Genomic DNA, 57,671 nt, shown 5'->3' on the forward strand with positions numbered 1-57,671 from the left:
GCCAGCTCCTACAGGTATGTCGCATCCCTTGTAGGAGCTGGCTTGCCAGCGAAGGGGCCCTTAAGGACACCTCTGAATCAGAACTTGATGAAGTTCTTGCGGTAATGCTGCAACTCGGCGATGGATTCACGGATGTCGTCCAGGGCCAGGTGGGTGCTGCCTTTCTGGAAGCTATCGCGCACGTCCGGCGCCCAGCGTGCGGCCAGCTCTTTAAGCGTGGACACGTCGAGGTTGCGGTAGTGGAAATAGCTTTCCAGGGACTTCATGTGGGTATAAAGGAAGCGACGATCCTGGCAAATGCTGTTGCCGCAGATCGGTGACTTGCCCTTCGGCACCCATTTCTCCAGGAAGGCGATGGTCTCGGCTTCGGCTTCGGCCATGCTGATGCGGCTGTCGCGAACCCGTTGGGTCAGGCCCGAGCCGCCGTGTTGACGGGTGTTCCACTCGTCCATGCCGGCAAGGATTTCATCGCTGTGATGAATGGCGATCACCGGCCCTTCGGCCAGGGTGTTCAGATCACTGTCGGTGACGATGGTGGCCATCTCGATGATGACGTCGGTATCGGGGTTCAGACCGGTCATTTCCAGGTCGATCCAGATCAGATTCTGCGGGTTTTGCATGTGTCGACTCCTAGGCAATGCTGCGCAGTTTAGCCTAGGGACGTGGCTGGGCGTGCTAAACTCGCGGCCGTTTTACCTAATCGCTGCATTCTTGATACGGAACACCCATGGCCAAACGCCAACTCAATCGTCGTCAAAACTGGCGCATCGAAAAGATTCAGGGCGAACGCGCTGCCCGCGCCGCCAAACGCGAGTCCTCGGCTGTCGAGGCACTCGAGGGTGGCGACCTGGGTCCGGAACAGACGGGCCTGGTGATCGCGCACTTCGGTGTGCAGGTCGAAGTCGAAGCGCTCGATGGCGAGTTGGCCGGCCAAGTGTTCCGCTGCCACTTGCGCGCCAACCTCCCGGCGCTGGTGACCGGCGATCAGGTGGTCTGGCGTGCCGGCAACCAGGGGATCGGCGTGATCGTGGCGCAACTGCCGCGTAAAACCGAACTCTGCCGTCCGGACAGCCGTGGCCAGCTCAAGCCGGTGGCGGCCAACGTCGACATGATCGTCATTGTCTTCGCGCCACTGCCCGAGCCCCACGCCAACCTGATCGACCGTTATCTGGTCGCGGCAGAGCACGCGGGGATTCGCCCGCTGCTGCTGCTCAACAAATTCGACCTGATCGACGAACAGAATGCCCCGGCGCTGAATGCCTTGCTGGCGGTCTACCGCACGCTGGGCTACCCGGTGCTGGAAGTGTCGGCGCACCACGGCAATGGCATGGAGCAACTGCAGGAGCAACTGGACGGGCGCATCAGCGTGTTCGTCGGCCAGTCCGGCGTCGGCAAGTCATCGCTGGTCAACAGCCTGCTGCCGGAAGTCGAAACCCGCGTCGGCCCGCTGTCCGAGCTGTCCGGCCAGGGCACCCACACCACCACCACCGCGCGCTTGTTCCACTTTCCCGGTGGCGGTGAGTTGATCGACTCCCCGGGTATCCGCGAATTCGGCCTGGGTCACGTCAGCCGGGCCGACGTCGAAGCCGGCTTCATCGAGTTCAACGACTTGATCGGCACCTGCCGCTTCCGCGACTGCAAGCACGACCGCGAACCGGGTTGCGCCTTGCTCAAGGCCCTGGAAGAAGGCCGCGTGCAGCAGCAGCGGATGAACAGCTATCGCTCGATCATCGCCAGCTTGCCCGAAAGCAGCTACTAACTAGCCGGATCATGTTCGTGGCGCCACGGACATGATCCGCAGCAGGCAGCAGAAACAAAAAAAGCCGACATCGCTGTCGGCTTTTTTGTGGGTCACCGCTTGGGCGGTTCACCCGGTTTCGGCGCCGGGTCATCGAACAGATTCAAGCGCTCGCGAAGCTCATGCGCCGGCAATGGCTCTTTATCGGCCGGCAACGCATTCGGGTCGACGGGGTTGGTCAGCACTTCACCCGGGGCGCCCTGCCCTGGCGTCTGCTCCTGCGCAGGCTCCGCACCTTGCGCACCTTCCATGGCACGCTGGGCTTTTTTGGTCAGCACCACGATGTCGATACGCCGATTGACCGGATTGAACGGGTTGTCCCGATCAAACAGGGCCGAGGAGGCATACCCGACGACTCGCGCCACTTGCGATTCCGGGTAGCTGCCGGCTACCAGCGCACGGCGGGCCGCGTTGGCCCGGTTGGCTGACAGCTCCCAGTTACCGAAATCACCGGTACCCGAATAGGGTGTGGCATCGGTGTGGCCGCTGATGCTGATCTTGTTCGGCACGGCTTTGATGGTGTCGGCCATGGCCAGCAAAATATCTTCGAAGTACGGTTTCAGGCGAGCACTGCCCGAGTCAAACATCGGCCGGTTTTCCGCGTCCATGACCTGGATGCGCAAACCGTTGGCAATGATCTCGAACTGGATCTGGTCCTTGAATTTGTGCAACTGAGGATTTTCATTGACCTTGCTCTGCAACTCTTGCAGCAGCAGCTCCAACCGTTCCTTCTCGACCTGCTCGGCCATGCCTTCGGCCTGTTCGGTACCGATGGTCACTTTGTCCGGCTGCGGCTGGGATTTGATCTCGGGATTGAGCGTGATATCCGGTGCCAGGGTCGGCGAACCACCCAGGTCGATGATGTAGGGCGTACCGCTTTCGGTAAAGCCGATCGGGTCCTTGAAGTAACCGGCGATGGCGATCTTCTGCTCAGGCGTTGCGTTGGACAGCAGCCACAGCACCAGGAAAAACGCCATCATCGCCGTCGCGAAGTCGGCGAAGGCGATTTTCCAGGCGCCGCCATGATGCCCGGCGGCGTAGCGCTTGACGCGCTTGATGATGATCGGCTGGTTATTCTCCATGACTCAGCGACCGCGAACCGCTTGTTCCAGCTCGGCGAAGCTGGGACGGTGCGCCGGGTACAGCACCTTGCGGCCGAACTCCACCGCCAGCGATGGCGGCATGCCGGAAGCGGAAGCGACCAGCGAGGCCTTGATGGCCTCGTAGACGTTCAGTTCTTCCTTCGCATCGTGGGCCAAAGAGTGGGCCAGCGGGCCGAAGAAACCGTAGGCGGCAAGAATACCGAAGAAGGTACCGACCAGCGCCGCGCCGACGTGCAAGCCAATGGATTGCTGATCGCCATCACCCAGGGACGCCATGGTCACCACGATACCCAATACCGCCGCGACGATACCGAAGCCGGGCATGGCGTCGGCGATGCCGTTCACGGCGTGGGAGGGGTGATCCAGGTCTTCCTTGAGGCTGTACAGCTCCATGTCGAACAGGCCCTCAAGCTCATGGGGCGCCATGTTGCCGGACGACATGATGCGCAGGTAATCACAAATGTACGCCGTCATGCGTTCATCTTTCAGAACCGCCGGGTACTTGGCGAAGATCGGGCTCGCGGCGGCATCTTCAATGTCGCCTTCGATGGCCATCATGCCTTCGCGGCGGCTCTTGTTGAGGATCTCGTAGATCAGCCCCAGCACCTCAAGGTAGAAGATGTGGGTGAAACGCGAGCTGAACATGCTCAAGGACTTCTTGAACACGCGCATCGTCATGTAACCGGGGTTGGCCTGCAGGAATGCACCCAGGGCCGCTCCCCCGATAATCATCACCTCGAAGGGCTGAATCAGGGCGGCAATTTTACCGTGGGAAAGCACGTAGCCGCCGAGCACGCTCGCGAATACGACGATGATGCCGATTATTTTAGCCATAGGGTGGGGAGCACTTACTGAGTCGGGTTCAAGGTCATATTCGGAAGTTGAAAAATCTCTTCTTCTCCTTATCGGCAAAACTGCGCCAGACTATAGCCCGTTCAGCTGAAAAGCCAATGTGGCCCGCTCCGGGCATACGCTTGGGGCATAGATAAATGCAGACGATGATCGCGTCCAGACATGGCTAACCAAACGAACGCTCCAACGCCGCCGCCGAGCACACTCGATGGTTGGGTCAAGTTGCTCGATGGCGTGCGCCTGCCCGTTCCGCAAGCCAGTCACGATCGGGTGTGCAAGGCCATCCGCGACAGGCGAAGTTCGCTGCGCGATATCGCCGAATTGATGCAGGACAGCCCTGCCCTGGCCTTGAGCGTGATTCGCGAAGCCAACCGGCATGCCCAGGGCCGCCTGTCCACGCCCGCTGAAAACCTGGAGGTGGCGCTCAATCGTCTCGGATTGAAGCGCACCGAAGAACTCCTCGGGCGGTTGCCCGCCGAGCCGCTGTCGCAGATCCCCGTCGCCCTGCGCCAACTGCAGTTGATCAGCCAGCACGCGACCCAACAGGCCAACGGTTTTTTCGCCAGTCGCCTGGCGCGGCTGTGGCAAGACATCCATTGGGGCAGCCTGCTGTTTCTCTCGCCGTTGTGGCCGATGGCGTTGACCCATCCGCAGTTGCTTGAAGAGTGGGAACAACGGGTCATCCATAATGGCGAATCGGCGCGCGACGTCGAGAAGCAGCTGTTCGGCGTACGCCTGCTGCAAATAGGCCAGGCCCTGGCGGACCTCTGGCACCTGCCATTCTGGGTGCAGCAAGGTTACCGACTGCTGCTCAACGAGCAACGGGAACTGGTCAAGGTCCTGCGCATCGCTCGCGACAGTCATCACCCGTTGCGCCAGCAGAACCGCCTCGATGACGATCCGACCCTGCGCCGCTGGCTCAATCAACCGGCCAACACCGTGTTGCTGGCCAACGGCCTGGCGCTGTCGGTGCAACAGACCTGGGACAGCGCGCACGCTGAGCGCTGGAACTACCTGACCAGCCTTTACCTGCAAATGCCGATGGACGAAGTGCAGCAGCAGTTGCACCGACAGGCCGTCACCAGCGCCCGTCATCACGCCATGCCAGACCTTTGGCACCCGGCCGTTTCGCTGATCTGGCCAAGGGGGATGAAGAACATTCACGCGGATGGGCTGCCGACCCCGGCGCCGACCGCCGAAGACCTGGTGAAATGGCGCAGGCAATGCGCCGAATTGCTGATGCAGCCCAGTCGCTTCGCCAATGCCATGCACTTGACCACCTCTGCTTGCGACGCCCTGGTCGCGTGCGGCATGCGACGGGTGATGCTTCTGATGGCCGACCGCACTCACGCCCATTTGCGGGTGCACCAGGCCTTCGGCCTGTCAAAGGCGGCCGCCAGCCTGAGTTTCCCTGTCAGCCAAAGCGCCGTGCTGCAACGCCTGCTCTCGCAACAGGCGCAGCTGCGCCTGAGCCCGGACAACCATGCGCGACTCTCGGCCCTTCTGCCCGCCGACCTGCGCGCGCAATTCCCGGGTGAACACCTGTTACTGCGTTCACTGGTCAGCAACGGCCGGGTGATCATGGTTGTGGTGGCGGATCAGGGCGGCGGGCCGTTCTCGGAGATCACCGTGCAAGCCTTCGGCAAAACCGCGCAGTGCATCGAAAAAGCCCTGCACAGCTTTAGCCACCGCGGCCACTGAAGGCTGCGCTACAATCCAACCCTTTGTGCTCTGGAGACCTCACATGTCTGACTTCTCTGGCTTGACCCTGGTGATCGAGCCGAGCGAGCTGCTCGCCCGTCTCGAAGCCCGCGAACTTATCCTGGTGGACCTGACCAGCAGCGCCCGTTATGCCGAAGGGCATATACCCGGTGCCCGCTTTGTCGATCCCAAGCGTACGCAACTGGGCCAGGCGCCTGCGCCGGGCCTGCTGCCGACTCAGGGAGCGCTTGAAGCATTGTTCGGCGAACTGGGACACAACCCCGACGCGGTCTACGTCGTCTATGACGACGAAGGCGGCGGTTGGGCCGGACGCTTTATCTGGCTGCTGGACGTTATCGGCCATCGCAACTACCACTATGTCGACGGCGGGCTGCAGGCCTGGCTGGCGGAAGGTTTGCCCATGTCGATCCAGATCCCGGCGGCGGTAGGCGGCCCGGCCCCCCTGACCTTGCACGACGAACCCATCGCTACCCGCGAGTACCTGCAAAGCCGTCTCGGCGCGGCCGACCTGGCGATCTGGGACGCCCGCGGACCGCTGGAGTACTCCGGCGAGAAAGTCCTGGCGGCCAAGGCAGGACACATTCCCGGCGCGGTCAATTTCGAATGGACCGCGGGCATGGATCCGGCGCGCCACCTGCGCATTCGCACGGACATGCCGCAGATCCTGGAGCAACTCGGGATCAGCAAAGACAAAGAAGTGATCACCCACTGCCAGACCCACCATCGCTCTGGCTTCACCTATCTGGTGGCCAAAGCCCTCGGTTATCCGCGGGTCAAAGGCTACGCCGGCTCATGGGGCGAATGGGGCAACCATCCCGATACCCCGGTAGAGAAATAAGGTTTCTAAGGACCGTCAATGAATAAGCGTTTGTTTATCCTCAGCCAATACCTGCTGCCCCACCATTTGCTGTCGCGACTGGCCGGCTGCATTGCCGAATGCCGCGTGCGCTGGTTCAAGAACGCCTTCACGGCGTGGTTCGCCAAGCGCTATCAGGTGGACATGTCCCAGGCGCTGGTCGAAGACCTCACCGCGTACGAGCACTTCAATGCGTTTTTCACGCGCGCCTTGAAAGAGGGTGCGCGTCCGCTGGACCAGACGCCGGGTGCAATCCTCAGCCCCGCCGACGGCGCCGTCAGCCAACTCGGCCCGATCGAACACGGCCGCGTGTTCCAGGCCAAGGGCCACAGCTTCAGCGTCCTGGAGTTGCTCGGTGGTGACGCGGCCAATGCCGCGCCATTCATGGGCGGCGATTTCGCCACTATTTATCTGTCGCCGAAGGACTATCACCGCGTGCACATGCCATTGGCTGGCACGCTACGCGAGATGGTCTACATTCCAGGCCGGATTTTCTCTGTCAACCAGACCACCGCTGAAAACGTGCCGGAACTGTTCGCCCGCAACGAGCGTGTAGCGTGCATTTTCGACACTGAGCGCGGGCCAATGGCCGTGGTGCTGGTGGGCGCCATGATCGTGGCATCGATCGAAACGGTCTGGGCCGGGTTGGTCACGCCACCGAAGCGCGAGCTGAAAACCTTCCGCTACGACGAAGCAGCCCGTGCGCCGATCCACCTGGAAAAAGGTGCGGAACTGGGTCGCTTCAAACTGGGTTCGACAGCCGTGGTGCTATTCGGGCCGGACCAGGTCAAATGGGCTGAAGAACTGGCGGCCGGTTCGCCGGTGCAGATGGGCCAGGGCATGGGCCTGCCAACAGCCTGATGCATGATCCGGCCTCGCGAACGTCTTCGCGAGGCCGGATATTTCGGTGGTGCCGTTACTCTATCTGGCCACGAAAGCCGATCGGTCCTTCATTGGCGTAGGTATTGGTGCCACTGAGGTTTTTCCCTCCGTCATTGGAGGTCACGCTCAACGCGACAACGTTCTGATTATCCCGGCCACCGATGACCCATTTGCCACCCGGGTGCCACGGGGCATCGTTGCCGCCCCATTGATTTTCAACGTTGTACTGGTTCTGGCCCGTGCGTTGAGCCTTGAAGCCAATGGGACCTTCGCCGGCATAAGTCATGGTGCCGGTGAAGCTCTTGCCGCCATCGCCCGATTTGATTTCGATGGCGACAACCTTCTGGTTGTCCCGCGCGCCCAGTACCCAGTCTCCGCCCGGATGCCAGGGTGCCGAACTACCGCCCCATTGATTTGCCACTACGTATTTAGACATGAACCTCATCTCCTTGAAGTTACGAAGAGACCTGCCCTGCGTATGCAGCAGGCCGTACGACTGTGCGTATCCAGTCGCACGACTGTCAGATTAGTAGCACGCCCGAACGTCACCAGACTGACAGACAAACGGTAATCCCCTGCCTGCCGACATTCCCGGGCTCGAGGGTACTTCTGCATGTTACAGTCCTGCCATTCACTGCCCATTTTCCCTGTTGGAGTTTGTTCACGGCATGGATGAAACCCTTCCCCACCTCTTGCTACGCGCGCCTGTTCCCAAGCAATTGCGCCTGACGTTCTGTGAAGCCACCCCGCGCGACCTCAAGCGCTGGATTGCCAATCTGCCTAAAGCCAGCATCGGCGAAACCGCGCGCCAGCTCTATCAAGGCTTGAGCGAACTCAATCAGCTCCTGACGCCCAGCGATAACCGCCTGCAAATGCTCGAGCTGCTAAGGCCCGAGGTGTATTACGTCTGCAAGCACCTGGAGCGGCATTTCCTGCATCAGTCGATCGTCCTCGACGAACGATCGCGCAAGATCGCCAACCTCTGCCAGGCGCTGCAAAATCACTTGGCGATTGGCTATAAACAGATTGTCGTGCGCGTCACTCCGCGATTCAGCAAGGACCGTGCACCGGTGCTGACCCTGGCGTTGCAACGTGCGATCCATTGCCTGAACGGGCCGTTGATCCGCGCCACCGAGCTTTATTGTCCGGTACCGGAAGGGCTGTGGCTGGAGTTGCATCAGCTGTACCGGATCGCCTGCCGGCACCAGCTGCAGCACCTGAGCCTGCGCGACGAGCTGGCCAGCCAGACGCAAACGCTGAGCATCGAACAGACCTACGTCATCGCGTTGCTGCTGGGAGCCTCCCGTTGCAACCAACTGCGGCAGAACCAGATTGCCCGGGTCGCCGAGGTGCTGGAGCCCTGGAGTAAATGGATTACGCTGCAACCCGGTAAACGGTCCGATGGACTGTTTGCCATCGCATCGGACAGCGACACCGGGCCTCGTTACAGCGCCCGGTTTCGCCCGGAGCAGCAGGAAAGCGTTCTCGCGATCGACCCGCTACCGCTGGTCGCAGCCATCGAAGCTCATTTGCAAAAAACCGCCAGCTCGACACCCCTGCCGGTCCCGGCAGGGCTGAGCCTCGATACGCTGCAACACCTGCATGCAGCCTGGGGCCAGACGGCCGAGCGCGGATTCCAGCGCACCGTCGGCCAAGGCACCTTGACCCTGTGCATCGGCATGAGCGCGCTGCATTTCTATCTGGGTGGGCAACGTTCGTTCAGCGACATCCTGAAACACTCGGGCTCTCGACAGGCGCAATTCTCGGCAATATCGCCAGATCGAGTAAAAGACCTGTGGAGCCCTGTCGAGCACCAGGGCAACGTGGGCGATCTGTTGCCCTACGAAGAAATCGAGTATCCGCAACTGCGCAATGACGATAGCCATGAGGCATCCGACCGCAATCAACACTTTGCGACTTATGTCCTGCCGGTGATCAATCACAGCCCTGGCGGTTATTGCCTGGCCTGGCCTGGTCCAGTACCCGCCGAGCTACAGGCGGGCGAAATGATGGGCCTCGAGGATTCTGCAGGACAAGGCTGGAGCATCGCAGTGGTGCGCTGGATCCGGCAGGTGCGTGGCGGCGGTACGCACATGGGGATCGAGCAGGTCGCGCCTTACGCCGAACCTTGCGGGCTGCAACTGCTGCGTGACCATGACGGGCACAGCCAATACCTGCGCGGTCTGTTATTGCCGGCCATCAGTGCGATAGACCTGCCGCCGACGTTGCTCGCTCCGCGCCTGCCCTTTCAGGAAGGCCAACAGGTGGTAATCAATACCCACGGCGAAGAACGCCGGGTCGCGCTGGATCGGCGACTGGCGAGCACCCACAGTTTCAATCAGTTTGCCTATCGCTTGCTGGAGACAGCCGCAAACGTCGATGCCGGGGGGAGTGGTGTGGTCCGCATCGAGCAGGAGTTCGATTCGTTGTGGAAGACGCTTTGAGGGTGAATCCTTAACACCGCGGTGCGCCCTTCGCGAGCAAGCCCGCTCCCACAGTGATCTCTGTGTGTGACGGATAGTGTGCACACCGAAGAACCTGTGGGAGCTTGCCCGCGATGAGGCCCGATCAGGCAGCCGAAATATCAGAGCTGCCCGTCACGATCCCGGAAGCCCAGCAGATACAGCACGCCATCCAGCCCAAGGGTGGAAATCGCCTGCTTCGCCGACTGCTTGACCAGCGGCTTGGCGCGGAACGCCACGCCCAGCCCGGCAATCGCCAGCATTGGCAAATCATTGGCGCCATCGCCGACGGCGATGGTCTGCTCCAGACGCAAACCTTCCTTGTGCGCCAGTTCCTTCAGCAGATCCGCCTTGCGCTGTGCATCGACGATCGGTTCCACCGCCACGCCGGTGACCTTGCCATCGACCACTTCCAACTCGTTGGCAAATACATAGTCGATGCCCAGCTTGGCTTGCAACTGCTTGGCAAAGTAAGTGAAGCCACCCGACAGGATCGCCGTCTTGTAGCCCAGGCGCTTGAGTTCGGCAAACAGTGTTTCCGCGCCTTCGGTCAGGCGCAAAGAGGCGCCGATCGAGTCCAGTACGCTGACGTCCAGGCCCTGCAGCAAGGCCAGGCGCTCTTTGAAGCTGGCGCGGAAATCCAGCTCGCCGGCCATCGCCCGCTCGGTGATGGCGGAGACCTGGTCACCGACGCCGGCGGCCTTGGCCAGTTCGTCGATGACTTCGGCTTCGATCAGCGTCGAGTCCATATCGAACACCGCCAGGCGCCGGTTGCGGCGGAACAGCGAATCTTCCTGGAAGGCGATGTCGACGTTCAGTTCCTGGGCGACGCTCAAGAACTCCGCCCGCAACGCTTGCGGATCAGCCGCTTCACCCCGTACGGAAAACTCGATGCAGCCTTTGCCTTGATCGGCCGGGGTATCCAGCGGCATACGCCCGGACAGTCGGTCGATGTGGTCGATGTTCAGGCCGTACTTGGCAGTGATCGAACTGACTCGCTGCAATTGCTCGGCCGTCACTTTGCGGGTCAATAGCGTCACAATGTGGCGTTTCTTGCCCTGATTGCCCACCCATTGCTGGTAATCCTCTTCGGACACCGGCGTGAAACGCACCTGTTGATCGAGCTTGTAAGCCGTGAACAGGATGTCCTTGAGCACCGACTTGCCTTGTTCGGTATCAGGAATTTCAACCAGGATGCCGAACGACAGGGTGTCGTGGATCACCGCCTGACCGATGTCGAGAATGTTCACACCACCCTGGGCCAGAACGCCGGTAATGGCCGCAGTCAGACCCGGACGGTCGACTCCCGTGATGTTTATCAGGACGATTTCGCGCAAGGCGCACCCCCGCAGGTGGAAAAAAACCGCATTCTACCCACATTCAGTGACCATCGGGCACCGTCAGCGCTTTGCCGGTCTAGGGCCTGTCGCTATACTGCGCGTCAACTTCACGGACAAAGAGCCGAGCTCAAGTGAACCGGCCCACGCCAGTAAAAACCGATAACTTCTTTCTGCTGATCTTCCGTGCACTGCGCCACCGCCGTGTACCGATTGCATTGCGCATCGCCAGCCATAACGTGATCCTGGTCGCTCTGGCCCTGGTGATCTACGCCTGCGTGATGGGTTTGCAGTTCAAGCAGGCCATGCATGAGCAGGCGGATGCGCTGGGCGAAAGCCTGACCACCCAGACCGCCACGTCGGCCACGGAGCTGTTGGTGTCCAACGACATCCTCAGCCTTAACGTGTTGCTCAACAACCTGACCAAAAACAAGCTGGTGGCCCACGCCGCCATCTACAGCGTGGATAACCGCATCCTCGCCGAAGCCGGTCAGCGCCCCAAGCACAGCCTGCTGGGCGAAGCCGAGGGCATGTACCAGAGCAAGATCACGTTTCAGGACGTGACCGCCGGGCAACTGCGCATCAGCCTGGACATGGATCAATTCCAGCAGCCGATGACCATCAGCCTGCAAAGCATGGGCATTCTCAGTGCCATTCTGCTGGCCTTGTCGCTGGCCCTGAGTCTGCGCCTGGGACGCAACCTTTCCACGCCGCTGATGCAATTGCGCGTGTGGCTGCGCAATATCGACGAATACACGCCAGGCACCGAGCGTCAGGACGAGATCGGCGACCTGGCTCGCCAGTTGCACGCGGACTTCGCGCCGGAACCGGTTGAGCCGGAACCTGAACCGGAGCCTGAGTTCGACGATGCCGACGACGAAGAGGCCGATCCGGCCTTTGAAGTGCGCAACCTGCGCGACCCCAGCTTTGACGAAAGTCGCCCGGTAGCCGCCTTGAAGCCTGCGCCGCGGCGCATTGTCAGCACCGTCGAGGATGACGATGACGACGACGACCCGTTTGCCGATCTGCGTGATGTTGCTGCGGACAGTGCGCCGAAAGCGCTGGTAAAACCAAAGCCATCGAATGTGCCGCAACACAGCGCCGTGCTCGCCGTGCAACTGGGCGCACAGGAGCAACTGCGCCGCCTGCCCCGGGCGCGCCTGGAAGAACTGCTCAAACGCTATCGCGATTGCCTCGATCAAGCCGCGTCGCTCTACCAGAGTGAACTGCATACCCTGAACGACGGCAGCACGCTGATGCTGTTCCACAGCGAAGACAGCGGTGACGATTACCTGACCAATGCCATTTGCTGCGGTGAGTTGCTGCGGGCTCTGGGCCATCAGTTGCAGATCGAAGTCGCGGACAGCGGCATCACCCTGCAATTGCAGCTGGGCCTGACCCTGGGCGACGAATTGTTCGGCATGAGCCAGATCGATCTGCTGCTGACCGAATCGGCCCAGGACGCCTTGGCCCTGTCGCAACACAGCCGCAACCTGCTGCTGGTGGAGCGCAAGATCAGTGACGACGCGCTGATCCGTCAGCGTGCCCGGATCCGGCCGATTGCCAGCCCGGAAGGCGCGTGCTGCGTAGAGCGGCTGATGGAGCCTTATCCGTCGATGCTCGAGCGACAATTGGCGCGGATGCATGAGCGTCGGGCGTAAATCTTAGCCCTGTTGTGAAGAAGCCCGCGGACGAGAGATCGTCTGCGGGCTTTTTTGTGGCCTGTGCCGGCCTCTTCGCTGCAAGCCAGCTTCTACAGGTGCCGTGTCGTTCACGCGATGTGGGTACGACATGATACCTGTAGGAGCTGGCTTGCCAGCGAAGAGGCCATCAGCACCACCGAAGATCTCACCCCGCAGAAACAACAAAGCCCGCACATGGCGGGCTTTGCCTTGGATCATTCCAACCCTAGAACCTGAACACTTCCATATCCGTGCGGATCGGCGAAGCCATCGGGATCTTCGGCCGTTTGTCCTGCTCCGCCGCAGGTGCCGCAGCCTTGGCTGCAGGCTTGCGTGGCGCTTCGGCAATCGGCGGCTGGTTGGCCAGCGGCTTGAGCGCCACCGACAATTGCTCCGCCAGACGCTGCAGCAACATACCCTGAGCTTGAACCTGCGACGCCGTACCGCCGGCATGCTGTTCCTGCAGATGAATGATGCGGTTATCGCGAACCTGGCCACGACGGTCGATCAGCCGCCATTGCGCATCGAGGATCGCCGGTTGCGACTCGCCCGAGTCCAGGCGGGTGATAGTCAGCAGAACCTGGACATCCGGCGTGAAACCCACCGTCGCTGGCGCCAGCACCACGCGCTGGCTGTCCAGATGCCCTGCTACCTGACGCAGCAACAGTTGATCGATATCGGACGAAAGGCTACCCGCCCATCGGCCATCAGTGGCAGCCTGAAGGCTCCCATCGAGCTGACGCTGCAACAAGGTTTCACGCTGCAGATAATCGGCAACGGTCACCGGACCCAGCAATACGGCCATGCCCGCGCTTTGCGCAGGCTGAGCCGGACTTCCGCTGTCCAGCTGATACAGCGACACCGGTTGGTGAACGCTGCAACCCGCCAGGCCAAGGACCCCGGCGAGCATCAAAATAAACGGAAGGCGCAGAGCAGTCATCGTCCCATCCAGGTGGTTGCCACAAGGCTAACCACAGTGAAAAAACTCAAAAAATATGAAGAACGCTCGACCACGCCGGCGCTTGAAAGGCCATATCATCCGTGAATATGCGTTCCGACTCCAGCGCCAATGCGTCGATCTACGCGTTAAATCGTAGATCGAGCGCTCTAGGACGCCTAATTGAGGTTTTCGACGAGCAGCGCATCCACCCTTTGAAAGCCACGTGGCAATTTGTTACCACGACGCCCACGCTCACCTTTGTAGTGTTCGAGGTCGTCCGCTTTCAGCGACAAGGTACGTTTTCCAGCTTGCAGCACCAAGGTCGCGCCTTCCGGTAGAACGGCGATGTCCGTGACATATTCTTCGCGACTGGCAACACGCTCACCGGAAATCCCGATGATCTTATTGCCTTTACCTTTACTTAATTGTGGCAGATCGCTGATCTTGAAGATCAGCAGGCGACCTTCGGTGGTCACCGAGGCCAGCCAGTTCTGTTCACGATCGGCCACCGGTCGCGGCAGGATCACCTTGGCGTTGTTCGGCAGGCTCAACAAGGCCTTGCCCGCCTTGTTCTTGGCTTGCAGGTCTTCCCCCTTGACCACGAACCCGTAACCGGCGTCGGAGGCGATCACGTACAGCGAATCGTCTTCCGGCATCAGCACGCATTCGAAACTCGCCCCCGGCGGCGGCGTCAGACGACCGGTCAACGGTTCGCCCTGGCCACGGGCCGATGGCAAGGTATGCGCGGCCACCGAATAACTGCGGCCAGTGGAGTCGATAAACACCGCAAACTGGTTGGAACGTCCGGGTGCCAAGGCCTTGAAACCATCCCCGGCCTTGTAGGAAAGCCCGGTGGCATCGATTTCATGGCCCTTGGCAGAGCGCACCCAGCCTTTTTCCGACAGCACAACGGTCACTTTCTCGTTCGGCAACAGATCGTGTTCGGTCAAGGCCTTGGCCTCGGCGCGCTCGACGATTGGCGAACGACGGTCGTCGCCGTAGGTTTCGGCGTCCTTGATCAGCTCGGTGCGTACCAGCTTTTTCAGCTTGGCTTCGCTGCCCAGCAGGGCTTGCAGCTTGGCCTGTTCCTTGAGCAGTTCATCCTGCTCGGCACGCAGCTTCATTTCTTCCAGTCGCGCCAACTGTCGCAAGCGCGTATCGAGAATGTAGTCGGCCTGGATTTCACTCAGGGCGAAACGCTCGATCAGTGCCGCTTTCGGGTGCTCCTCGGTCCGGATGATGTGGATCACTTCATCCAGGTTGAGGTAGGCGATCAACAAACCGTCCAACAGGTGCAGGCGACGCTCGACCTTGTCCAGACGGAATTGCAGGCGACGACGCACGGTCTGAACCCGGAATTGCAACCACTCGACCAGCAACGCACGCAGGTTTTTCAGCTGCGGCTTGCCATCCAGGCCGATGATGTTGATGTTGACCCGGTAGCTCGACTCCAGCTCGGTGCTGGCGAACAGGTGTTGCATCAGGGCATCGTGGTCAAAGTTTTTGCGGGCGCCGGGGATGATCACGATCCGGCACGGGTTTTCGTGGTCGGATTCGTCGCGCAGGTCAGCAATCTGCGGCGCCTTGGACGGCTTGGCCTGCATCATGCCCGCGATCTGCTCCAGCACCTTGGCACCGGAGACCTGATGCGGCAGCGCGGTAACGATGATGTCGCCGTCTTCGATGTGGTACACGGCACGCATGCGGACCGAGCCCTTGCCGGTTTCGTACATTTTCAGCAAATCGGCGCGGGGCGTGATGATTTCCGCTTCGGTCGGGTAATCCGGGCCCTGGATATGTTCGCAGAGCTGTTCGACCGTGGCCTTGGGCTCATCGAGCAAACGCACGCAGGCGGTGGCGACTTCGCGCAGGTTGTGCGGCGGTACGTCGGTCGCCATGCCCACGGCGATGCCGGTGGTGCCATTGAGCAGGATATTGGGCAACCGCGCCGGCAACACCAGGGGCTCGTCGAGGGTACCGTCGAAGTTCGGGCCCCAGTCCGCCGTGCCCTGGCCCAGCTCACTGAGCAGCACTTCGGAATAACGCGACAGCCGCGCTTCGGTGTAACGCATGGCGGCGAAGGATTTGGGATCATCCGGCGCACCCCAGTTACCCTGGCCGTCGACCAGTGTGTAGCGGTAGCTGAACGGCTGGGCCATCAGGACCATGGCTTCGTAGCAGGCCGAGTCGCCGTGCGGGTGGAATTTACCGAGCACGTCACCGACGGTACGCGCCGATTTCTTGTGCTTGGAATCGGCGTCCAGCCCCAACTCGCTCATCGCGTAGATGATGCGCCGCTGTACCGGTTTCAGGCCGTCGCCGATATGCGGCAAGGCACGGTCCATGATCACGTACATGGAGTAGTTGAGGTAGGCATTTTCGGTGAAGTCAGCCAGTGACCGGCGTTCTACACCGTCCAGGCTGAGATCAAGGGAGTCGCTCATGCGGGCCTCATTGGTTCGTTGTCTGGCGCAGCAGCATGGTGCCACCGCGCTGGGTAAATTCAAGTTTGTTCAGCGCGCTCATCCCGAGCAGCACTTGATTGCCGTCCAGGCCTGGCACGACGAGGGCGCGCACATCACGCAGCACAATGTCGCCCAGTTGCAGGCGCTCGATACGGGTCCGGTAGCCCTCGGCACGACCGCTGGCCGTGCTCAAGGTCACCGGGAAGCCCTTCTCCAGTTTCAGCCGTTCGGCCATACCGCCGGGAATTGCCACGTCGGTTGCCCCGGTATCCAGCATGAAATCCACCAGCTGACCGTTGATCTGGCCGCTGGCAACAAAATGTCCCTGATTGTTGCTGGCAAGTTTTACTTCGACAAAACCTTCGCCCTGTTCCGAGCTGACAACGGCGTTGGGATTCTGCTGGCGCTGCTCCCACTGCCCGAAAAACCGCGTGGCCAGAAACAGCGCTGCGCACCACGCCAACACCATCAATACCCGGCCGATGCGCTTGCCCGGCGGTTGCCGACTCATGACTTGGCACTCCAGCCACCCTCAGGCGCGGCAAAGCGCATGACGATCGGACGGACCTCGCCATCGGCGCGTACACCGTTGTTGTTGTCGATGCCAATCCAGGCACCGTCGGCGTCCACGATCAATGCTTCTTCCAGGCCATAGGCTTGTGGGTAACGCCGATTTTCCTGCAACGCCTCGGCGGCATACGACCAGCAGCGCTCGACCTTGGCCGTCTGCGCGTCGCGGCGGCAGATCTCGAAAACATTGCGCTCAAGGGTAAACAGCTTGCCGTCGAACCATGACAGGTCGGCAAAGTCTCGCGGCATCGCCCTGGCACCGGGGAATTGCGCGGGCTGCATTTCCTTCCCGGCCTCGCTCAGCAGCACACAGCCGCCATCGCAGTCCCAGACGGTTTGCTGGCGTTTGATCAACAGCAACCCGCGGCTTTCGCGCTCGGCAGCCAACCACAATTGGTCACCTTCGGGACTGATCGCCAGGCCTTCGAACAGCGCATTGAATTTCAGCAACAGGCCGCTGGCCCGTGCTTCGCGAACCAGGATCGGCGAGATCTTCAGCCAGGAGGCGGGACCCGTGGGCGGCACTTGCAGCACCGCCGCATGAGACTCGCTGACAATGTAGCGATTACCGGCGCTGTCGCAGGTAATGCCTTCGAAATCCAGATCCCCGCCACGGGCGAATGAGGCGGCCCACGTCCGCGAGCGCAGCCCCCAGGGCAATCCGCTATCCGGCACCGCAGGCACATCGATGTGTACGGCTTCGGCTTGCCAGACAGGGTCACGGGTATCGAGCCGGTAAATCTGATCGTCATCCCGGTCGGATACGCTCCACAGATCCTTGCCGCACCAGGCCAGCCCGGACAGATTGCCGCCGCGCATGCCATCGACGGCATGTGCCGATACCAGGCGCAATTCTGGCGCCGACTGCGCAGCCACCGTCATCGAGGTCAGCAGCAACGCACACACCAAGGCAAAGCCTCGGCGCATCAGCCCAGAACCTCGGCCAGGTTGCCTTTGGACTCCAGCCAGGATTTACGGTCGCCGGCGCGTTTCTTCGCCAGCAGCATGTCCATCATTTCCGAGGTCGCTGCGAAATCGTCCAGCGTCAGCTGCACCAGGCGCCGGGTGTTCGGGTCCATGGTGGTTTCGCGCAGCTGTGGCGGGTTCATTTCACCCAGGCCCTTGAATCGGGTGACCTGGGGCTTGCCGCGTTTCTTCTCGGCCACCAGGCGATCGAGAATGCCATCGCGCTCGGCTTCGTCCAGGGCGTAGTAGATCTCTTTGCCCAGGTCGATGCGGTACAGCGGCGGCATTGCGACGTAGACGTGACCGGCATCCACCAGCGGGCGGAAATGCTGGACGAACAACGCGCACAGCAAGGTGGCGATGTGCAGGCCGTCGGAGTCGGCGTCGGCGAGGATGCAGATTTTGCCGTAACGCAATTGGGCGATATCCGCCGAGCCTGGATCGACACCGATGGCCACGGCGATGTTGTGCACTTCCTGGCTGGCCAGCACTTCGCTGCCGTCGACTTCCCAGGTGTTCAGGATCTTGCCGCGCAACGGCAGGATCGCCTGGAACTCTTTGTCCCGCGCTTGCTTGGCCGAACCGCCGGCGGAATCACCTTCCACCAGAAACAGCTCGGAACGCATCGGGTCCTGCCCGGCGCAGTCGGCGAGCTTGCCCGGCAGCGCCGGCCCCTGGGTAATGCGCTTGCGCTCGACCTTCTTGCTGGCCTTCAGGCGACGGCCGGCGTTGTTGATCGCCAGTTCTGCCAGGAGCATGCCAGTCTCAGGGTGGGCATTGAGCCACAGGCTGAAGGCGTCCTTGACTACGCCGGAAACGAACGCCGCCGCTTCACGGGACGACAGGCGCTCCTTGGTCTGGCCGGAAAATTGTGGCTCCTGCATTTTCATCGACAGGACGAAGGCGATGCGCTCCCAGACATCTTCCGGCGCCAGCTTCACGCCCCGCGGCAGCAGGCTGCGAAATTCACAGAACTCGCGCATGGCGTCGAGCAAGCCCTGACGCAGCCCGTTGACGTGAGTCCCGCCCTGCGCCGTCGGGATCAGGTTGACGTAGCTTTCCTGGACGCTGTCGCCGCCTTCCGGCAACCACAGCAACGCCCAGTCGACCGCTTCTTTGTTACCGGCCAGGCTGCCGCAAAACGGCTCGTCGGGCAGGCGCTCGAATGCGCTGACCGCGTCCACCAGGTAGGAGCGCAGGCCGTCCTCGTAATGCCATTCGACTTTCTCGCCGGTGGCCTTGTCTTCAAAACTGACCAGCAGCCCCGGGCACAGAACGGCCTTGGCCTTGAGCACGTGCTTGAGGCGGCTGATGGAGAATTTCGGCGAATCGAAGTACTTCGGGTCCGGCGCGAAGAACACGCTGGTGCCGGTGTTGCGTTTGCCGACGGTGCCAATGACTTCCAGTTCGGTTTTTTTGTAACCGTCGGCAAACGTCATCTGGTATTCGTTGCCGTCACGCTTTACACGCACCCGGACTTCAGTCGACAAGGCGTTGACCACGGAAATACCCACCCCGTGCAAACCGCCGGAGAACTGGTAGTTCTTGTTGGAAAATTTACCGCCGGCATGGAGCTTGGTGAGGATCAGCTCAACGCCAGACACGCCCTCTTCAGCGTGAATGTCGACCGGCATGCCACGGCCGTCGTCACTGACTTCCACAGAGTGATCGGCATGCAGGATGACCTGCACCGAAGTCGCATGCCCGGCCAAGGCTTCGTCGACGCTGTTGTCGATGACTTCCTGGGCGAGGTGGTTCGGCCGACTGGTGTCGGTGTACATCCCGGGGCGTTTGCGCACCGGGTCGAGGCCCGAGAGGACTTCGATGGCGTCTGCGTTATAGGAGCTAGCGCTGGGAGTGGCCATGGGGTCTCGTCGTCCTTCAGTGAAAAAAGTGCTCAGTAAAAAGGGGGCAAGGCGTCACAGTGCAGTGAAATCAATCGCCTGATACAAATCTGCGCCGATGCCGGCAAAACTCAGCATCGCCGGAAGTTGCGCGGCAAATCCCTGGAAACCATGGTCGCCGCCGGCCTGGATGCGCAAGGCACAGGCCCGGTAATACTGCTGGGCGAGGCGATAGTCCAGCGTTTCGTCGCCGGTCTGCAACCACACCTGAAACCGCTGCGGATCCCGGGGCGCCGGCACTTCCAGCTCGGCCAGGGCCGTCACGTGGTCGTGGGTCAATTCCCAGGCCTCATCGGTATACAGGTTTTTCTGCGCCCCCAGATACCCGTCGAACATCCGATGCGGACTGACGGCAGGGTTGATCAACAGGGCCTTCAAGCCATGGCGCTCGGCCAGGTGAGTCGCATAGTAGCCGCCGAGTGAGCTGCCGACCAGCAATGGCCGCCCGAGCTCCTCGATTGCCTGCTCCAGCTGACCGATGGCTTCACGGGGGTGGTGATGCAAGTACGGAACGCGCAACTGATCGCTCAAACCCAGTTGGTCCATCACCTGGATCAACCGAGTGGCCTTGTTCGACGCCGGCGCGCTGTTGAAACCGTGGATATAAAGGATCGAACCGGACATTTGAGCTCCCTGTGCGTCGGTAAAGAGGCGCAGTTTACAGGGTGTCGGGGGGGTTGGGTGCCATCACCTTCGCAAAGAGCGCGATCCCCCTGCAGGAGCTGGCTTGCCAGCGAAGGGGCCGTCACATTCAGCATTGATGTTGTCAGTCAGTCCGCCTTCGCTGGCAAGCCAGCTCCTACAGGGGAATGGGGGCACTCGCAGGAAAAGTGTCAGTAGCCGTCGGAGCCGTAGTCGACCTGGAACTCGAAGCCTGTCACGCGCTCCACACCGGTTTCGAGCTCGCCATCCGGCAGAAGCCGCAACCACCGATACCCCGGCGCCTGATCCCCCACCTTGAAATCATCGCTCCCCGGTTCGAACTGAATGCAGGTCGAAGGCGAAGCGATCAAACGCACGCCATTACGCTCCCGCTCGATCTCCTGATGCACATGCCCCCACAGCACCGCTCGCACCTGTGGAAACCGGTCCAGCACCGCGAACAAAGCCTCCGGATTGCGCAATCCGATGGGTTCCATCCACGCACAGCCAATCGACACCGGATGATGGTGGAAGCACACCAGATGATGCCGCTCCGGCGCCTCGCTCAGCGAGCGGGCCAGCAACTGCAACTGTTCGACTTCCAGATACCCCGGCACCGAGCCCGGCACTGCCGAATCCAGCAGCGTGACTCGCCAGTTACCGATATCCACCACAGGCTCGAGCAATGCACTCTGCACGGCGGCCTCAGCCATGATCCGGGGTTCGTCGTGATTGCCGGGAATCCAGCGTGCCGGCGCATCGAGCTGGCGGGTCAGGTCGCGAAACTGCTGATAGGACTCCAGCGTCCCGTCCTGGGAGATATCGCCACTGGCAATGATCAGATCGATCCGTGGCTGTTGCAACCGTACCAGCTCGATGACGTGTTGCAGGCTGTCACACGTGTTCATGCCTAGCAACGTGCCAGCCGCCTCGGCAAACAGATGACTGTCGGAGAGTTGCACCAGCAACGCCGGATCGGCGGTGGTCAATGTGGGTACGCGTGGCAAGGCGTTCTCCCGGGGCGAGATCACGGGGATGGATGAGTGCCGCAATTATGCTGGGGGACGACCAAAAGAGGAAACTGTAAACCTGACGCAGTTCACATCAGCGCACAACCGCATACTCGTGTCCGCAGGCCAGGCAATGGCTCAGCCACTCGCCCAGGAACATATTCAGCTGGGCCTTTTCGTCAGGCTGGTGCATGGCGGCGTTCGGGTAAGGATAGATGCCGCGAAAGCGTCGTGCATGTTCGGCGCTGACCACTTCGGCCATGCACGCGTCGTGATAGACCTGAACTTCCAGTTGTGGCACCGGCAGCCAGGGCAGGCTGTGTTCCTGGCGCACTTGCAGGGTCGTGGTATACGGACAGACCTGCAGCACTTCCAGGGCCAGTACGCCGAGCATCTGGTCACCGTGGGTCACGGCAATGCGCCGCGCCGCGGGCTCGTTGCGCATGTCCGGCAACAGTCGCATGAGGCGCGCGTAGTTGGCCTCGCAGGACGCTTGCAGCCCCACCAGGTCCACCCGATAGCGATCGCGCAGCTTGTTTACGACCATAACCCCCTCACTTCAGCGCGGTTCAAAGCTAACCATTGCAAGGCAATGATGCTGGCCGCGTTGGCAATTTGCCCGTCGCGTACGGCCTGCAGGGCATCTTCGAACGCCCAGACCGTGACGCGGATATCTTCTGCTTCTTCCTCCAGCCCATGCAGGCCGCCGATACCGGTGCTGTCGCAACGCCCCAGGTACAAATGCACGAATTCATTGCTGCCGCCCGGCGATGGAAAATATTTGGTCATCGGCCAAAGCGCCCCGAATACAAGCCCAGCTTCCTCCTGCGCTTCGCGGTGAGCAACTTCTTCCGGTTCTTCATCCTTATCGATCAGACCAGCGACCAGTTCGACCAGCCACGGGTTGTCGATCTTGCCCATGGCGCCGACGCGAAACTGCTCGATCAACACCACTTCGTCGCGCAGCGGATCGTAAGGCAACACGCACACCGCGTCATGGCGCACAAACACTTCCCGGCTGATCTCGCGGCTCATGCCGCCAGCGAACAATTCGTGACGCAAGTGCATGCGGTGGAGCTTGTAAAAGCCCTCGAAGCACTTTTCGCGCCGAACGATCTCAACGGCGGTCGGAATGGCGTTGGCAAAATCAGTCATGACAATCCTCGTTTCTACACCGAGGCTCCAGCCTCGACTTCGCGCCATCCTAACGCGCCTGCGACCTTTGATGCAGCCCCTTTCCAGCGAGCGGGATAGACGGTGAGGGCGAAACCAACTCTAATTAGCTTAGTGGCGAACTGATTCCTGCGCCGAGAGTCGAAGCGGGTAACTTTTTGCCTTTCCCTGTTTTATGAAGGACGCCCATGTCGCTTTTTAAAATCGCCTCCGTGGCTGCAATCGCCCTGACCCTGGGCGCCTGCCAGAGTCTGTTCCAGCCCAGCTACCGGGCACCGTTGGAAACCACCCGCGATGCCTCCGAACAGCTGAAACCGGGCTGCACCAACCAGGACTGCCCGTTGGTGAACATCGACACCCTGCGCTTCCCTGCCGAACCGGCACTGGATGGCATCATTGAAAAACGTTTGCTGCAAATGACCCGCACCTCGCCCGACGCCCCGGTGGCGCCGACGCTGGCGGCGTATCGCGAGCAATTTCTGAGCAGTGCAGGCCCGCGTCACAGCAGCTACCTGCAAGCCAAGGTACGTGAGCAGCATGACGGCTTGGTGATCGTCGAGTTTTCCAGCTACCTGGACACCGGCGGCGCCCATGGCACGCCGGGCCGAAGCTTCATCAACTACTCGCGCCAGCAGCACAAGGTGCTGACCCTGTCGGACATGCTGGTGCCAGGGCAGGAAGAAGCGTTCTGGAAAGCCGCGCAAGTGGCGCACAACAGCTGGCTGATCAGCACCAAGCTCGATCAGGAACCGGAGTTCGTGAAGAGCTGGCCCTTCGTCAAAACCCAGAACGTGGCACTGACGTATGGCGGGGTGATCCTCAAGTACGAAGTGAGCACCATTGCGCCTTACGCACTGGGCCACGTCGAATTGAAGATCCCCTACCCTCGCCTGAACGGCATTCTCAAGCCCGAGCTGTTTCCCGGCCGTAGCTGAAAGCCCGGCCCAGTACCAGCTGCAGCAGCCCTGCCAGGACCAGCGCCGGCAGGGTTGCGCCGACATCCGGGTACAGGTTGGCCAGCAAGTGATAGGTGCTCACCCCGCCCAGCCAGGCGAGCAGCGCCGGCCAGCGCAATGCGCTTGCCGTCACTTGAGCAGAACGTTTGCGCAAGATGAAGTGATCCACCAGCACCACGCCGAACAGCGGCGCGAACACCGAGCCGATCAACAGCAGGAAGTTCTGGTACTGGGCCAACGGCGCCAGGCAGGCGATCAACGTGCAGATCACGCCAATGGCCAGCGCCAGATGCTCGACCTTCAGGCGCAACAGAATCCCGCTCGACACTGCGGCCGAGTGAATATCGGCAAAGGCGTTCTCCGACTCGTCCAGCAGAATCAGCAGCAGCGGAATCCCCAGGCCGGCACCGGCCAGCGCCAACAGCAAGGCATTGACTTCACCGCTCGGCGCGAACGCCAGGGTGTAGGCCACACCCAGGCTCATCAGCCAGAAGTTACCGATAAAGAAGCCTATCGCGGTACCGCCGAACACATTTTTCGCGCGCTTGCCGAAACGCGAGTAGTCGGCAATCAGCGGCAGCCACGAGAGCGGCATGGCGATGGCAATGTCGAAGCCCACGGCGAACGGCATCGAACCGTCACCGGCCTGTGCCCACAGCGCCGCCAGATTGGCCTTGGCGAACAGGTTCCAGGTCAGCCAGATGCACGCGGCCAGCAGTAGCCAGATGCCCCACTTGCGCAGGATCTGCCGCACGAACGTCAGCGGACCGCTGACGGCCAGCAAGGTCGCCAGCCCACCAAAAAACAAGGTCCACAGTAGCGGACTGGACAGCAGGCTACCTTCACTGAAGGCGCGCGCACCCAGCAGGCTGGCGGCGTCGCGCATCACGATGATTTCAAACGAGCCCCAACCGATCAGTTGCAGCAGGTTCAGCACCGCCGGCAGGCTCGCGCCATGTTTGCCGAGGCTGAGCTTCAGCGCGGCCATCGACGACAGGCCGGTGTCACTGCCGATCACGCCGACGGCGGCCAGCAGCAGAACGCCGACCAGCGTACCGAGGAAAATCGCCAGCAGCGAGCCGGACAGGCCCAGGCCTGGCGCGAGCAGGGCACCGGTCTGCAGCACCATCAGGCCGATGCCGAGGGAAAACCACAGGGAAAACAGATCGCGACCGCCGAAGACACGTTTGTCGGTGGGCACTGCGATGTCGGGGGAATAAGTGCTGGGTTGAATGCTCAAGGGTGTTATCTCAGAGGGATAAGTGTGTCATTGAGATATTCGGCGCCTGGCCTGGCGCCTTCGCGAGCAAGCCCGCTCCCACATTGGATCTCCTGTGACCACAAATATTGTGTACCACCAGGATCAAATGTGGGAGCGGCGGTGCGACGATTCGACTTGCTCGCGAAGACGGCAGCACAGCCGCCGTCAATCACAGGTCAGATCAAACCTTCTTGTAAAGCTGACTGCCTTCCCGCTTGAACCGCTCAGCCTGTTCCGCCAGTCCCTTGGCGACTTCGGCATCAATCGTTTCGATCCGCTGGTTGGCCGCGTATTCACGGACTTCCTGGGTGATTTTCATCGAGCAGAATTTCGGTCCGCACATGGAGCAGAAGTGCGCGACCTTGGCCGAATCCTTCGGCAGGGTCTCATCGTGATACGAACGCGCGGTGTCCGGATCAAGGCCGAGGTTGAACTGGTCCTCCCAACGGAATTCGAAACGCGCCTTGCTCAAGGCATTGTCGCGTATCTGTGCGCCCGGGTGTCCCTTCGCAAGATCGGCGGCGTGTGCGGCGATCTTGTACGTGATGATCCCGGTCTTCACGTCATCCTTGTTCGGCAGGCCCAAGTGTTCCTTCGGCGTCACGTAGCAGAGCATGGCGCAGCCGAACCAGCCGATCATCGCCGCACCGATGCCGGAGGTGATGTGGTCGTAGCCGGGTGCGATGTCGGTGGTCAGCGGGCCGAGGGTGTAGAACGGCGCTTCGTCGCAGCACTCGAGCTGCTTGTCCATGTTTTCCTTGATCAACTGCATCGGCACGTGGCCCGGGCCTTCGATCATGGTTTGTACGTCGTGCTTCCAGGCGATCTTGGTCAGTTCGCCGAGGGTTTCCAGCTCGCCGAATTGTGCCGCATCGTTGGCATCGGCAATCGAGCCCGGACGCAGGCCATCGCCCAGCGAGAAGCTGACGTCGTAGGCCTTCATGATTTCGCAGATTTCTTCGAAATGCGTATAGGCGAAGTTCTCTTTGTGGTGCGCCAGGCACCACTTGGCCATGATCGAACCACCCCGGGAGACGATGCCGGTCACGCGCTTGGCAGTCAGCGGTACGTAACGCAACAGCACGCCGGCGTGGATGGTGAAGTAGTCGACGCCCTGCTCGGCCTGCTCGATCAGCGTGTCGCGGAACAGCTCCCAGGTCAGGTCCTCGGCAGCGCCGCCGACTTTTTCCAGGGCCTGATAGATCGGCACGGTACCGATCGGCACCGGCGAGTTACGGATGATCCACTCGCGGGTTTCGTGAATATGCTTGCCGGTGGACAAGTCCATGATGTTGTCCGCGCCCCAGCGAATGCCCCAGGTCAGTTTCGCCACTTCTTCTTCGATGGACGAACCCAGTGCGCTGTTGCCGATGTTGCCGTTGATCTTCACCAGGAAGTTACGGCCGATGATCATCGGTTCCAGTTCGGTGTGGTTGATGTTGGCCGGGATGATTGCGCGGCCGCGGGCGATCTCTTCACGGACGAATTCGGGGGTGATGATTTTCGGCACGCTGGCGCCAAAGCTGTAACCGGCGTGTTGCTGGTCCAGCAGCCCGGCGGCGCGGGCCACTTCGAGCTTCATGTTTTCGCGGATGGCGACGAATTCCATCTCGGGGGTGATGATGCCTTGGCGGGCGTAGTGCATCTGGGTGACGTTGCCCCCGGCCTTGGCGCGGCGCGGGTTGTTCACGTGGGCGAAACGCAGCTTGGTCAGCTCCGCATCGGCGAGGCGTTCGCGACCAAAGTTGGAGCTCAGGCCGGACAGGCGCTCAGTGTCGCCACGGGCTTCGATCCATGGCGAACGTACATCGGCCAGGCCTTTGCGTACGTCGATGATGACGTTGGGGTCGGTGTACGGGCCCGAGGTGTCATACACCACTACCGGCGCATTGATCTCGCCGCCGAATTCGGTCGGGGTCACGTCGAGGCTGACTTCGCGCATCGGCACGAGGATGTCCGGGCGCGAGCCTTGAACGTAGATTTTTTGCGAGCGGGTAAACGGCTGAACCGATTTTTGATCGACCTTGGCCGAGTCACTCAGGTTCGTATTGTCTTTTAGTTTTATAGTCATCACGGGCTCTCCGAACACATCCAGGCAGTGGATTTTTTGTCGGAGCGAACCTGTAAACGAATGGACGCACGGGCGCTGAAAAAACCAGCTGTGCTGTGCTCGGTGCACGAGGGCTGTTCGATTGTCGAACAACATCCCGGACGAAGCACAAGAGGACTCGCCGGGTGACGAGAAATCTTGTTCCCTACGCAGGCGTTAACCTGATCAGGTTCAACGGGATCCGAAATTATTCGATCTCAGCCTCATAGCAAGGCACCCCGACAAGAACGTGGCCAGTCTAGACACAACTGGCAAAGAACGCCAACCCCGCTTTAAACACCATGATGAATGGCGCAATTACAGGATTGTTGCCAAACGTGTGCGCAACTACACTCGCCAAGCCATGCCGCGCCTTGACGCTGTATGGCGTGCGCCGTAGCCTTGGCGCTCAAATTATCAGCGTAATTTTTTAGGGATGGCCTCATGCTGCGCAAACTCTCACTGGCCCTAGCCGTGTCTTGTGCGTCCAATGGAATGGCCTGGGCAGCAGAAGCGCCCTTATCGACCAACACCGACCTGGTCAGCGTCTATCAGGAAGCGGTGGATAACAACGCCGACCTGGCCGCCGCCCGAGCCCAGTACGGTGCCCAGAAAGAAGTCGTGCCCCAGGCCCGCGCCGGCTTGTTGCCAAACCTCTCCGGCGGTGCCCAGGTCGCCAACGTGCGTACCGATATCGATCAACCGGCGGCCGTTGCCAACCGCAGCGCCAACTCCTATCAGGCGACCCTGGCCCAGCCACTGTTCCGCGCCGATCGCTGGTTCCAGTACCAGGCCGCCAAGGACGTCAACGAACAGGCGGCGCTGCAACTCTCGGCGACCGAGCAGAATCTGATTCTGCAAACGGCAGAAGACTACTTCAACGTGTTGCGCAGCCAGGACAACCTGGCCTCGACCAAGGCCGAAGAAGCCGCCTTCAAGCGCCAGCTCGATCAGTCCAACGAACGCTTCGACGTCGGCCTCTCGGACAAGACCGATGTCCTGCAATCCCAGGCCAGCTACGACACGGCACGGGCCAACCGGATCGTTGCGCAACGCCAGGTGGACGACGCGTTCGAAGCCTTGATCACCCTGACCAACCGGCAATACAACTCGATCCAGGGCATCGTCCACACCTTGCCGATACTGCCACCGGCCCCGAACGATGCCAAGGCCTGGGTCGACACTGCCGCCAGGCAGAACCTGAATCTGCTGGCCAGCAACTACGCGGTCAGCGCGGCTGAAGAAACCCTCAAGCAGCGCAAGGCCGGTCACGCACCGACCGTGGATGCGGTGGCGAAATACGAGAAGGGTGACAACGACGCTTTCGGCTTGAGCAATCCGAACGCATTCCCCCAGCCTTATGGCGGCCCCATCGAGCAACGCACGCTGGCGCTGCAATTGAATATCCCGATCTACAGCGGCGGCCTCACCACCTCACAGGTTCGCGAGTCTTATTCACGCCTGGATCAGACCGAACAACAGCGCGAATCCCTGCGCCGGCAAGTGGTGGAAAACACCCGCAACCTGCACCGTGCGGTGAACACCGACGTCGAGCAGGTGCAGGCGCGCAAGCAGTCGATCATCTCCAACCAGAGCGCGGTGGAAGCGACCGAAATCGGTTATCAGGTGGGGACGCGCAACATCGTCGACGTGCTGGATGCCCAGCGTGAGCTGTACACCTCGGTGCGTAACTACAACAACACCCGCTACGACTACATCCTCGACAATCTGCGCCTCAAGCAAGCGGCCGGCACGTTGAACCCGGGGGATCTGCAGGACCTCAAGCGTTATCTCAAACCTGACTACAACCCGGATAAAGACTTCCTGCCGCCGGATCTGGCCAAGGCAGCGGCGGATCAGCTCAAAGCCCGGCCGTGAAAATCCCACCCTGTAGGTGCTGCCTTGCCAGCGAAAGCGGCCTGTCTGCCAACATCATTGTTGAATCTGAGGACGCCTTCGCTGGCAAGCCAGCGCCTACAGGGATCTCTGCCTGACACAAATTTTGTGTTTGCAGGCGATCCAATGCGGGCTTGCTCGCGAATGAAGACTGCGCGGTCTAACGCTCGATCAACCGCCCCAACCCATCCAGCAACCGCTGCAACGCCCCCTGGTTGCTGCGCATCACGTTCAACCCCGCCTCCGCCATCCGCTGCGCATCCCTCGGCAACTCGAACAGCCGCTGCACCGCAACCGCCAAGCCTTCGGCATCGTCCACTTCCTGCAACGCCCCGGCACTGCGCAACTGCGCGGCGATCTCGAGAAAGTTGAACAGGTGGGGCCCGCTGAGCACCGGTTTGGCCAACGCGGCCGGTTCCAGCAGATTGTGCCCGCCGTTCGGCACCAGGCTGCCGCCGACGAAGGCACTGTCGGCCAGGGCATAAAGAAACAGCAATTCGCCCATGGTGTCGCCCAGCAACACCGAAGTACCCGCGGTCACCGGCTCGCCCGTGGAACGGCGCACCGTCGCGAAACCCTGCTGCCGGCACAACTCGAACACCGCATTGAAACGCTCCGGATGGCGCGGCACCAGAATCAGCAACGCATCGGGATGACGGCTGAGCAACTGGCGATGAGCGGCCAGCACCACTTCGTCTTCACCTTCATGGGTGCTGGCGGCGATCCATACCGGACGCTCTTGCGCCTGCCATTGCGCACGCAACGCGGCAGCACGCTGCAGCAATGCCGGGTCGATGGTCAGGTCGAACTTGATCGAACCGGTCACTTCGACCGTTTCCGGACGCGCACCCAAGTCACGGAAGCGCTGGGCCTCGGCTTCGGTCTGCACCGCGAACAGGCTCATCTCGGTGAGCATCGGCCGGGTCAATTTGCTGAAACGACCATAGCCCTTGGCCGAACGCTCGGACAGGCGCGCATTGGCCAGCGCGACGGGAATCCCGCGCTTGGCGCACTGATGGATATGGTTGGGCCAGAGCTCGGTTTCCATGATCACTGCCAGGGTCGGCCGGACCCGATCAAGAAATCGCGCCGCGGCGCAGGGCAAGTCATATGGCAGATAGCAGTGCTGGATACGCGGCTCATTGGCGAACAGTGCCTGGATGCGCTCCGAACCGGTCGGGGTCATGCAGGTCACGGTAATCGGCAGTGTTGGATAACGTTGCAGCAAGGCGCGAATCATCGGCGCGGCCGCAATGCTTTCGCCAACGGATACCGCGTGCACCCAGATACCGCCCGGCCTCATCGCTGGCAGGCCGAGGGAGAAACGTTCGCCAATGCGCTTGGCGTAGGCCGGCGCCTTGCGCGCCCGCAGCCACAGCCGAATCGCTACCAATGGCAGCCCCAGGTAAAACAACGCGGTGTAGAGAGTTCTATTCATGGCGGCGGAGTTTATCGGGTTTTTCGCCAATCGCCTGCAAGTGCACGGCAAAACGTTCCGCCAGCCAACGGGCGGCCGGACCGAGGGGCTCGTCGCGGCGCCAGACCAGTTCCACAATCAACGCTGGCGGGGTCCATTCGCTGTCCAGTTCGACCATCAGCCCTTGATACGCCGGATATTGCACCACGTGTCGCGGCAGCCAGGCCCAACCGAGGCCACGCACCAGCCATTCGGCCATTACGTAGAAACTGTCGGTCCGCCAGACTTGCGGGCTGGCGGGTTCACTGCCGGGATAGACGCTGGACTGGGTGGACATCAGCAACTGCCGATACCGTGCCAGTTGCTGGCAGTCGACCCGAGACTGCTCCGCCAATGGATGCCCGACGCCACACACCGTGACCATTTCAACACTGCCCAACACCCGCCGCTCGAGCGCTTCGGGGATCTGATCGTGATAAAACAGCAGGCCCAGGTCGGCCCGACGCTCCACCAGTTTGCGCGCCACATCGCCCTGGGCTGCACTGGTCAACTGCACTTCAAGACTGGGAAATTTATCCGCCAGGGCCTCGAAGCTTTCGATGATCGGTTGATAGGGCATGGCTTCATCCTGAGCCACGCGCAGACGAGCCTCCTGGCCGCGCATCATCGCCAGCGCCCGGCCGTTGAGGCGTTCACATTGACGCAGCACTTCCCGCGCCTCGTCCAGCAAGGCATTGCCGGCCTCGGTGAGTTTCGGCTGGCGGCCACTGCTGCGATCGAACAGGCTGACGCCCAAGTCCTCTTCCAGCAGCGCAATCGAGCTGCTGACCGCCGACTGCGCCTTGCGCTGATCCCGCGCCACCGCGGAGAACGACCGCTGCTCCGCCACGCTGACAAACAACCGCAACTGGTCCAGATTCCATTGCATGTTCATGGCCAAACCCATCGCAATAACAGATAGGTAATGACTTTACCGCATCTGAAGAAGCTCTAGAATGCCGAACTCGGATAGCAACACTTCACACGAGGATTGACCCATGACCGCTTACTACTACCTGGCCATTGCCATCTGCGCTGAAGTGATCGCCACCGTCTCGATGAAAGCCGTCAAAGGCTTCAGCACCCCGCTGCCGCTGATTCTGGTGATTGTCGGTTACGGGATTGCCTTTTGGATGCTGACCCTGGTGGTGCGCAGCGTGCCGGTGGGCGTGGCCTACGCGGTGTGGGCAGGAATGGGCATCGTGATGGTCAGCGTCGCGGCGCTGTTTATCTACGGACAGAAGCTGGATGTGCCGGCGATGCTGGGGATGGCGCTGATTGTGTTGGGGGTTGTCGTCATTCAACTCTTCTCCAAAACCGCCGGGCACTAAGACCTGGAACTCGATTCACTGTGGGAGCGGGCTTGCTCGCGAAATCGATGTATCAGGCAACATTTGTGTCGACTGGCACACCGCTTTCGCGAGCAAGCCCGCTCCCACAGGTGCTTCAGCCCTTCCAATCGTCGAGCCTGTATACTGCGCCCTCGTCTTGAACACTGAGGTCGCTGCATGCCATCCGTTATTTCCACCGACGTTCTGATTGTCGGCGCTGGAGTCGCCGGGCTCTGGCTGAATGCGCGCCTGCGCCGCCAGGGTTTTTCGACCGTGCTGGTGGAAAGCGCCAGCCTCGGTGGCGGGCAGAGCGTGAAATCCCAGGGGATCATCCACGGCGGTGCCAAGTACGCCCTGCATGGCGCCCTGACTGGCGCCTCGGAAGCCATCGCCGACATGCCGCGTCGCTGGCGTGAAGCGCTGGCCGGGGACGGTGAGCTGGACCTGTCCGGCGTGCGCCTGCTGTCCGAAGCGCATTACCTCTGGTCTCCCGGCACCCTCGCCGGCAATCTCACCAGCTTCTTCGCCAGCAAGGCTGTACGCGGTCGCGTCGATCAGGTCACCGGTGAGCAATTGCCACCGGCGCTGCAAGACAAGCGTTTCAAAGGCAAGGTCTACCGGCTGGCGGAACTGGTGATCGACGTACCCAGCCTGATCCAGCGCCTGGCCGCCCTCGCGGGTGACAGTTTGCTCGCCGGGCAGAAAATCGAGCCGTTGCTGGAGGGTGGGAAGCTGATCGGCCTGAAGGTGGACGAGCGCGAGATCCGCGCCCAGCGCATCGTCTTCAGCGCCGGCGCCGGCACCGCGACCTTGCTTGAAACACTGGGGCTGACCCATCCCGCCATGCAACGCCGGCCGTTGCACATGATCATCGCCAAAGGCCCGGGCCTCAAACCGCTGTATGCCCACTGCCTGGGCGGTGGTACCAAACCGCGCATCACCGTGACCACGCACCCGGCGGCCGACGGACAATGGGTCTGGTACCTGGGTGGAGATATTGCCGAAGCCGAAGGTGTCGCCCGCGATCCCGCTGCGCAAATTGCCACGGCCCGCAAAGAACTCGGCCAATTACTGCCATGGATCGACCTGAGCACGGCGCAGTGGGCGACCTTGCGCGTGGATCGCGCCGAGCCGCTACAATCCGGATTGACCCGCCCCGACAACGCGTTTCTTGCCGAAGAGGGCCGGCTGCTGGTCGGTTGGCCCACCAAACTGGCACTCGCGCCAGACTTCGCCGACCGCGTCATCAGTTCATTGCAACGGGATGGCATCCAGCCAGGCCATCCGGCACCGCTGCCCGAACTGCCAAAACCACCGATGGGCATTCCAGCCTGGGAACAACTGCTGCCATGAGCCAACCCACCCTGCACGATCTGCATCGCCCTCTGGGCAGCACCGGCCTGCTGGTTTCGCCCCTGGGCCTGGGCACGGTAAAACTCGGCCGCGACCAAGGTGTGAAGTACCCCAACGGTTTTCAGATCCCCGGCGATGACGAAGCGCGCATGCTGCTCAAACTCGCGCGCGACCTGGGCATCAACCTGATCGATACGGCACCGGCCTATGGCCGCAGCGAAGAACGCCTTGGCCCGTTATTGCGCGGCCAGCGTCAGGACTGGGTAATCGTCAGCAAGGTCGGCGAAGAGTTTGCCGACGGTCAGTCCCGACACGATTTCAGTGCGGCGCATACCCGACTCTCGGTGGAACGCAGCCTGCAACGTCTGGAAACGGATTTTATTGACCTGGTGCTGGTGCACTCCGATGGCAACGACCTGGCGATCCTCAATGACAGCGAAGCCTATGCGACCCTTGCCGAACTCAAGGCCGAAGGCAAGATTCGCGGTTTCGGCTTTTCCGGAAAAACCGTCGCAGGCGGCTTGAAGGCTCTGGAACAAGGTGATTGCGCCATGGTCACCTACAATCTGAACGAACAGAACGAGAAGCCGGTCATTGACTATGCTGCTGCCCATGGCAAAGCCATTCTGGTCAAAAAAGCCCTCGCCAGCGGTCACGTCTGCCTGAGCCCGGGCGTGGACCCGGTGCGCGCCAGCTTCGAATTGTTGTTTGAACATCCGGGTGTCGCCAGTGCTATTGTCGGGACCATCAATCCGCTGCACCTCGCCCACAACGTCGCGACCGCTGCCCAGGTCCTACGTAGAAACTGACGCCGCCGACGCGGCCTTAAGCAGGAGCCGACATGCCGCGTACGCTCATAAGAAAGAACCCGAGCAACTTCAAGACCCTGCCGTTATTCGTCGAAGCGACCCCCGAAGGCTTGAGTTATCAGAGCGTCGGGATGCCGCTCAATTTTTCCCAGACCCTGCAACGTCGCCGCCCGGTGGCCGTAGCCGACACCGAACGTTTCGCGCTGGAGCTGGCCAATCTCGGCGTCTCGGTGCGCTTAACCCTGCATTGGCAGAATCGCGATTACTGGGTGTTGGTGCGTCAACGGCGGCAGGACCGCGGCGATGTGGTGCTCAAGCTGATCTCCGGCTACGTGCCGGCCCACGAACTGAACCTGCCGCTTCACACCGCGATCCAGGAGATTGCCGAAGAGTGCCTGCTGGAAACGCCTGAAGGCTGGCTCGGCGGACGCTTCAACGATACGTGGTTACCGGCGCCCTACTCTTCAGCCTTGCATTACCGTGAAGCCATGCCTTTTCGCCTGACCCCGTTGTCAGGCGCGGCGCGCCCGGTGCGTTGCGCCAACCTTCAGCTGATCGAACGTCCGCGGGCTTACGTGCACTTGCCGACGGCGTCGTTGCAACTGATCTATGACCTGCGCCTGGAAGTCCCCAAGGAAGCCAAATCCCTGAGCCTGTTTCATGTCGACGAGCGACTGGAAGGCGATCAACTGGTGGCCCGGCTCGACCGCAAGCGTCCCGACCTTTATTTGATGCCACTGCAAGACGGCCAGCCAATGGCCGAGCTCTTTACCTTGAAAAAGGATCAGTTGTACCCGGCGAGTACTCGCGGGTTGTACCTGGCAGAAAGCTTCGCCCGACAGGAAGGCTGGCTGGTACGCGATGAACGGATTCGCTGGAAGGATTGGGTGCGGGAGCAGGGGTTGAACCCGCCGGGGAAGGATTCCGGCCTGGCGCGGCTACGTGGGAAGGCCAAGCAACTGCTGAAAAAGATCGTGCCGCGTAAAAAAGTCAGCTCCTGAAAGAAAAAGATCGCAGCCTGCGCCAGCTCCTACAGGTGTACACAACCCCTGTAGGAGCTGGCTTGCCAGCGAAGGTCTCGAGGACGCCACGTTGATTCAGGCATACACGCGTTATCGTTGACGACCCTCACCCTGTAGGAGCTGGCTTGCCAGCGATGCACTCGAGGACGCCGCGTTGATTCAGGCATACACGCGTTATCGTTGACGACCTTCGCTGGCAAGCCAGCTCCTACAGGTGGGTTGTCATTCGGACTTGCGGATCTTCTCGACAATCGCCGTGGTCGAGCTGTTTTCAACCAGCCCCAGCACTTTCACGATGCCACCATACGTGGTCACGATGTCCGCACCGACCACCTGCTCGATCCCGTAATCACCGCCCTTGACCAGCACGTCCGGCTTGACTTCGCGCAGCAGGTTTTCCGGGGTGCCTTCAGGGAAGCTGATCACCCAGTCCACAGCGCCCAGGCCCGCCAGTACGGCCATGCGCCGGTCGACGCTGTTGATCGGACGACCCGGCCCTTTCAGACGGCTGACCGACGCATCGTCGTTGACCGCCACGATCAGACGATCGCCCTGGGCCCGCGCCTGTTCGAGATAAGTCACATGGCCGGCGTGCAGAATGTCGAAGCAACCATTGGTGAAGACGATCTTCTCGTTGTGCGCACGCGCATCGGCGACCGCCAGCACCAGTTGCTCAAGCCCCAGCACACCGCGCTCGGAACCTTCTTCACGCTGGATGGCCCGCCGCAGTTCCGGGGCGCTGATGGCCGCCGTACCGAGCTTGCCGACCACGATGCCCGCCGCCAGGTTGGCCAGGGCCACCGCGTGGGGCAGCTCTTCACCGGCGGCAATCGCTGCCGCCAGGGTGGAAATCACCGTGTCGCCGGCACCGGTCACGTCGAACACTTCACGGGCACGGGCCGGCAGGTGCAACGCCGGATGATCCGGACGCAGCAAGGTCATGCCGTGTTCGCCACGGGTCACCAGCAATGCGCCGAGGTCCAGGTCATGCATCAGCTGCGCACCCTTGCTCACCAACTCGTGCTCATCGGCGCAGCCACCGACGATGGCTTCGAATTCGCTGAGGTTCGGCGTGATCAAGCTCGCCCCACGGTAGATGGAGAAATCCTTGCCCTTGGGGTCGGCCAGCACCGGAATGCCACGGGCACGGGCGGCCTGGATCAGCACCTGATGGTTTTTCAGCGCGCCTTTGCCATAGTCCGACAGTACCAGCACCTTGATGCCTTCGAGCAGTTCGTCGACCTGCTCGCCCAACGCCAGGGCGTCGGTGGCGAAGGGTTCTTCGAAGTCGATACGCAGCAGTTGCTGGTGACGACTCATGACCCGCAGCTTGACGATGGTTGGCTGGTGCGCGATGCGCTGGAACAAGGCCCGCACGCCCGCGCCCTTGAGGCTATTGACCAGGCTGTCGGCGGCTTCATCGTCGCCAGTGACGCCGACCAGCGACGCCGGGGCACCCAGGGCGGCAATGTTCAACGCAACGTTGGCGGCACCGCCCGGGCGGTCCTCGATTTGCTCGACCTTGACCACCGGTACCGGCGCCTCAGGGGAAATCCGTGAGGTACCACCATGCCAGTAACGGTCGAGCATGACATCGCCGACCACCAAGACAGGGGCTTGATCGAATCGCGGCATGGACAACTTCATGGTGCAACCCACATACAGAATGAACAGGGGCGCGATATTAACACAGGCTTGGCGTGGGCTAGTGTGACGGCTGCAACGGGATGATTCGGCTCGGATTTCTATTGATGGCTGAGCACATATCACCGGACGCATTGCACGTCGGGCGTGCGAGAGGTGAGCCAGGCCCACCCTCTCGCCGGCTCAGGCGATGCCGGCCGACACCGGCTCGTCCAGGCCCATCGCATGCAGGCGCGAATAGTAGCCGTTTTGCGCCAGCAACTGGGCGTGGGTGCCACGCTCGACGATTTCCCCATGGTCCATGACCAGGATCAGATCGGCTTTCTCGATGGTCGACAAGCGGTGCGCGATCACCAGGGTGGTGCGACCTTTCATGACGTGATCCAGGGCCGCCTGAATATGCCGCTCGGACTCGGTATCGAGCGCCGACGTCGCTTCGTCGAGAATCAGCAAGGGTGCATTCTTCAACAGGGCACGGGCAATCGCCAGGCGTTGACGCTGTCCGCCGGACAGCAACACGCCGTTTTCCCCGACCTGAGTGTCCAGCCCCTGGGGCATTTCCGAGATGAAGTCCATCGCGTAGGCATCCGTGGCGGCCTTCTCGATATCGGCACGCGGTGCATCGGCCAGGTCGCCGTAGGCGATGTTGTTGGCAATGGTGTCGTTGAACAGGGTCACATGCTGCGTGACTTGCGCCACATGCCGACGCAGGTTGCGCAGGCGATAGTCTTCGATTTCCACGTCATCGAGCATGATTTCGCCGACGTCGTGGTGATAGAAACGCGGAATCAGGCTGGCCAGGGTCGACTTGCCGCTCCCCGAGCGCCCGACCAGGGCGATCATTTGTCCCGGTGCCGCGGTGAAGTTGATGTTTTTCAGCACTTCGCGCTCGGTCCCCGGGTACGTGAAACTGAGGTTGCGCACTTCCAGGTGGCCGCTCACGCGATCACGTTCGACGGTGCCGTTGTCGACCTCGGGTTCGACGTCCAGCTGCTCGAAAATGCTTTCGGCACCGGCGACGCCTTTCTGGATGGTCGAACTGACTTCCGACAGCTGTCGAATCGGCTTGGGCAACAGACCCGCCGCGGTGATGTAGGCCACCAGATCACCGGCGGAGGCGTCGCCGCGCAGAAACAGCACCAGGAACATCAGCACCGCCATGGCGGTATAGATCACCAACTGCAACATGGGCGTGTACACCGCGCCGGTCTTGGTCATGCGCAATTGTTTGTCGGTGTTGCCCTGGCTGGCCTCGGCAAAGCGACGCTTTTCATAGTTCTCGCCACCGAAGCTGCGCACCACGCGATACCCCTGGATGGTCTCGGAAGCCACGTGAGTCACGTCGCCCATCGCCACCTGGATCTTCTTGCTCTGCTTGCGAAATTTCTTGCTGGTATTGCCGACCATGAACGCGATGACCGGCAGGATCGCCAGCATCACGATCGTCAGTTTCCAGTTCATCCACACCAGATAAGCGAACAGGAACACCACGGTCAGGCCTTCACGGATGACCACCTTGATGGCGTCCGTGGCTGCGCCGGTCACCATGGTCACGTTGAAGGTGATGCGCGAGATCAGGTGCCCGGAGTTGTGGGTATCGAAATAGCGATTGGGCAACACCAGCAGCTTGTTGAACAACTCGACACGCAGGTCGTGAACCAGGCCCAGGGAAACCTTGGCCAGGAAGTAGTTACCCAGAAATGACCCCAGGCCTTGCCACGCGGCGATCAGGATGATCAGCAACGGCACGGCCATCAGCAACTGCAAGTCTTTCAGGTAGGGGACGTTGGGGAAGAGCACCGCTTCAGGATTGCTCAGGCCATCGACGAAATATTTGAGGATCCCCGCCAGCATGGGCTGAGTGGAGGCAAAAATCACGAAGCCCACGATACTCAGCAGGAAAAGGCCGGTATAGGGTTTTACATACCCCAGCAGCCGAAAATAGATTTTCAAGCTGGAATCCTGTCCCGCTATGGGCGGTGCGTCACTCATCGTAGAGCTCACTGATTAGGAAGAACGCGAAATTTTATCACAAGCGCCGGAATCGGCCCGCGCCCATACCAAAACACCGGCCAGACCTACAGGCAACCAACTGATGAACCACTCCGCCCTTGGCGTTCCGGTCAGGCTGGCCGCGTCGAATTGCATGGCCAGGGACGAAAACAGCCAGATGCCGATGACACCTTGGCCATAGAGGGTTTCCCGGGCCTTCCAGGCTTGATACAGGATTGCAATCCATGTCGCGCACCACAATAACAGGCCCGGCAGGCCCAGTTCGATAGCGACATGGGTGAACAGATTATGGGCATGGTCAAAGTAGATGCCGTCGGCGAACACTTTGTAGGCACCACCCAGCCCCAACCCCTGCCACGGATGTTCGGCGATCATTTGCAGGCTTGCCATCAGGATCTGCGGACGATAGGAAACGCCGCGGGCCAACACCAGAGGCTCGAGAAACCAGAAAGCCAGCATCGCGACGGTCAATGCCGACACGGCAATGATCCGGCTGCGACGATCACGGCACCAGATGGGCATGGCGAGCAACGTCAGAAACAGCGCCAACGCCGCACCACGGCTCTGGCTAAGCACTACAAATAGCCCCAGCAACCCTAGCGCGAGCGCCCAGACCGCTTGCAGCCGGCGATCCCGCGGGACCCAATGCACAAGCCACACGGCCGCCAGCCCGATGACATACCCCCCCAGAATCGGATGAGCCAACTCGCCCAACCCCTCGACGCGCGCATACCAGACGCTGCCATTGATCACATAAAACCTGACCATCGCCGCCAAGGCAGTCAATGCCAACCCCAGGCCACCCCATTGCATGACGCGTATGACCCGCTCGGGTCGGGCATTGGCAAAGACCGGGAAGAACAGCAGAAACACACCGATATACAACAAACGCTTGGCTTCGCGACCCGGGTCTTCGGCATTGGTCCATGACAGGCTGATCAATGACCAGACCACCAGACCGAGCAATGGCAGGTAGATCCAGCGCTGTTTATCGAGCAGTTCTGCGAGCCTGGCCCGTGTTGACCAGGCGAACATTATGGCCGGCAGCCAGAGCGTTGCGACCAGGCCCTGCTGATAGACTTTATTGGTAGGCGCAACGGCGATGGCCAACAGGAACCACAGCAGACCGATCGTCATCCATGCTTGCGCCCAGCGTGTTTCCTGCATCAATGTGCTCCTTGGTTGATTCGCCCCGCCTAACCCGGCATGGTTAAAACTGAAACTTTTCGGCATCATTGCCCGCCACTGTGCCCCGCTATTCCAACAAGGCTTCCTACGATGCAATGCTCCCGACTTGCGCAAGACGCTTTAAATCGAATGATTGAAGGCGCCAAAATACTGGAGGCCGATAGCTTCGGCCCGAAAGTCTACCTGTTGCAGGACGGGAATATCCTCAAACTGTTCAGGCGCAAGCGTATTTTTTCCTCCGCCCTGTTTCGTCCGTATTCGAAGCGCTTCATCGACAATGCCATCGAACTGCAAAAACTGGGTGTGCCCACCTTTGAGGTCCTGCAGTTCTTCCAACTGCAAGCCCCGGGCATGACGGCTGTGCTTTACCGGCCCCTGCCTGGAGAAACCCTGCGCCAGATTGCCGACAAGGAAGGTTTCAACTGGCAGCAGAACCTGCCTGCTCTGGCGGGCCTGATACGCAGTCTTCATTCGTCGGGGATCTACTTTCGTTCATTGCACCTGGGAAACATCGTGGTGACACCGGACAATCGGATGGGCCTGATCGACGTGGCGGACATGCGTTTCATGCGGGCACCGCTGCCCAGGCACCTGATCAAGCGCAACCTGCAACACTTCGCCCGCTATATTGCACGAGAGAACCTGAACGGCAGCTTTCCAATGCAAGCGCTGGAGCAAGCCGTTCTGCCGTCATGAGAGCAATCGGCGGGCGACTTGACTGAAGTCCGACCAGGCCTGGTCCGGCGCCAGTTCCAGATATTGCTCCGCGGCGACGTTTTTCGCACAGACGCTGAACGCGCGCAAGATGGCATCGCTCCAGGCACTGACATCATCGACGGGGGCATACCAGCCCGTATGAGCCAACTGCTCGCGGAACACCGGCAAGTCGCTGGAGATGACCGGCACGCCCGCCATCACGGCCTCTTGCATGATCAACCCCAGCCCCTCGCTGAGTGAAGGGATTGCGACCCAGTCGAAGGCGCTGTAAAGCTGCGCAGCCTCGTTGAGGTGACCGGGCAACGAGACACGGGCATTCAATCCCAGGTGGTCGATGCGCGCTTGCAGCGCTGCCCGGGTCGATCCTTCGCCGATGATCACCAGGCGCAGGTCGGGTCGTTGCTGCAAGGCCGAAGTAAAGGCCTCGAACAGACACGCAAAACCCTTCTTGTCCTCGAATCGTCCGACCGCACCGAGCACCGGCGTATGATCCAGGGGCAATCCCAACCGGGCACGGGCCTGCTCTCGCGAGAGCACTGCCGAACGGAAGGAGGCAGGGTCGAACGCACTGCGCAGGGTCATCACGGGCAATTGGAGGTCGTCGCTCAACTGGGTGGCCAAGGTATTGGACACTGCAACCAAGGTCAGCCGGGAAGACGCAGTGAGCTGCTCGAAGAGCGCTCGATCCGTGGCACGCAGACGCGTGGAGCCATGGAAAATCACCACCGCGCGGATATGTGGCAGCGTTTTGAGCAGCGGCAACAGCGTGCGTGCGACGCCCAAACCATCGAGCAGCAGCAGCTGCGCCTCACTCTGCATGAGCGCCTTCTGAAAGCCGGCCTGCATCCAGGGCTTCGTCAGCCGCCAGAAATGCCGCCCCTTCAAGCGGGCAGAGGACAGTTTCCATTCCCGGGCATCGCCTACGCTCAGCCCGCACTCGGACACGCTGCCTTGCAGCAACCAGGTCTTCACTGATGCAGTGGGACCAGCCTGCGAGAGAATTTGCTGATGAACCTTGTGAATCGATGCGTATGGAGCACCACCGGACCACATGACGTTAAGGATATTCATAGAGCAACAAGCCAATGCAAGGGTCCCGGGTGACAAGCGGTGCACTTAGTTGATGAACCAGCCAATGCAGACTCCCAGCAGTAGAAACAATCCGGACTTCACATGGTCTCGTCGACTGCGGCGCACCTTGCGCCGACGTTCAATCGACGTCTGTACATGGAGGCCAAATCCGGTATGCCGAACGGCATCCCCTTCCAGGGTCACGGCAGTCAAATCGAGCTGTGCGTAACGCTGCGACAACGCCTTTTCCCCACCGTGTTCGGCAAATGGGGCGCAGAGTCGATATTCCTTCATGCGACGCAGCCCGGGATTCAGCGAAAAACTCTGCCACTCGGGCTTATCGGAGATTAGCGGGTAACACGGCACCCCACCGATAATTTCGCGGGCGCCCTGGTGAATGTAGGGGCTGTGAACACACAGATCGTAAATATAGTTGCGCAACCACACCTGGAGAATTTCCGGGCGCAACTCGAGGATGGCCATGGAGTCTTCCACAAACCCCGGGCGATAGAACTCCCAGTCATCTTCGCAATGAAAGATGTAGGGCGTGCTGACGTGTTCGTACGCCAGATCGATCGACGCCAACTGGCCGAGCTTCGGGCGATTGACGAACACCGTGCAGTGATCTTTCCAATGGGCGGGAATGACCGAGTGCACCTGATCGTCCCCTGCATCTTCAGTGATGAAGACTTCGCGGATGGCGGCGGTATTGAACCGGTCAAAACTCTCGAGAGTTATTTTGAGCAGGTCCAGGCGGCCACAGCTGGTGACCACTAATGTGATGTTACTTTCGTTAGAAAAGTGCACCTGATTCCCGATTAAAAGTCAAAGTGCCAGCCATCTCAATGGCTGACCAACCCTTGTCAAACGCCCAGTTTCAGGCGCACTTTTTCCAGCAGCCCCAGCGGCGCGCCAGGGCGCAGTGCAGGCTCGAGCGCTTCGACGATACGCTGGCCAATCCGCGCAAAACTGAACTGACTGACCGCCAGTTCGCGACCATTGGCGGCGATGCGCTGCGCAAGCTCCGGGTCGGCTCGCAATACGGCCAGCTTCTGCTGGAGCTGCGGGACATCTTGGTAGAGCACCACATTATGCATGTCCTGCAAACCCAGCGCGCTGCTTTCCGAAGCGCCCTGATCGTAGGCCAGCAACACACAGCCGCACGCCATGGCCTCGAAGTTCTTGATCATGAATTCGCCCATGCCGACATCGGCGCTGACGAAGAAGCGAATGCGGTTGAGTGTGTCGCAGTACTCTTCACCGGATTTGGTGCGCGTGACGACCATCGATTCGACTCGTCCCAACTCATCGAGCAGCGCCTTGCGGCCACTGTAGGCGACGCTGTTGGTGCTGCCGACAAACGCCAGCTCGATATCCCGTTCACGCCCCTGGTCCTGCAGCAATGTCTGGTCGTAGCCCTTCGGCACGAATACCGCGTCGAAGCCCTCTGCGCGCAAACGCTCACTGACCATGAAACCCGAGCTGATCACCCGCGCCCAGGGCAGCTTGCGGTAATGGGCACTGAACTTGCCGGTGTATTTGCACGGAATGTAATTCTGGTAGGCATCGTGCTCAAGAATGACCAGGTTGGGCACGGTCCGGATGAACCTTACCTGCCGGATTTCTTTTTTGAAGCGCAGAAAAAACACGATACGGTCATAGCGGGTCACATCGACATGCTTGCGAAAATACCCCCGCAAGTCGTCCTGCTCTTCACTGGTCAATTCGCGCTTGTCGCACTCGCAATGCTCGGCGATGCCGTCATACAGTCGATCGAGAATCGCCCGCTGCTCTTTCTGTACCAGAAACAGGACTTTCAATTGGACTCTCTCTTTCCAGACAACTCTTGGACCCAGAACAATTCGTGGCGTCGTACCGTTTTACGCAGAAAATCGTTTTCGCCGAACGCTCGCCAGCGTCGAGCCGCAAGGCAACGTTGTATCGCTCGGCGCAGCAGGCGCTTGAAGGGCGGCCGGGGCTGAAGGTCGTGCATCATGCCCAGCGACATCGCCTTGCGCCACTGGCTGTCGGTCGACAGACACAGCGTCCAGGGACGCAACGATTCATGGACTCCGATCTGGGGCGGCAGTGCTACGCCCGTGCCCGCGTCGCCCATTGGCCAGCGATCGTTGTCATGCAAGTGATTGGCGTAGTGCAACAAGGTTTCAGGCTGCCACGTCGTGCCGCTCAATGCCTGCATCACCGCCTGCTGCGAGCACAGGTGGTCCGGATGGGGATCCAGGTGCGGGTGCGGCAAGACAATGATCTGAGGCTCGATGCGTTCGATCAATTCACGCAGGTCAGCCAGCAGATTATTCCAGGATGGCAGGCCATCAACGTCACTGCCCAAGGCAAATGGATTGAATCGGCGGAAATATCGGGTATCGCCCAGCTGAGCCTCACGGGACGCTACGGCCTCGGTCGGTGCGCTTTGCATGGCAGGCAACTGCAGGCAGAAGTAGCCCAGTTGAATGCAGCGCTGCTGAGGCACGCCGCCCCACAACGGAACGCTGACACTGTCCCAGGCGCGCAGCGAGCCCTTCAGCCGAGACGCTTCGACGCCATCGAGCCCCATCTGCCGGTAGTGCCCGGCCTCGATTTCACCGGCGGTGATGGTCACGATCCAGCTTTGTTCGGTGCCGCTGTACAAGCCGAATGCGGCCAGCTCGGCGTCGTCGGCGTGGGGCGCGATCACCATCACCCGCTGACGGCTGTAATCCGGATGTTCGAACGCCGAGAGCACCGGCTCGCCGAGCAATCGGCAGAAACGTCCGCGCAGACGCAACTCACCTTGCGAGAGCACAGAAGCCTGCCCCGTAAGATTGAGGTAACGCAAACCATCGACGCCACGCTCGAAGGTCTGGCGGTCCGGATCAGCCCCACCCGCCAGCTCGACAACGGGATCGATAAAGCGTCCCAGCCAGGTGCTTTTTATCCGCAGCGCCAAGATCAGGGTGGCGTTGTCGACCAGCATCACGCCCTCGTCCAGCCGCAACCGATCCCCGTCCAGATGCACCTTGGGCTGCTGGGTGTACGGGGGGAAGCTGTACTGATAATCGTCTGTGGGCGAATAAAACAGATGGTCGGCAAACCATGCCTCGTGGGCAATCCAGCCCAGAACCGCGAGCACCACCGGCAGCCACCAGACCACCAGCACGCCGCAGGCAATCAACACCACCAGCGCAATCAACAGGCCGATGCGTTTGTTGCGCCGATGGCGCTTGAGCAGTTGCTGTTTGCGATTCATGGGCTGGCTCATACGGTGAATACCGGCACAGGGTTGCACCAGCGATCCTTGTATTCACGGTCGGCGCGCCCGAAAGAAAAGCGCAGGGGTTTGTCCAGCGCCCGGGCATGCTCCCAGGCGCTCTGGGTGTTGAGAAAACTCAAGACGCTGCCGGGACTGAACTCACGGGTTTCGGGATCGACGCCGCCGTTGATGTACTCGACGCTGACCCACTGGGGTGTCACCACACGGTAGACCAGCTGAATCGCTATCGGCGCATCGTTGAGAAAAATCACCGAGCCGATCAACAGGTCACGCAGCAACTCGATGACCTCGGCCATGCGTTCGGCGCCCGTCGCCGGGAACCCCCAGCGGCGCAGGAACAGGTCGCAATAGATGGCCGCCAGCTCGCTGCTGGAAAACTCGCTGACCGGTCGCACCACTCCGCCCGCCTCTTCCAGCAGACGCAATTCGCGGCGCTGGTTGTAGCGGAACTTCTTCGACAGTTCTTCGGGAGTGCGGGCCATGGCCAGTTGTTCGGCCTGCAACCTGATGCCGGTAAAGCGGCCTTCGTTCAGCGCCGACAGATAGCGCCCGCGATGACGCAGCGGCGCCTGGGCATCGGCAGCGGCCGGCAGAATGAGTTCGGCGTTGCCGAGGTCGTACAAGCCCTTTTTTCCTTGGCGCTTGAGCACTTCTTTGGATAAGGCCAGGTCGCGACCCCAGGTCGGGATCGCGGCTTTGACTTCGCCGTGCTGCTCCCAGGCCAGGTAACGCACCGGGATGCCAGCCAACTGCGCCAGCCGCTCGACCACCATGGGATGAGTGGCGACGCTGCCGCCATAACGTTGCCAGGCCTCGGCGTAAGTCGAGGCGTCGACTGCCGTCCAGCCACGTTCGCGCCAGCCTTGAAATCGGTTGAGCATCAGCCCCTCGGTGCCAGTTCGGTAACAGGCGGCAAACGCCAGAAGGCGTCACGCACCGCGCGGTCGGAGAAGCGTTCTTGCAAGCGGTCGAGCATCAGCTCGGCACACTGGTGACGTTGCTGCTCGTCCATGGCGGCCAGATGTTGCAGCCCTTGGGCCAAACGCCCGGCATCGCCCAGCGGGAACAGAATACCTACGCCTTCGACCACTTCCTTCGCGCCGCCACACGCCGTGGCGAGCAGCGGCACACCGGCGGCCATGGCCTCCAGCAACACCATGCCGAACGGTTCGTGATCGGAGCTCAGGGCAAATGCATCGAAGGCACGGAAATAACGCCGAGCCTCGGGCACCTGGCCGAGGAACAGCACGCGGTCGCCGATGCCCAGCTCACGCGCGAGGGCCTTGAGGTCCTGCTCCAGTCGACCGGCGCCGAGAATCACCAGTTGGCTGTTGACCGGCAAACCCGGCAGCGCTGTGGCAAAACCTTGCAACAGCGTGTCCTGGTCCTTGTCCGGGTGCAGTCGCCCGACGTTGCCGACGATCCAGGCATCCATCGACAGACCGAGGACTTCACGAGCTTCGCGAACCGACACCTGGCTCTCCTGCAAGGCCTGGACATCGATCCGGTTGTAGAGCGTTTGTATCCGCGCGGCCGGCCATTTCGGCAGGCAACTGCGCATGTCGTCACGCACCGCATCGGAAACGCCAAGCAGGCTCAGGCGCTTGCGGAAAAAATTGGCGAAGAGTTTGCGGGTGCCGCGCTTGTAATCGTCAAACGCATGATGCACGCCAATCACCGGCAACGACGTGCCGAGCAAGGCGATATAAATCGGCTTGAATCGGTGAGCAATACAGAAACTGAAATTGCGCGAGGCGGCGATCTTGCGCAGATCGCCGATGGCGCCCAGCTTCAGGCCGCGAATGGCCTTGGAGCTGTATTCCATGAACAGCACTTCATCGGAAGCGCAACCCGCGGCGACTTCGGCATCGGCAACCCCGGTCAGAAACACCGTGGTCACCCGATAACCGGTCCCCGCGAACAGGCTGGCATACTGCCTTGCGCAGTCCAGGAACGGCCCGTCATAGCCGTGACAGAACTGCAGCACATGGCGTTCAGCCGAGCGTGTCATATGCGTTCGCGCCCTCTTTGACCACCAGGATATCTTCCATGATCAAATACTGTAGATCGGAACCGTAGAACATGTTCAGGGCATCGGTCGGCGAGCAGATCATCGGTTCGCCACGACGGTTGAGCGAGGTGTTCAGCGAGACGCCGTTACCGGTCAGCACTTCCAGCGCCTTCATCATGTCGTAGTAGCGCGGGTTGTATTCGCGCTTGAGTACCTGGGCCCGGGAGGTACCGTCTTCGTGGACGACTTCGGGCACGCGGGTCTTCCACTCTTCAGCCACTTCAAAGGTGAAGGTCATGAAGGGCGCCGGGTGATCGATCTTGATCATCTGTGGGGCGACGGTGTCGAGCATCGACGGGCAGAAAGGCCTCCAGCGCTCGCGGAACTTGATCTGGTGGTTGATCCGGTCAGCCACGCCAACGGCGCTCGGGCAACCGATAATCGAGCGACCGCCCAAGGCCCGCGGACCGAACTCCATGCGCCCCTGGAACCAGGCCACCGGGTTGCCATCGACCATGATTTTGGCGATGTTTTCCGGCATGTTCTCGAGCTTGCGCCATTCAGGCTTGCTCGGGTGACGCGCGCAGGCGGCGATCACGTCTTCGTTGCTGTAGGACGGGCCGAGGTAAACGTGTTCCATCTTCTCGACCGGTACTCCACGGGCGTGGGACACGTAAGCTGCCGCCCCCACCGCGGTGCCGGCATCGCCGGACGCAGGCTGGACGAACAGTTCCTTGACGTCATCGCGAGCGATGATTTTCTGGTTGAGCTTGACGTTCAACGCACAGCCGCCAGCGTAGGCCAGCTTGCCGGTTTCCTTGAGCACATCGCCCAGGTAGTGGTCGATCATCTGCAACGCCAGCTTCTCGAACAGCGCCTGCATGCTCGCAGCGTAGTGGATGTACGGCTCGTCGGCGATGTCGCCTTCGCGCTTGGGACCCAGCCACTCGATCAGCTTCGGCGAGAAATAGAAACCCTTGCCCTTTTCTTTATAACGACGCAGGCCGATGACGTTGGCGTACTCGGTGTTGACTACCAGCTCGCCGTTCTCGAACGAGGCCAGCCGCGAAAAATCGTACTTGCTGGCATCGCCGTACGGCGCCATGCCCATGACCTTGAACTCGCCGTCGAGCATCTCGAAACCGAGGAACTCGGTGATCGCGCCATACAGGCCGCCGAGGGAGTCCGGGTCGAAGAACTCCTTGATCTTGTGGATCTTGCCGTTTTCGCCGTAACCGAAGAAGGTCGTGGCGTACTCACCCTTGCCGTCGATCCCCAGGATCGCGGTTTTCTCTTTGAAGCCGGAGCAGTGGTAAGCGCTGGAGGCGTGGGCCAGGTGGTGTTCGACCGGCTCGATCTTGATCTTCTTCGGATCGAAGCCCAGTTGCTCGAGGCACCAGACAATCTTGTTGCGATAGCGCTTGTAGCGACGGTTGCCCATCAGGATGGCGTCAAGGGCGCGGTCCGGGGCGTACCAGTAACGCTTGGCGTACTGCCAGCGGGCCTTGCCGAACAGGCTGATCGGCGCGAATGGAATCGCTACCACGTCAACGTCGGACGGCTTGATGCCGGCCTGCTCGAGACAGAATTTCGCCGATTCGTAAGGCATGCGGTTCTTTGCATGTTTATCGCGAACAAAGCGCTCTTCTTCAGCCGCCGCGACCAGCTTGCCGTCGATGTACAGGGCGGCGGAAGGATCATGGCTAAGGGCGCCGGACAGGCCAAGAATCGTCAATGCCACAGGGGTCTAGCCTCTTTAGTCTGCATGCAGGCGCAGGGCGCCTCGAAAATTGATGTGCCCCTCGCAAGGGGCGAGTGGCAGCTAAAGGGCGGGATTATAGCGTAAACATGGCGGGAATGACCCTGCGGTTGTTCACACCAGTCTGTCGCGGCAGAAGGCATTGCAGTGCGGAGCCCTCACCTGATCCAGAGGCTTCCGTCCTCGCTCTGGCGATAAAGGGTGTAAGGCAGGAGGACCGTGTCCAGTACCCCGGAAGCAACGAGGTCGAAAAAGATCAGTGGAATAAAGCCTACTTGCGCTCCACCTGCCGTCTGACTGGGCGGCGAATTGAGTATGCAGAAATCATAGGCCAGACCGCTGTAGGCACGGGGAATGGATTGACAGTAGGTCTGCCTCTGCCGCAGATCCTTTGCCGTTTCGGCGTCATCCTGCAGTACCGTAACGGCGGTTCCGCAGCCGGATAAAACCAGTGAGAGTGCTCCGATTACAACAGCCCTTTTCATAGCCACTACCTGCCCTCGAAATACATCAGGCAAGCTAGCATCGTCGCTATTCAGGGCATAGTTCATGAGGTCTGGAGATCATGTAGGACTTTTCAGAAAAAATTGTCCTCTAGATATCGGGAGACTGATCTGACGCCATCGCGGGCTTGCCCGCGAAAGGGGCGAAGCCCCGATTCAGGCAGCGCTGGAGATTTCCCTGGGCAGACGCTGATCAATGACTTGATAAAGCGCACTGCCCTCTGGCCAGTTACGCATGAACCGCGCCCGATCCCGCGCATACGCCGGGGCGAAGCGGCCCACAGAGCCATGCTGACACATCGAATCCAGGTCGATCAGCGCCCAGCGATCCTCCTGCCAGAACAGGTTGTGGCCCTTTAAATCCCCATGGCTGATCCGTTCGCGAATCAACTGCGCAAACAACTGATCCAGCGCAACCAGCTCAGCCTCGGGCGCGTCACCACGTTCGACGTACGGCCCAAAGCGCTCAATGATGTCCGGTCCCGACAGATGCTCGGTGATCAGATAAGCCCGACTGCGCAGCCACAGAAAACGCTTCTCCAGCAACGCCAGGGGCTTGGGCGTGGCGATATCGAGAAACGCCAGCCGATTACCTTCGCGCCAGGAGTGCCAGGCACGGCTCGGACGCCAGAAGCGTTTGAGCCAGTGGGCGAACCCTTTGATGTTGTAGCGCTTGATCACCAGCGTACGACCGCCCACCTCGACCTTGCCGACGCTCGCCGCACCGCCGGTCTTGTACAGGTGGCCCTGATCGAGCAATGCGTCGGCCTGCTCCAGCACCGGCAGCATCGCCGCCTCTTCCTCGCGGCGAATCGCCCGCAAACCGAACGCCCCGCGCTGAACACTGAACAGCGTGCATTCGCGGCCGACCTTGATCAGAAAATCCTTGAGGCGCCAGCGTCGAACCTTGTCGATCTGTTGCTGCAAGGCCTCCATGGGCAAGGCATGCTCGCCGTTGCTCAGCAGGTAATACACCAACAACTCTTCGGTGAAGGGCTCCAGCGACTTGGGCAACTGGGCAAAAAACACCCCGAGGTTTTCCAACACTTTCTGGCGCGACAGCGGTTTGCCAGCCGTCTCGACACGGATGCCCGCGCCATCGATCAAATACAGCCGGCCGCTCTGGCGCAGCAGATTGTCCAGATGCAGGTCTTCCTGCCACAGGCCTTTGCGGTGCAGCTGACCAATCGCGCCCAGTGCATCGGCCAGGACCGCCGATTGCTCATCCGCCAACAGGGGCAACTGCTCGACCTGCTTCCAGGCCTCCCCCAGGCTCTCGGCGCCTTCAAGGTAATCAAACAGCAGCCAGCCGCCCTCGCCTTCTTTCAGGCCGTCGGCCAACAGCTGCGGCGTGGTCAGGCCCTGGGCGGCGAGCAAACGCACGCCATCCAGTTCACGCTGAAAATGCCGTGCAGCCTTGCTACCAACCAACAATTTGGCCAGTACCGGCCGACCGCGCCAGACTCCGGCGCCGACATAACGCTGCCCGGGCAAGACCCGCAACAAGCTCAGTAGCTGCAACTCGGCCGGGCCAGCGGCATCGGCCAGTGAAATGCTCAATGGCAGGCCAGGACGGCGGCCAGCCTTTTTCAGCTCGGACAAACGCATCAGCGGGTCTCCTTATGGCTGCGCCGCGCGTTCAGTCGCGCCAGCCAGCTGTCGATCAGCGTGCTGTCCCGGGATTGCTCCAGATAGGCAGCCAGCAACTCGCGCAACTGCGCTTCGTTCCATTCTGGTGCCCGGCGCAGCAACGGCTCCAGGTCTTTGGCCCGGTCACGCGAACCGAACAGGAGCGGCCGGGTCTTTTCCAGGTCGATCAGTTGGGCCTGGTAACCGTCGCCGGTGGCCTGGAGAAAAATATGTTTGGGGTAAAAGCAGCCGTGCACCTGACGCGCCCCATGCAGGCGCCGGGCCAATTGCCCACAGGCCTGCAGAATCTTCGAGTGCTGCGCCTCGCTCAACGCCGACCAGCGCTGCAACAACGAATCCAGGTCATCCCAGCCGTCGAGGGCACGGGTCAACAGAATCGCCCGAACCTCGCCGTCGACTTTGCGCTCACCGAAAAACGCCGCCTTCAATGCGGGAATCCCGAAGCGCTCATAGCGGCTGATGTTGCGAAATTCACGGGCAAAACTCGGCTCGCCAAACGGGGCATGCAAGGTGCGCATCTGATAGTTGCTCTGGCGCTTGAGGTAGTAGCCATGGCCTTCCAGATCCAGCCGATACACGCTGCTCCAGCCGCCGCGTGCGGTGTTGGGCTCATCCACAGCGTCCAGTTGCTTGGCCCAGAGTGCATCGAAGGTGTCGAGGCCGTGCCGCACGAGCAGCGCCCGGTCTTCAGCGGCGAGGAAATCAGTCATTCGCGCCCCTCGAAAAATCTCACCACGTGGCGGATTCGTTTTTTGTCGGCCGCATCGAGCCGGGTCCGCTGGCGGTATTGCAGGTAAAAGCGCAGGCGCTGGGTGGCCGACAGTTGGTACTTGGCCACCTTGTCCAGGCAGGCCAGATCCTTGGTGATGCGGTACTTGAGCCAGAAGCCACGCCAGAAATCGCCGTTGGGGCAGTCGATCAGAAACAGCCGGGGCTGGTCATCAACCAACAGGTTGCGCCACTTCAAATCGTTATGAGTGAAGCGATGATCATGCATGGTCCGGGTGTAGGCGGCCAACTGTCGACTGACGGTGTCGACCCAGGCGCGGTCCGCCAGCTTCGGATCATGCCGTTCGGCCAGGACGGATAGATCTTCGGTATTGGGCAGCTCACGGGTGATCATCGCACCGCGATCATAAGCCGCACCGCGCCGCTCCAGACCCCAGGCCACCACCTCGGCCGTGGGGATGCCCCATTTGGCGAAGCGCTTGAGGTTCTGCCACTCGGCTTTGACCCGGGGTTTGCCCAGGTAACGACGCAGCCCCTTCCCCGCACCCACATAGCGTTTGACGTAATAGTTGACGCCATTGCGCTTGACGCGAATGACCTCGGATAACGGGTCGTGGGTCAAGCGCTCACCCTCAAGCGCAAACACCGCCTCGAGGCTGCCGAAATCTTCTGCCAGATCGCTGTAAGCAGGTTCCAGTTTCCAACCCGACATCAGAGCGCGTCCCCGTATCGCTGCTTACGCGCATAGAGCTTGTTGGCCTTGCCTTCCAGCCAGCTGAGCAACCCATTCTGTTCGCCGAGGATCTGGCGCAGGGGTTGCTGGAAATAACCCTTGAGGAAACGCAGTTTGTCGCGACGCGTCAGGCCGATATCCAGCGCCGAAAAATACAGCGCCGCCAGGTCCTTGTTGCGCCAGCGCTGGGTGATCGTCGCACGGGTATGGGCACGGTGCAGGTCGATCAGCGAGAGCTTCAAGTCTTCTGCCGTCACCGGTCTGTCGGTGTGCAGCAGGAAGTGGCAGATGTAACAGTCGCGGTGATTGACGCCAGCGCGATGCATCATGCCGGTCATGCGCGCGACTTCAGCGATCAGCGCACGCTTGAGCTTGGGCAACGGCGGCTGCTTGACCCAGTCGATGCTGAAATCTTCGAGGCTGACGGTGGGTGCCAGTTCTTCGGTAATGATGAACGAGTGCTGATCCGCCGGGTTGCTGCCCTTCTCGCCATAAGCGACGGCAGTCATGGTCGGCACGCCGACTTCATGCAGGCGTTGAATGGCCTTCCACTCCTGGCCGGCACCGAGCACCGGCAGCTTGACGGTGATCAGGTTCTTGACGATCTCGCCCCAGCCGACGCCCCGGTGGATCTTCACGAAAAATCCTTTGCCATCGACCACGGTACGCAGGGTCCGGCGTGCTTCAAGCTCGCGGTACACCTCGCCCTCGAGCTTCTCGACTTCGGCGAACGGGTCGCGTCCGGCCCAGAGGCTCTTGAACGGTTCAGCCAGCATCAACTTCATTGCGCGTGCTCCGCCAGAATCACATCGGCCGCGTGCTGCGGCATGCTATAGAGGTCGGCCGTCTCGGCGAAGGCCAGGCCGTTGCGACTCCAGGCCGCCCGTGCTTGAGCATCGTTCAACATACCGGTCAGGTAGCGGGTCAGCTGTTCCTGATCGAAAGGTTCGTCCAGCACCAGACCGGCGTCGGCCTCGGCGATGTAGTGGGCATAACCACACACCGCACTCACCAGCACCGGCAACCCGGCCACCAGGGCTTCGAGCAACACGGTCCCGGTATTTTCGTTATACGCCGGGTGGATCAACAGGTCGGCACCGAGCAGGAATCGCGGGATATCGCTGCGGCCCTTGAGGAACGTCACGTTGTCGCCAAGCCCCAATGCGGCGCTCTGCACCTGGAATAACTTGGGGTCGTCCTGGCCAATTACAAACAGCCGGGTGCGTTTCTTCAGATCGGCGGGCAAGGCGGCCAGCGCCTTGAGGCTGCGATCCACGCCCTTGGTCTTGAACCCGGAGCCGATCTGCACCAGCAACAGCTCATCGTCCTTCAGGTTGAATTCGCGACGGAAGTCGGCACGGATTTCGGCGGCATTGGCTGGCGCGCGACGATCTTGAGAGATACCCGGCGGCAGCAGATGGAAACGTTCCAGCGGCGTGTCGTAATGCTTGATGAACAGCGGCTGCTGCACTTCGGAAATCATCAGCACTTCGGTCTTGGCGTCCTTGGCGAACACCGCGCGCTCGTACTCGGCGAAGTGCCGGTAGCGCCCCCAACGACGGTACAGCGAGTTGCGCAGATTCTGCGCCTTGTCTTCGAAGCAACCGTCGGCGGCGTAGTAAACGTCCAGGCCCGGCATCTTGTTGAAACCGATCAAACGGTCTACCGGACGCTTGGCCAGATCCGCTTGCATCCACTCGCTGAGCTTTTCATTGCGCCGATGGTTGAACAACGCCTTGACCGGCGCCACCAGCACTTCGAAGCCCGGTGGAATGTCGCCTTCCCAGATCAGCGTGTAGACGCGAATCTGATGGCCTCGCTGCTGGCATTCCAGGGCGATGCGCATGAAATCACGCTGCAAGCCACCAAAGGGAAAGTACTTGTACAAGACAAATGCCAATTGCATCAGCGCAGCTCCTCAGCCAGTAACAACGTGCTCAATCGGCTCGCGACACGCTCGGGGTTCAGACGCGTGAAGCACAGGGGCCACTCGCGTTTCAGGTCAAACCGACGCAGATCTTCCGCCGTCGGTTGATAGGTGCATTTCTTTTGCAGGCACGGCGCGCAAGGGAAGTCGCTCGCCAGGTGAATCTGCGACTTGCCATAGGCGCCGGTCAGACCCGGGTTGGTCGGGCCGAACAACGACAGCGTCGGCACATCCAGCGCCGCGGCGAGGTGGCCGAGACCGGTGTCCACCGCGACGCAGGCTTGTGCACCGGCCAGCACCTTGCCGACACCGGCCAGGTTCAGCTTGGGCAGCACTTCGACGTGTTTCAGGTCTTTGGCGATGCGCTCGGCACGGGCCTTCTCCAGCGCATTGCCCCAGGGCAGTTTCACCGCCACGCCGAGGTAGCCGACCCGCTCGGCCAGCTCGCGCCAGTAGGCTTCAGGCCAGTGCTTGGTGTCCCAGGTCGTGCCGTGCAGGAACACTACGTAAGGATTTTTGCGCGGCAGCTCCACCAGACGGTCGATATTCAGGCCGTAGTCGCCCAGACCTTTGGGCAAGTCATAACCCAATGCCACGGCGAATAACTGACGCACCCGCTCCACCGCGTGTTGCCCCCGGGCCACGGACAGACGGCGGGAATAAAAACGTGCGGCGATCGGCTCGCGCGCCGAATGCTGGTCCAGCCCGGCCACCGGGGCTTTGACGTACCGGGTCAGCAACGCGCTTTTCAGCAGGCCCTGGGCATCGATCACCAAGTCATATTGCGAGGCGCGCACGCTTTGCTTGAAGCGCTTCCACTCGCCACTCTTGATGGTCTGCCAGATGTTCTTGCGCCAGCGGCGGATCGCCACTGGAATCACCTTGCCCACGGCCGGGTGCCAGGTCGGAATTTCGGCAAAACCCTCTTCCACCACCCAGTCGAACTGGATGCCGGGGATCGCTCGCGCTGCGTCGGTCAGCGCTGGCAACGCATGAATCACGTCGCCCAGCGAAGACGTCTTGATCAACAGAACCCGCAAATTATTTGACCTCGACCACAGTGCCCTGCAACCGCTGCAAGGCTTCGTTCACCGCTTGCGGCATCAGCTGGCGCAGGCAGTTGTAATGGCCGAAGCGGCACGTGCGATCGAAGCACGGACTGCATTCGATGCCCAGGCGCACGATCTCGACGTGTTCGGCCAATGGTGGCGTGAAGCCCGGCGAGGTCGAGCCGTAGACCGCCACCAACGGGCGATTCAGCGCGGCAGCGACATGCATCAGGCCGGAGTCGTTGGAGACTACCGAATCGGCGCAGGACATCAGGTCGATGGCTTCGGCCAGCGACGTGTCGCCGCTGAGGTTCACCGACTCTTCGCGCAAGCCTGGAATCAGCCGCGACCGGATGTCTTCACCGACGGCGTGATCGTTCTTCGAACCGAACAGCCAGACCTGCCAGCCTTCACGAATTTTCACTTCGGCGACCTTGGCGTAGTGCTCGGAAGGCCAGCGCTTGGATTCGCCGAACTCGGCACCGGGGCACAGCGCCAACACCGGACGGTCGAGGGCCAGGCCGAACTTGACCAGTGCCGCTTCCCGGCTGACCGGATCGATTTGCAGGCTCGGCCGTGGATAGGGCTTGGGCAGATCAAGGCCGGGCTCGTAAGCCAGGGCCATGAAGCGCTCGATCATCAACGGGTAACGCTCTTTGTCCAGCGTGCGCACGTCATTGAGCAGGCCATAACGGAACTCGCCACGCCAGCCGGTGCGTTTCGGGATGCCGGCGAAGAACGGCACCAGCGCCGACTTCAGGGAATTGGGCAACAGGATCGCCTGGTCGTACTGGCCGGCCAGGGATTTGCCGATGCGTCGACGGGTCGCCAGCTCCAGGGCGCCGTGGCCGAGCGGAAAGCTCAAGGCCTGGCGCACTTCGGGCATGCGCTCGAGAATCGGCCGGCTCCACTCGGGGGCCAGCACGTCGATTTCGCAGTGCGGGTGTCGTTGCTTGAGACACTGAAAAAGTGTCTGCGCCATCACCATGTCACCGACCCAACTGGGCCCAACGATCAGAATTTTCATGTGGTTTCCATAAACGAACCGGGGAGGCATACGCCTCCCCGCCTCGAGAACTCTACAAAACACTGCAGATCTACTGTAGGAGCGAGCTTGCTCGCGATGAACCTGAGCACACCGCGGGGTATCAGGTTAGCCGAGTCATCGTTAACGACCATCGCGAGCAAGCTCGCTCCTACAATCCCAACTCACGCCAGATCCGCAGTACCTGCCGTCGTTCGTCCGCGAACTGGTCACCGGGAATCACCCCGGGGTCCTTCTGCAAGGCCTGCCGGTGGGCGGCGGAGCGGTAGGCTTTATAGGCCTCACGCAACAGGCTGGCGTCTTCGGCGGGCATCAACCCGTCCTCCTCCAACCCCTCCAGAATGCGGATGTTATCGGTCCAGCGCAGCAATGACGGGTGCGTTTGCGACCATGCCAGAGCCGCGTATTGCACCATAAATTCAATATCGACGATACCTCCGGCGTCTTGCTTGAGATCGAATGGCGCCGTGGCCTCGAAGGCATTTGCCCCGGTGCCTGCCGCGGTGCTCTTGCTGCCGAGGTTATCGCGCATCTTGGCGCGCATTTCGCTGACCTCCTGCCGCAAGGTCGCCAGGTCGCGTGATTTGCCCAACACCGCGGCACGGACTTTCTCGAACGCCCGGCCGACATCCTCACTGCCCACCAGTACCCGCGCCCGTACCAATGCCTGGTGTTCCCAGGTCCAGGCTTCGTTTTCCTGATAACGGGCAAACGCCCCCAGGGAACTCACCAGCAATCCCGAAGCACCGGACGGACGCAGACGCATATCCACTTCGTAGAGCTGACCGGAGTTGGTCTGGGTCGTCAGCAAATGAATGATCCGCTGCCCGAGCCGCGTGAAGAACTGGGCGCCATCGATAGGCTTGGGCCCGTCGGTTTCCGCCTGCGGATCGCCGTCGTGGATGAACACCAGGTCCAGGTCCGAACCATGCCCCAATTCCAGCCCGCCGACTTTCCCGTAACCGACAATGATAAAGCCGGGATCGCACACCGTGCCGTCGGTGCGCAATGGCGTGCCGTACTTGGCCACGGTCTGGCGCCAGGCCAGGGCCAATACCTGTTCGAGAATCGCTTCGGCGAGCCAGGTCAGGTAATCGCTGACTTTCATCAACGGCAGGCTGCCGGCGATTTCCGAGGCCGCCACCCGCAAGCGGTGCGCCAGCTTGAAATGCCGCAGGGCTTCCATCTGCTGTTCGAGGTCGTCCTCGGGAATCCGTGTCAGGCGCTCGCGCAACTCGGCAGCCAGTTCCGGAGCCAAGGGCGGCTTGAACAGGCGGCCTTCGTTGAGCAGTTCATCGAGCAGCAGCGGGAAGCGCGTGATTTGTTCGGCGATCCACGGGCTCGCGGCGCACAGGGTCAGCAAGCGTCGCAGCGCGCCGGGGTTCTCGGTCAGCAACACCAGGTACGCAGAACGACGGGCCACGGCCTCAACCAATGGCAGCACCCGTTCCAACACCAGGTCGGGATTGGCGTGCTCCACGGCTTGCGCCAGCAGTCGCGGGATGAAGGCATCCAGGCGCTCGCGCCCCAGGCGCTGCATGGCGCGCAACTGCGGGCTGCCGCGCAGGCTGGCCAAGGCTTTCAGCGCCTTGGCGGCATTGGTGAAACCGCCCTCTTCCAATTGACGGCAGGCCGCTTCTTCGTTCTGGGCTTCTTCCCATAGCGGCAGCCATTCACCGCCGACCACCACTTCGCTTTCGCTGCCTTGTTCTTCATCGGGGTCGGCGATCACCTGGCCGAAGTGCCACGCCACCCGACCGCGCCAATACATGAGCTGCTCATGGAAAGCGGCCCAATCGTCGAAACCCAACATAAAGGCAATGC

50 protein-coding genes and 1 riboswitch (1 of these 51 running past the window's edge) are annotated in these 57,671 nt (G+C 61.1%); of the genes, 13 read left to right on the forward strand and 37 right to left on the reverse strand.

What is annotated here, in order from left to right:
• Positions 1–77: 77 nt before the first annotated feature.
• The gene (orn, locus tag BZ163_RS23820; protein ID WP_128872842.1) at positions 78–620 is read right to left on the reverse strand and encodes an oligoribonuclease; all 543 of its coding nucleotides are present in this window, start codon (positions 618–620) and stop codon (positions 78–80) included.
• Between the two features lie 107 nt (positions 621–727).
• Between orn and rsgA the strand changes: the two genes are divergently transcribed.
• Complete coding sequence (gene rsgA / locus BZ163_RS23825; RefSeq protein ID WP_128872843.1) at positions 728–1,759, forward strand: small ribosomal subunit biogenesis GTPase RsgA; 1,032 nt, start codon at positions 728–730, stop codon at positions 1,757–1,759.
• A 92-nt stretch (positions 1,760–1,851) separates the two neighbouring features.
• On the opposite strand, the gene motB is transcribed toward rsgA, so the two are convergent.
• Both motB and motA read right to left on the reverse strand, forming a co-directional pair.
• A complete protein-coding gene (gene motB / locus BZ163_RS23830; RefSeq protein ID WP_128872844.1) occupies positions 1,852–2,880 on the reverse strand; it encodes a flagellar motor protein MotB in 1,029 nt (342 codons plus the stop codon).
• 3 nt (positions 2,881–2,883) lie between these two features.
• Positions 2,884–3,735: a flagellar motor stator protein MotA gene (gene motA / locus BZ163_RS23835; RefSeq protein WP_128872845.1), complete on the reverse strand. Its 852-nt coding sequence runs from the start codon at positions 3,733–3,735 to the stop codon at positions 2,884–2,886.
• Between the two features lie 180 nt (positions 3,736–3,915).
• Here motA and BZ163_RS23840 point away from each other — a divergent pair, with 180 nt between their 5' ends.
• From BZ163_RS23840 to asd, 3 genes are read left to right on the forward strand one after another with little or no spacing between them, the layout of a single operon-like run.
• The gene (locus BZ163_RS23840) at positions 3,916–5,454 is read left to right on the forward strand and encodes an HDOD domain-containing protein (RefSeq protein ID WP_128872846.1); all 1,539 of its coding nucleotides are present in this window, start codon (positions 3,916–3,918) and stop codon (positions 5,452–5,454) included.
• Between the two features lie 43 nt (positions 5,455–5,497).
• Positions 5,498–6,313 carry a thiosulfate sulfurtransferase gene (gene rhdA / locus BZ163_RS23845; protein ID WP_128872847.1) on the forward strand — a complete coding sequence of 272 codons (816 nt, stop codon included), beginning with the start codon at positions 5,498–5,500 and terminating at the stop codon, positions 6,311–6,313.
• 18 nt (positions 6,314–6,331) lie between these two features.
• A complete protein-coding gene (asd, locus tag BZ163_RS23850; protein WP_064675599.1) occupies positions 6,332–7,192 on the forward strand; it encodes an archaetidylserine decarboxylase in 861 nt (286 codons plus the stop codon).
• Positions 7,193–7,247: 55 nt separating this feature from the next.
• Here the strand turns inward: asd and BZ163_RS23855 are convergent, their stop codons facing one another.
• Positions 7,248–7,649 (reverse strand): lectin OAA, encoded by a 402-nt coding sequence (locus BZ163_RS23855; protein WP_128872848.1) that lies wholly within the window; start codon positions 7,647–7,649, stop codon positions 7,248–7,250.
• 232 nt (positions 7,650–7,881) lie between these two features.
• On the opposite strand from BZ163_RS23855, the gene BZ163_RS23860 reads away from it, so the two are divergent.
• Complete coding sequence (locus BZ163_RS23860; protein WP_128872849.1) at positions 7,882–9,657, forward strand: molecular chaperone; 1,776 nt, start codon at positions 7,882–7,884, stop codon at positions 9,655–9,657.
• A gap of 140 nt (positions 9,658–9,797) precedes the next feature.
• On the opposite strand, the gene serB is transcribed toward BZ163_RS23860, so the two are convergent.
• A complete protein-coding gene (gene serB, locus BZ163_RS23865; RefSeq protein ID WP_128872850.1) occupies positions 9,798–11,012 on the reverse strand; it encodes a phosphoserine phosphatase SerB in 1,215 nt (404 codons plus the stop codon).
• A gap of 134 nt (positions 11,013–11,146) precedes the next feature.
• Between serB and BZ163_RS23870 the strand changes: the two genes are divergently transcribed.
• A complete protein-coding gene (locus tag BZ163_RS23870) occupies positions 11,147–12,673 on the forward strand; it encodes an AhpA/YtjB family protein (protein ID WP_128872851.1) in 1,527 nt (508 codons plus the stop codon).
• A gap of 247 nt (positions 12,674–12,920) precedes the next feature.
• Here BZ163_RS23870 and BZ163_RS23875 read toward each other — a convergent pair whose 3' ends face one another.
• From BZ163_RS23875 to BZ163_RS23915, 9 genes are all read right to left on the reverse strand, one after another.
• Complete coding sequence (locus BZ163_RS23875; RefSeq protein WP_128872852.1) at positions 12,921–13,634, reverse strand: membrane integrity-associated transporter subunit PqiC; 714 nt, start codon at positions 13,632–13,634, stop codon at positions 12,921–12,923.
• 176 nt (positions 13,635–13,810) lie between these two features.
• Positions 13,811–16,078, reverse strand: a complete 2,268-nt coding sequence (gene parC, locus BZ163_RS23880; RefSeq protein WP_128872853.1) for a DNA topoisomerase IV subunit A — start codon at positions 16,076–16,078, stop codon at positions 13,811–13,813.
• Between the two features lie 7 nt (positions 16,079–16,085).
• Positions 16,086–16,610: a TIGR02281 family clan AA aspartic protease gene (locus BZ163_RS23885; RefSeq protein WP_128872854.1), complete on the reverse strand. Its 525-nt coding sequence runs from the start codon at positions 16,608–16,610 to the stop codon at positions 16,086–16,088.
• Positions 16,607–17,596 (reverse strand): esterase-like activity of phytase family protein, encoded by a 990-nt coding sequence (locus BZ163_RS23890; protein ID WP_128872855.1) that lies wholly within the window; start codon positions 17,594–17,596, stop codon positions 16,607–16,609. The genes BZ163_RS23885 and BZ163_RS23890 overlap by 4 nt, the downstream gene beginning before the upstream one ends.
• Positions 17,596–19,500 (reverse strand): DNA topoisomerase IV subunit B, encoded by a 1,905-nt coding sequence (gene parE / locus BZ163_RS23895; RefSeq protein WP_128872856.1) that lies wholly within the window; start codon positions 19,498–19,500, stop codon positions 17,596–17,598. Before parE ends, BZ163_RS23890 begins: the two co-directional genes overlap by 1 nt.
• A 54-nt stretch (positions 19,501–19,554) precedes the next feature.
• Positions 19,555–20,163 (reverse strand): YqiA/YcfP family alpha/beta fold hydrolase, encoded by a 609-nt coding sequence (locus BZ163_RS23900; protein WP_128872857.1) that lies wholly within the window; start codon positions 20,161–20,163, stop codon positions 19,555–19,557.
• Between the two features lie 209 nt (positions 20,164–20,372).
• Complete coding sequence (gene cpdA / locus BZ163_RS23905; RefSeq protein WP_128872858.1) at positions 20,373–21,188, reverse strand: 3',5'-cyclic-AMP phosphodiesterase; 816 nt, start codon at positions 21,186–21,188, stop codon at positions 20,373–20,375.
• Positions 21,189–21,285: 97 nt separating this feature from the next.
• Positions 21,286–21,738, reverse strand: a complete 453-nt coding sequence (locus BZ163_RS23910; protein WP_064675587.1) for a DUF1249 domain-containing protein — start codon at positions 21,736–21,738, stop codon at positions 21,286–21,288.
• The gene (locus tag BZ163_RS23915) at positions 21,729–22,346 is read right to left on the reverse strand and encodes an NUDIX domain-containing protein (protein ID WP_128872859.1); all 618 of its coding nucleotides are present in this window, start codon (positions 22,344–22,346) and stop codon (positions 21,729–21,731) included. Before BZ163_RS23915 ends, BZ163_RS23910 begins: the two co-directional genes overlap by 10 nt.
• Before the next feature lie 206 nt (positions 22,347–22,552).
• On the opposite strand from BZ163_RS23915, the gene BZ163_RS23920 reads away from it, so the two are divergent.
• Entirely contained in the window at positions 22,553–23,299 is a 747-nt protein-coding gene (locus BZ163_RS23920; RefSeq protein ID WP_128872860.1) for an RsiV family protein, read from the forward strand.
• Here the strand turns inward: BZ163_RS23920 and cytX are convergent.
• Both cytX and thiC read right to left on the reverse strand, forming a co-directional pair.
• Positions 23,268–24,560, reverse strand: coding sequence for a putative hydroxymethylpyrimidine transporter CytX (gene cytX, locus BZ163_RS23925; RefSeq protein WP_128872861.1), 1,293 nt, complete (start codon positions 24,558–24,560; stop codon positions 23,268–23,270). The two genes, BZ163_RS23920 and cytX, sit on opposite strands and share 32 nt — an antisense overlap.
• A gap of 202 nt (positions 24,561–24,762) precedes the next feature.
• Positions 24,763–26,652 carry a phosphomethylpyrimidine synthase ThiC gene (gene thiC / locus BZ163_RS23930; RefSeq protein ID WP_128872862.1) on the reverse strand — a complete coding sequence of 630 codons (1,890 nt, stop codon included), beginning with the start codon at positions 26,650–26,652 and terminating at the stop codon, positions 24,763–24,765.
• Positions 26,653–26,816: 164 nt separating this feature from the next.
• Positions 26,817–26,922: riboswitch (TPP riboswitch) on the reverse strand.
• A 192-nt stretch (positions 26,923–27,114) separates the two neighbouring features.
• Here thiC and BZ163_RS23935 point away from each other — a divergent pair.
• The gene (locus BZ163_RS23935; RefSeq protein ID WP_128872863.1) at positions 27,115–28,548 is read left to right on the forward strand and encodes a TolC family outer membrane protein; all 1,434 of its coding nucleotides are present in this window, start codon (positions 27,115–27,117) and stop codon (positions 28,546–28,548) included.
• Between the two features lie 178 nt (positions 28,549–28,726).
• Here the strand turns inward: BZ163_RS23935 and waaA are convergent, their stop codons facing one another.
• The gene (gene waaA, locus BZ163_RS23940) at positions 28,727–30,004 is read right to left on the reverse strand and encodes a lipid IV(A) 3-deoxy-D-manno-octulosonic acid transferase (RefSeq protein WP_128872864.1); all 1,278 of its coding nucleotides are present in this window, start codon (positions 30,002–30,004) and stop codon (positions 28,727–28,729) included.
• On the reverse strand, positions 29,997–30,917 hold the full coding sequence (locus tag BZ163_RS23945; protein ID WP_128872865.1) for a LysR family transcriptional regulator: 921 nt from the start codon (positions 30,915–30,917) through the stop codon (positions 29,997–29,999). Before BZ163_RS23945 ends, waaA begins: the two co-directional genes overlap by 8 nt.
• Before the next feature lie 103 nt (positions 30,918–31,020).
• On the opposite strand from BZ163_RS23945, the gene BZ163_RS23950 reads away from it, so the two are divergent.
• The 4 genes from BZ163_RS23950 to BZ163_RS23965 all read left to right on the forward strand — a co-directional run bounded on the left by BZ163_RS23950 (position 31,021) and on the right by BZ163_RS23965 (position 34,516).
• Positions 31,021–31,353 carry a multidrug efflux SMR transporter gene (locus BZ163_RS23950; RefSeq protein ID WP_008027887.1) on the forward strand — a complete coding sequence of 111 codons (333 nt, stop codon included), beginning with the start codon at positions 31,021–31,023 and terminating at the stop codon, positions 31,351–31,353.
• A 177-nt stretch (positions 31,354–31,530) separates the two neighbouring features.
• Positions 31,531–32,706: an FAD-binding oxidoreductase gene (locus BZ163_RS23955; protein WP_128872866.1), complete on the forward strand. Its 1,176-nt coding sequence runs from the start codon at positions 31,531–31,533 to the stop codon at positions 32,704–32,706.
• Entirely contained in the window at positions 32,703–33,515 is an 813-nt protein-coding gene (locus BZ163_RS23960) for an aldo/keto reductase (protein ID WP_128872867.1), read from the forward strand. The genes BZ163_RS23955 and BZ163_RS23960 overlap by 4 nt, the downstream gene beginning before the upstream one ends.
• A 32-nt stretch (positions 33,516–33,547) precedes the next feature.
• Positions 33,548–34,516, forward strand: a complete 969-nt coding sequence (locus BZ163_RS23965) for a metal ABC transporter ATPase (protein WP_128872868.1) — start codon at positions 33,548–33,550, stop codon at positions 34,514–34,516.
• A 243-nt stretch (positions 34,517–34,759) separates the two neighbouring features.
• Here the strand turns inward: BZ163_RS23965 and hldE are convergent, their stop codons facing one another.
• The 3 genes from hldE to BZ163_RS23980 all read right to left on the reverse strand — a co-directional run bounded on the left by hldE (position 34,760) and on the right by BZ163_RS23980 (position 39,361).
• Positions 34,760–36,184 (reverse strand): bifunctional D-glycero-beta-D-manno-heptose-7-phosphate kinase/D-glycero-beta-D-manno-heptose 1-phosphate adenylyltransferase HldE, encoded by a 1,425-nt coding sequence (gene hldE, locus BZ163_RS23970; protein WP_128872869.1) that lies wholly within the window; start codon positions 36,182–36,184, stop codon positions 34,760–34,762.
• Positions 36,185–36,364: 180 nt separating this feature from the next.
• A complete protein-coding gene (msbA, locus tag BZ163_RS23975; RefSeq protein WP_128872870.1) occupies positions 36,365–38,173 on the reverse strand; it encodes a lipid A export permease/ATP-binding protein MsbA in 1,809 nt (602 codons plus the stop codon).
• Positions 38,174–38,188: 15 nt separating this feature from the next.
• A complete protein-coding gene (locus BZ163_RS23980; protein WP_128872871.1) occupies positions 38,189–39,361 on the reverse strand; it encodes an O-antigen ligase in 1,173 nt (390 codons plus the stop codon).
• Between the two features lie 150 nt (positions 39,362–39,511).
• Here BZ163_RS23980 and BZ163_RS23985 point away from each other — a divergent pair, with 150 nt between their 5' ends.
• On the forward strand, positions 39,512–40,078 hold the full coding sequence (locus BZ163_RS23985; protein ID WP_256579107.1) for a toluene tolerance protein: 567 nt from the start codon (positions 39,512–39,514) through the stop codon (positions 40,076–40,078).
• On the opposite strand, the gene BZ163_RS23990 is transcribed toward BZ163_RS23985, so the two are convergent.
• The 16 genes from BZ163_RS23990 to glnE form a co-directional block, all read right to left on the reverse strand.
• Entirely contained in the window at positions 40,073–41,170 is a 1,098-nt protein-coding gene (locus BZ163_RS23990; protein ID WP_128872873.1) for a glycosyltransferase, read from the reverse strand. The genes BZ163_RS23985 and BZ163_RS23990 overlap by 6 nt on opposite strands.
• A 45-nt stretch (positions 41,171–41,215) precedes the next feature.
• Positions 41,216–41,977, reverse strand: coding sequence for a glycosyltransferase family 2 protein (locus BZ163_RS23995; protein ID WP_128872874.1), 762 nt, complete (start codon positions 41,975–41,977; stop codon positions 41,216–41,218).
• Positions 41,978–42,033: 56 nt separating this feature from the next.
• Entirely contained in the window at positions 42,034–42,990 is a 957-nt protein-coding gene (locus tag BZ163_RS24000; RefSeq protein ID WP_128872875.1) for a glycosyltransferase, read from the reverse strand.
• Positions 42,987–44,417: a PIG-L deacetylase family protein gene (locus BZ163_RS24005; RefSeq protein WP_128872876.1), complete on the reverse strand. Its 1,431-nt coding sequence runs from the start codon at positions 44,415–44,417 to the stop codon at positions 42,987–42,989. The genes BZ163_RS24000 and BZ163_RS24005 overlap by 4 nt, the downstream gene beginning before the upstream one ends.
• A gap of 8 nt (positions 44,418–44,425) precedes the next feature.
• Positions 44,426–45,322, reverse strand: a complete 897-nt coding sequence (locus BZ163_RS24010) for an antimicrobial resistance protein Mig-14 (protein ID WP_128872877.1) — start codon at positions 45,320–45,322, stop codon at positions 44,426–44,428.
• Entirely contained in the window at positions 45,322–46,452 is a 1,131-nt protein-coding gene (locus BZ163_RS24015; protein WP_128872878.1) for a glycosyltransferase, read from the reverse strand. The genes BZ163_RS24010 and BZ163_RS24015 overlap by 1 nt, the downstream gene beginning before the upstream one ends.
• Positions 46,436–48,193 carry a carbamoyltransferase gene (locus BZ163_RS24020; RefSeq protein WP_128872879.1) on the reverse strand — a complete coding sequence of 586 codons (1,758 nt, stop codon included), beginning with the start codon at positions 48,191–48,193 and terminating at the stop codon, positions 46,436–46,438. The genes BZ163_RS24015 and BZ163_RS24020 overlap by 17 nt, the downstream gene beginning before the upstream one ends.
• A gap of 176 nt (positions 48,194–48,369) precedes the next feature.
• Positions 48,370–48,702, reverse strand: coding sequence for a YceK/YidQ family lipoprotein (locus BZ163_RS24025; protein WP_128872937.1), 333 nt, complete (start codon positions 48,700–48,702; stop codon positions 48,370–48,372).
• Between the two features lie 168 nt (positions 48,703–48,870).
• Positions 48,871–50,322, reverse strand: a complete 1,452-nt coding sequence (locus tag BZ163_RS24030; RefSeq protein ID WP_128872880.1) for a lipopolysaccharide kinase InaA family protein — start codon at positions 50,320–50,322, stop codon at positions 48,871–48,873.
• Positions 50,322–51,074: a lipopolysaccharide kinase InaA family protein gene (locus BZ163_RS24035; RefSeq protein ID WP_128872881.1), complete on the reverse strand. Its 753-nt coding sequence runs from the start codon at positions 51,072–51,074 to the stop codon at positions 50,322–50,324. The genes BZ163_RS24030 and BZ163_RS24035 overlap by 1 nt, the downstream gene beginning before the upstream one ends.
• On the reverse strand, positions 51,071–51,805 hold the full coding sequence (locus BZ163_RS24040) for a lipopolysaccharide kinase InaA family protein (protein WP_128872882.1): 735 nt from the start codon (positions 51,803–51,805) through the stop codon (positions 51,071–51,073). Before BZ163_RS24040 ends, BZ163_RS24035 begins: the two co-directional genes overlap by 4 nt.
• Positions 51,805–52,611 carry a lipopolysaccharide core heptose(I) kinase RfaP gene (gene rfaP, locus BZ163_RS24045; RefSeq protein ID WP_128872883.1) on the reverse strand — a complete coding sequence of 269 codons (807 nt, stop codon included), beginning with the start codon at positions 52,609–52,611 and terminating at the stop codon, positions 51,805–51,807. The genes BZ163_RS24040 and rfaP overlap by 1 nt, the downstream gene beginning before the upstream one ends.
• Positions 52,608–53,732 (reverse strand): glycosyltransferase family 4 protein, encoded by a 1,125-nt coding sequence (locus tag BZ163_RS24050; RefSeq protein WP_128872884.1) that lies wholly within the window; start codon positions 53,730–53,732, stop codon positions 52,608–52,610. The genes rfaP and BZ163_RS24050 overlap by 4 nt, the downstream gene beginning before the upstream one ends.
• Complete coding sequence (gene waaC / locus BZ163_RS24055; protein WP_128872885.1) at positions 53,732–54,793, reverse strand: lipopolysaccharide heptosyltransferase I; 1,062 nt, start codon at positions 54,791–54,793, stop codon at positions 53,732–53,734. Before waaC ends, BZ163_RS24050 begins: the two co-directional genes overlap by 1 nt.
• A gap of 1 nt (position 54,794) precedes the next feature.
• Complete coding sequence (waaF, locus tag BZ163_RS24060) at positions 54,795–55,829, reverse strand: lipopolysaccharide heptosyltransferase II (protein ID WP_128872886.1); 1,035 nt, start codon at positions 55,827–55,829, stop codon at positions 54,795–54,797.
• A 169-nt stretch (positions 55,830–55,998) separates the two neighbouring features.
• On the reverse strand, positions 55,999–57,671 hold the 3' portion of the coding sequence (glnE, locus tag BZ163_RS24065; protein WP_128872887.1) for a bifunctional [glutamate--ammonia ligase]-adenylyl-L-tyrosine phosphorylase/[glutamate--ammonia-ligase] adenylyltransferase. 1,264 nt of this gene lie beyond the right edge of the window; 1,673 of the gene's 2,937 nt are visible here — the last part of the coding sequence; its start codon lies off the right edge, out of view — the gene reads right to left on this strand; it ends in the stop codon at positions 55,999–56,001.

Source organism: Pseudomonas sp. VI4.1, from assembly GCF_002029345.1.
Classification (GTDB): Bacteria; Pseudomonadota; Gammaproteobacteria; order Pseudomonadales; family Pseudomonadaceae; genus Aquipseudomonas.

Coding starts and splice junctions, on each gene's coding strand:
- BZ163_RS24050 (WP_128872884.1), bottom strand. CDS start 53,732: ATGCAATTGGCATTTGTCTTGTACAAGTACTTTCCCTTTGGTGGCTTG.
- parC (WP_128872853.1), bottom strand. CDS start 16,078: ATGAGCGACTCCCTTGATCTCAGCCTGGACGGTGTAGAACGCCGGTCA.
- BZ163_RS23965 (WP_128872868.1), top strand. CDS start 33,548: ATGCCGCGTACGCTCATAAGAAAGAACCCGAGCAACTTCAAGACCCTG.
- BZ163_RS23910 (WP_064675587.1), bottom strand. CDS start 21,738: ATGGTCGTAAACAAGCTGCGCGATCGCTATCGGGTGGACCTGGTGGGG.
- BZ163_RS23950 (WP_008027887.1), top strand. CDS start 31,021: ATGACCGCTTACTACTACCTGGCCATTGCCATCTGCGCTGAAGTGATC.
- BZ163_RS24030 (WP_128872880.1), bottom strand. CDS start 50,322: ATGCGTTTGTCCGAGCTGAAAAAGGCTGGCCGCCGTCCTGGCCTGCCA.
- BZ163_RS23875 (WP_128872852.1), bottom strand. CDS start 13,634: ATGACTGCTCTGCGCCTTCCGTTTATTTTGATGCTCGCCGGGGTCCTT.
- BZ163_RS24015 (WP_128872878.1), bottom strand. CDS start 46,452: ATGACACGCTCGGCTGAACGCCATGTGCTGCAGTTCTGTCACGGCTAT.
- BZ163_RS23890 (WP_128872855.1), bottom strand. CDS start 17,596: ATGCGCCGAGGCTTTGCCTTGGTGTGTGCGTTGCTGCTGACCTCGATG.
- BZ163_RS23860 (WP_128872849.1), top strand. CDS start 7,882: ATGGATGAAACCCTTCCCCACCTCTTGCTACGCGCGCCTGTTCCCAAG.
- BZ163_RS23955 (WP_128872866.1), top strand. CDS start 31,531: ATGCCATCCGTTATTTCCACCGACGTTCTGATTGTCGGCGCTGGAGTC.
- hldE (WP_128872869.1), bottom strand. CDS start 36,184: ATGAAGTTGTCCATGCCGCGATTCGATCAAGCCCCTGTCTTGGTGGTC.
- BZ163_RS23980 (WP_128872871.1), bottom strand. CDS start 39,361: ATGCAGGAAACACGCTGGGCGCAAGCATGGATGACGATCGGTCTGCTG.
- BZ163_RS24010 (WP_128872877.1), bottom strand. CDS start 45,322: ATGCTCAACCGATTTCAAGGCTGGCGCGAACGTGGCTGGACGGCAGTC.
- BZ163_RS24040 (WP_128872882.1), bottom strand. CDS start 51,805: ATGTCGGGTTGGAAACTGGAACCTGCTTACAGCGATCTGGCAGAAGAT.
- rsgA (WP_128872843.1), top strand. CDS start 728: ATGGCCAAACGCCAACTCAATCGTCGTCAAAACTGGCGCATCGAAAAG.
- waaA (WP_128872864.1), bottom strand. CDS start 30,004: ATGAATAGAACTCTCTACACCGCGTTGTTTTACCTGGGGCTGCCATTG.
- rfaP (WP_128872883.1), bottom strand. CDS start 52,611: ATGAAGTTGATGCTGGCTGAACCGTTCAAGAGCCTCTGGGCCGGACGC.
- BZ163_RS23915 (WP_128872859.1), bottom strand. CDS start 22,346: ATGACTGATTTTGCCAACGCCATTCCGACCGCCGTTGAGATCGTTCGG.
- msbA (WP_128872870.1), bottom strand. CDS start 38,173: ATGAGTGACGCACCGCCCATAGCGGGACAGGATTCCAGCTTGAAAATC.
- orn (WP_128872842.1), bottom strand. CDS start 620: ATGCAAAACCCGCAGAATCTGATCTGGATCGACCTGGAAATGACCGGT.
- BZ163_RS23920 (WP_128872860.1), top strand. CDS start 22,553: ATGTCGCTTTTTAAAATCGCCTCCGTGGCTGCAATCGCCCTGACCCTG.
- BZ163_RS23960 (WP_128872867.1), top strand. CDS start 32,703: ATGAGCCAACCCACCCTGCACGATCTGCATCGCCCTCTGGGCAGCACC.
- parE (WP_128872856.1), bottom strand. CDS start 19,500: ATGGCCACTCCCAGCGCTAGCTCCTATAACGCAGACGCCATCGAAGTC.
- BZ163_RS23885 (WP_128872854.1), bottom strand. CDS start 16,610: ATGAGTCGGCAACCGCCGGGCAAGCGCATCGGCCGGGTATTGATGGTG.
- BZ163_RS23985 (WP_256579107.1), top strand. CDS start 39,512: ATGATTGAAGGCGCCAAAATACTGGAGGCCGATAGCTTCGGCCCGAAA.
- motB (WP_128872844.1), bottom strand. CDS start 2,880: ATGGAGAATAACCAGCCGATCATCATCAAGCGCGTCAAGCGCTACGCC.
- BZ163_RS23900 (WP_128872857.1), bottom strand. CDS start 20,163: ATGTCCGGTTCGATCCTTTATATCCACGGTTTCAACAGCGCGCCGGCG.
- motA (WP_128872845.1), bottom strand. CDS start 3,735: ATGGCTAAAATAATCGGCATCATCGTCGTATTCGCGAGCGTGCTCGGC.
- BZ163_RS24005 (WP_128872876.1), bottom strand. CDS start 44,417: ATGAATCGCAAACAGCAACTGCTCAAGCGCCATCGGCGCAACAAACGC.
- BZ163_RS23840 (WP_128872846.1), top strand. CDS start 3,916: ATGGCTAACCAAACGAACGCTCCAACGCCGCCGCCGAGCACACTCGAT.
- waaF (WP_128872886.1), bottom strand. CDS start 55,829: ATGAAAATTCTGATCGTTGGGCCCAGTTGGGTCGGTGACATGGTGATG.
- thiC (WP_128872862.1), bottom strand. CDS start 26,652: ATGACTATAAAACTAAAAGACAATACGAACCTGAGTGACTCGGCCAAG.
- BZ163_RS23855 (WP_128872848.1), bottom strand. CDS start 7,649: ATGTCTAAATACGTAGTGGCAAATCAATGGGGCGGTAGTTCGGCACCC.
- asd (WP_064675599.1), top strand. CDS start 6,332: ATGAATAAGCGTTTGTTTATCCTCAGCCAATACCTGCTGCCCCACCAT.
- rhdA (WP_128872847.1), top strand. CDS start 5,498: ATGTCTGACTTCTCTGGCTTGACCCTGGTGATCGAGCCGAGCGAGCTG.
- BZ163_RS24035 (WP_128872881.1), bottom strand. CDS start 51,074: ATGACTGATTTCCTCGCCGCTGAAGACCGGGCGCTGCTCGTGCGGCAC.
- BZ163_RS23990 (WP_128872873.1), bottom strand. CDS start 41,170: ATGAATATCCTTAACGTCATGTGGTCCGGTGGTGCTCCATACGCATCG.
- BZ163_RS23935 (WP_128872863.1), top strand. CDS start 27,115: ATGCTGCGCAAACTCTCACTGGCCCTAGCCGTGTCTTGTGCGTCCAAT.
- BZ163_RS23945 (WP_128872865.1), bottom strand. CDS start 30,917: ATGAACATGCAATGGAATCTGGACCAGTTGCGGTTGTTTGTCAGCGTG.